Source organism: Eisenbergiella massiliensis (assembly GCF_003435485.1).
In genome coordinates this window covers 62,004-119,674 of sequence record NZ_QVLV01000009.1, presented here as the reverse complement: position 1 = coordinate 119,674, position 57,671 = coordinate 62,004, and the positions used below count along the sequence as shown (strand labels likewise).

The 57,671-nt window shown below is 48.7% G+C and carries 46 protein-coding genes, 2 pseudogenes and 1 other annotated feature (1 of these 49 only partly in view); of the genes and pseudogenes, 13 read left to right on the top strand and 35 right to left on the bottom strand.

The window, feature by feature from the left end; genetic code table 11:
• Window positions 1-728: pseudogene (locus DXC51_RS14545) on the bottom strand (tyrosine-type recombinase/integrase) (its annotated part extends 43 nt beyond the left edge of the window); the annotation flags it as partial.
• Window positions 729-744: 16 nt separating this feature from the next.
• Window positions 745-927 (bottom strand): helix-turn-helix domain-containing protein, encoded by a 183-nt coding sequence (locus DXC51_RS14540; RefSeq protein WP_117544804.1) that lies wholly within the window; start codon window positions 925-927, stop codon window positions 745-747.
• Between the two features lie 191 nt (window positions 928-1,118).
• Here DXC51_RS14540 and DXC51_RS14535 point away from each other — a divergent pair, with 191 nt between their 5' ends.
• Window positions 1,119-1,676, top strand: a complete 558-nt coding sequence (locus DXC51_RS14535; protein WP_117544803.1) for a helix-turn-helix domain-containing protein — start codon at window positions 1,119-1,121, stop codon at window positions 1,674-1,676.
• Window positions 1,677-1,850: 174 nt separating this feature from the next.
• Here the strand turns inward: DXC51_RS14535 and guaA are convergent, their stop codons facing one another.
• The 7 genes from guaA to DXC51_RS14500 form a co-directional block, all read right to left on the bottom strand.
• Window positions 1,851-3,392, bottom strand: coding sequence for a glutamine-hydrolyzing GMP synthase (guaA, locus tag DXC51_RS14530; protein WP_117544802.1), 1,542 nt, complete (start codon window positions 3,390-3,392; stop codon window positions 1,851-1,853).
• 273 nt (window positions 3,393-3,665) lie between these two features.
• Window positions 3,666-5,006: an MATE family efflux transporter gene (locus DXC51_RS14525; protein ID WP_081745165.1), complete on the bottom strand. Its 1,341-nt coding sequence runs from the start codon at window positions 5,004-5,006 to the stop codon at window positions 3,666-3,668.
• A 100-nt stretch (window positions 5,007-5,106) separates the two neighbouring features.
• Window positions 5,107-5,373, bottom strand: a complete 267-nt coding sequence (gene spoIIID / locus DXC51_RS14520) for a sporulation transcriptional regulator SpoIIID (RefSeq protein ID WP_025487534.1) — start codon at window positions 5,371-5,373, stop codon at window positions 5,107-5,109.
• 94 nt (window positions 5,374-5,467) lie between these two features.
• Window positions 5,468-5,653, bottom strand: coding sequence for a hypothetical protein (locus tag DXC51_RS14515; RefSeq protein ID WP_117544801.1), 186 nt, complete (start codon window positions 5,651-5,653; stop codon window positions 5,468-5,470).
• Between the two features lie 156 nt (window positions 5,654-5,809).
• Entirely contained in the window at window positions 5,810-7,081 is a 1,272-nt protein-coding gene (locus tag DXC51_RS14510) for a PTS ascorbate transporter subunit IIC (protein WP_021640252.1), read from the bottom strand.
• 25 nt (window positions 7,082-7,106) lie between these two features.
• A complete protein-coding gene (locus DXC51_RS14505; protein ID WP_021640251.1) occupies window positions 7,107-7,397 on the bottom strand; it encodes a PTS sugar transporter subunit IIB in 291 nt (96 codons plus the stop codon).
• Between the two features lie 35 nt (window positions 7,398-7,432).
• Window positions 7,433-7,888, bottom strand: a complete 456-nt coding sequence (locus DXC51_RS14500) for a PTS sugar transporter subunit IIA (protein ID WP_243003205.1) — start codon at window positions 7,886-7,888, stop codon at window positions 7,433-7,435.
• A 291-nt stretch (window positions 7,889-8,179) separates the two neighbouring features.
• On the opposite strand from DXC51_RS14500, the gene DXC51_RS14495 reads away from it, so the two are divergent.
• Both DXC51_RS14495 and DXC51_RS14490 read left to right on the top strand, forming a co-directional pair.
• Entirely contained in the window at window positions 8,180-10,192 is a 2,013-nt protein-coding gene (locus DXC51_RS14495) for a BglG family transcription antiterminator (RefSeq protein WP_117544799.1), read from the top strand.
• Window positions 10,182-10,925, top strand: coding sequence for a sugar isomerase domain-containing protein (locus DXC51_RS14490; protein ID WP_117544798.1), 744 nt, complete (start codon window positions 10,182-10,184; stop codon window positions 10,923-10,925). The genes DXC51_RS14495 and DXC51_RS14490 overlap by 11 nt, the downstream gene beginning before the upstream one ends.
• Before the next feature lie 71 nt (window positions 10,926-10,996).
• Here the strand turns inward: DXC51_RS14490 and DXC51_RS14485 are convergent, their stop codons facing one another.
• Complete coding sequence (locus DXC51_RS14485; RefSeq protein WP_117544797.1) at window positions 10,997-14,968, bottom strand: ATP-binding protein; 3,972 nt, start codon at window positions 14,966-14,968, stop codon at window positions 10,997-10,999.
• Window positions 14,965-16,509 carry an extracellular solute-binding protein gene (locus DXC51_RS14480; RefSeq protein ID WP_330413839.1) on the bottom strand — a complete coding sequence of 515 codons (1,545 nt, stop codon included), beginning with the start codon at window positions 16,507-16,509 and terminating at the stop codon, window positions 14,965-14,967. Before DXC51_RS14480 ends, DXC51_RS14485 begins: the two co-directional genes overlap by 4 nt.
• A gap of 238 nt (window positions 16,510-16,747) precedes the next feature.
• On the opposite strand from DXC51_RS14480, the gene DXC51_RS14475 reads away from it, so the two are divergent.
• Window positions 16,748-18,607, top strand: a complete 1,860-nt coding sequence (locus DXC51_RS14475) for a glycoside hydrolase family 2 protein (protein ID WP_117544796.1) — start codon at window positions 16,748-16,750, stop codon at window positions 18,605-18,607.
• Between the two features lie 43 nt (window positions 18,608-18,650).
• Here the strand turns inward: DXC51_RS14475 and DXC51_RS14470 are convergent, their stop codons facing one another.
• Together DXC51_RS14470 and DXC51_RS14465 are read right to left on the bottom strand one after the other, a co-directional pair.
• Complete coding sequence (locus DXC51_RS14470; protein ID WP_021640241.1) at window positions 18,651-19,232, bottom strand: CDP-alcohol phosphatidyltransferase family protein; 582 nt, start codon at window positions 19,230-19,232, stop codon at window positions 18,651-18,653.
• Complete coding sequence (locus tag DXC51_RS14465; RefSeq protein ID WP_021640240.1) at window positions 19,229-19,537, bottom strand: hypothetical protein; 309 nt, start codon at window positions 19,535-19,537, stop codon at window positions 19,229-19,231. Before DXC51_RS14465 ends, DXC51_RS14470 begins: the two co-directional genes overlap by 4 nt.
• A 13-nt stretch (window positions 19,538-19,550) precedes the next feature.
• Window positions 19,551-19,819: a binding site (T-box leader), on the top strand.
• Window positions 19,820-19,928: 109 nt separating this feature from the next.
• On the opposite strand from DXC51_RS14465, the gene DXC51_RS14460 reads away from it, so the two are divergent.
• Window positions 19,929-21,746 carry a proline--tRNA ligase gene (locus tag DXC51_RS14460; RefSeq protein ID WP_117544795.1) on the top strand — a complete coding sequence of 606 codons (1,818 nt, stop codon included), beginning with the start codon at window positions 19,929-19,931 and terminating at the stop codon, window positions 21,744-21,746.
• A gap of 93 nt (window positions 21,747-21,839) precedes the next feature.
• On the opposite strand, the gene DXC51_RS14455 is transcribed toward DXC51_RS14460, so the two are convergent.
• From DXC51_RS14455 to DXC51_RS14445, 3 genes are all read right to left on the bottom strand, one after another.
• The gene (locus tag DXC51_RS14455; protein WP_207660860.1) at window positions 21,840-22,427 is read right to left on the bottom strand and encodes a DUF4318 domain-containing protein; all 588 of its coding nucleotides are present in this window, start codon (window positions 22,425-22,427) and stop codon (window positions 21,840-21,842) included.
• Between the two features lie 46 nt (window positions 22,428-22,473).
• Window positions 22,474-22,926: a LytTR family DNA-binding domain-containing protein gene (locus tag DXC51_RS14450; protein WP_021640236.1), complete on the bottom strand. Its 453-nt coding sequence runs from the start codon at window positions 22,924-22,926 to the stop codon at window positions 22,474-22,476.
• 221 nt (window positions 22,927-23,147) lie between these two features.
• The gene (locus DXC51_RS14445) at window positions 23,148-24,020 is read right to left on the bottom strand and encodes a methionyl aminopeptidase (RefSeq protein WP_025487547.1); all 873 of its coding nucleotides are present in this window, start codon (window positions 24,018-24,020) and stop codon (window positions 23,148-23,150) included.
• A gap of 425 nt (window positions 24,021-24,445) precedes the next feature.
• On the opposite strand from DXC51_RS14445, the gene DXC51_RS14440 reads away from it, so the two are divergent.
• Both DXC51_RS14440 and DXC51_RS14435 read left to right on the top strand, forming a co-directional pair.
• Window positions 24,446-25,069, top strand: coding sequence for a TetR/AcrR family transcriptional regulator (locus DXC51_RS14440; RefSeq protein ID WP_025487548.1), 624 nt, complete (start codon window positions 24,446-24,448; stop codon window positions 25,067-25,069).
• Window positions 25,070-25,289: 220 nt separating this feature from the next.
• Complete coding sequence (locus tag DXC51_RS14435) at window positions 25,290-27,260, top strand: oleate hydratase (protein ID WP_025487549.1); 1,971 nt, start codon at window positions 25,290-25,292, stop codon at window positions 27,258-27,260.
• 67 nt (window positions 27,261-27,327) lie between these two features.
• Here DXC51_RS14435 and DXC51_RS14430 read toward each other — a convergent pair whose 3' ends face one another.
• The gene (locus DXC51_RS14430) at window positions 27,328-29,280 is read right to left on the bottom strand and encodes an ABC-F family ATP-binding cassette domain-containing protein (protein WP_117544794.1); all 1,953 of its coding nucleotides are present in this window, start codon (window positions 29,278-29,280) and stop codon (window positions 27,328-27,330) included.
• 345 nt (window positions 29,281-29,625) lie between these two features.
• Between DXC51_RS14430 and DXC51_RS14425 the strand changes: the two genes are divergently transcribed.
• A complete protein-coding gene (locus DXC51_RS14425; protein WP_117544793.1) occupies window positions 29,626-30,423 on the top strand; it encodes an SIMPL domain-containing protein in 798 nt (265 codons plus the stop codon).
• 21 nt (window positions 30,424-30,444) lie between these two features.
• On the top strand, window positions 30,445-30,867 hold the full coding sequence (locus tag DXC51_RS14420; RefSeq protein WP_021640226.1) for a DUF3842 family protein: 423 nt from the start codon (window positions 30,445-30,447) through the stop codon (window positions 30,865-30,867).
• Between the two features lie 123 nt (window positions 30,868-30,990).
• Here DXC51_RS14420 and DXC51_RS14415 read toward each other — a convergent pair whose 3' ends face one another.
• The 3 genes from DXC51_RS14415 to tig form a co-directional block, all read right to left on the bottom strand.
• Window positions 30,991-32,229 (bottom strand): C40 family peptidase, encoded by a 1,239-nt coding sequence (locus DXC51_RS14415; protein ID WP_117544792.1) that lies wholly within the window; start codon window positions 32,227-32,229, stop codon window positions 30,991-30,993.
• 78 nt (window positions 32,230-32,307) lie between these two features.
• Window positions 32,308-33,699, bottom strand: a complete 1,392-nt coding sequence (asnS, locus tag DXC51_RS14410) for an asparagine--tRNA ligase (RefSeq protein ID WP_117544791.1) — start codon at window positions 33,697-33,699, stop codon at window positions 32,308-32,310.
• A 96-nt stretch (window positions 33,700-33,795) separates the two neighbouring features.
• On the bottom strand, window positions 33,796-35,088 hold the full coding sequence (tig, locus tag DXC51_RS14405; RefSeq protein WP_021640223.1) for a trigger factor: 1,293 nt from the start codon (window positions 35,086-35,088) through the stop codon (window positions 33,796-33,798).
• 225 nt (window positions 35,089-35,313) lie between these two features.
• Here tig and DXC51_RS14400 point away from each other — a divergent pair, with 225 nt between their 5' ends.
• Window positions 35,314-35,790, top strand: coding sequence for a hypothetical protein (locus DXC51_RS14400; RefSeq protein ID WP_035324364.1), 477 nt, complete (start codon window positions 35,314-35,316; stop codon window positions 35,788-35,790).
• A 195-nt stretch (window positions 35,791-35,985) separates the two neighbouring features.
• Here DXC51_RS14400 and DXC51_RS14395 read toward each other — a convergent pair whose 3' ends face one another.
• The 15 genes from DXC51_RS14395 to ispE all read right to left on the bottom strand — a co-directional run bounded on the left by DXC51_RS14395 (window position 35,986) and on the right by ispE (window position 55,744).
• Window positions 35,986-38,661: a family 78 glycoside hydrolase catalytic domain gene (locus tag DXC51_RS14395; protein WP_117544790.1), complete on the bottom strand. Its 2,676-nt coding sequence runs from the start codon at window positions 38,659-38,661 to the stop codon at window positions 35,986-35,988.
• A gap of 74 nt (window positions 38,662-38,735) precedes the next feature.
• Window positions 38,736-40,301 (bottom strand): extracellular solute-binding protein, encoded by a 1,566-nt coding sequence (locus tag DXC51_RS14390; RefSeq protein ID WP_102290131.1) that lies wholly within the window; start codon window positions 40,299-40,301, stop codon window positions 38,736-38,738.
• 146 nt (window positions 40,302-40,447) lie between these two features.
• Complete coding sequence (locus tag DXC51_RS14385; protein ID WP_117544789.1) at window positions 40,448-43,138, bottom strand: glycosyl hydrolase; 2,691 nt, start codon at window positions 43,136-43,138, stop codon at window positions 40,448-40,450.
• A 105-nt stretch (window positions 43,139-43,243) separates the two neighbouring features.
• Complete coding sequence (locus DXC51_RS14380) at window positions 43,244-44,128, bottom strand: carbohydrate ABC transporter permease (protein WP_025487557.1); 885 nt, start codon at window positions 44,126-44,128, stop codon at window positions 43,244-43,246.
• 16 nt (window positions 44,129-44,144) lie between these two features.
• Window positions 44,145-45,065 (bottom strand): ABC transporter permease, encoded by a 921-nt coding sequence (locus tag DXC51_RS14375; RefSeq protein ID WP_021640215.1) that lies wholly within the window; start codon window positions 45,063-45,065, stop codon window positions 44,145-44,147.
• A gap of 125 nt (window positions 45,066-45,190) precedes the next feature.
• Window positions 45,191-45,991 (bottom strand): response regulator transcription factor, encoded by an 801-nt coding sequence (locus tag DXC51_RS14370; RefSeq protein WP_021640214.1) that lies wholly within the window; start codon window positions 45,989-45,991, stop codon window positions 45,191-45,193.
• Window positions 45,969-47,651: a sensor histidine kinase gene (locus tag DXC51_RS14365; protein ID WP_102290134.1), complete on the bottom strand. Its 1,683-nt coding sequence runs from the start codon at window positions 47,649-47,651 to the stop codon at window positions 45,969-45,971. The genes DXC51_RS14370 and DXC51_RS14365 overlap by 23 nt, the downstream gene beginning before the upstream one ends.
• Before the next feature lie 78 nt (window positions 47,652-47,729).
• Window positions 47,730-48,668 (bottom strand): alpha/beta hydrolase, encoded by a 939-nt coding sequence (locus DXC51_RS14360; RefSeq protein WP_117544788.1) that lies wholly within the window; start codon window positions 48,666-48,668, stop codon window positions 47,730-47,732.
• Between the two features lie 242 nt (window positions 48,669-48,910).
• Entirely contained in the window at window positions 48,911-51,085 is a 2,175-nt protein-coding gene (locus DXC51_RS14355) for an alpha-L-rhamnosidase (protein ID WP_117544787.1), read from the bottom strand.
• Between the two features lie 22 nt (window positions 51,086-51,107).
• Window positions 51,108-52,196: an AraC family transcriptional regulator gene (locus tag DXC51_RS14350; RefSeq protein ID WP_025487560.1), complete on the bottom strand. Its 1,089-nt coding sequence runs from the start codon at window positions 52,194-52,196 to the stop codon at window positions 51,108-51,110.
• A 206-nt stretch (window positions 52,197-52,402) separates the two neighbouring features.
• A complete protein-coding gene (locus DXC51_RS14345) occupies window positions 52,403-52,852 on the bottom strand; it encodes a YwiB family protein (RefSeq protein ID WP_021640207.1) in 450 nt (149 codons plus the stop codon).
• Window positions 52,853-52,878: 26 nt separating this feature from the next.
• Window positions 52,879-53,715: a glutamate racemase gene (murI, locus tag DXC51_RS14340; protein WP_117544845.1), complete on the bottom strand. Its 837-nt coding sequence runs from the start codon at window positions 53,713-53,715 to the stop codon at window positions 52,879-52,881.
• Between the two features lie 48 nt (window positions 53,716-53,763).
• The gene (locus DXC51_RS14335; protein ID WP_117544786.1) at window positions 53,764-54,090 is read right to left on the bottom strand and encodes a hypothetical protein; all 327 of its coding nucleotides are present in this window, start codon (window positions 54,088-54,090) and stop codon (window positions 53,764-53,766) included.
• Window positions 54,091-54,146: 56 nt separating this feature from the next.
• Complete coding sequence (locus tag DXC51_RS14330; protein ID WP_035324357.1) at window positions 54,147-54,830, bottom strand: GntR family transcriptional regulator; 684 nt, start codon at window positions 54,828-54,830, stop codon at window positions 54,147-54,149.
• 32 nt (window positions 54,831-54,862) lie between these two features.
• Window positions 54,863-55,744 (bottom strand): 4-(cytidine 5'-diphospho)-2-C-methyl-D-erythritol kinase, encoded by an 882-nt coding sequence (ispE, locus tag DXC51_RS14325; protein ID WP_117544785.1) that lies wholly within the window; start codon window positions 55,742-55,744, stop codon window positions 54,863-54,865.
• 347 nt (window positions 55,745-56,091) lie between these two features.
• On the opposite strand from ispE, the gene DXC51_RS14320 reads away from it, so the two are divergent.
• From DXC51_RS14320 to DXC51_RS14310, 3 genes and pseudogenes are all read left to right on the top strand, one after another.
• Complete coding sequence (locus DXC51_RS14320; protein ID WP_117544784.1) at window positions 56,092-56,634, top strand: Uma2 family endonuclease; 543 nt, start codon at window positions 56,092-56,094, stop codon at window positions 56,632-56,634.
• Window positions 56,635-56,963: 329 nt separating this feature from the next.
• Window positions 56,964-57,065 (top strand): annotated as a pseudogene (locus DXC51_RS30630) (Uma2 family endonuclease); the annotation flags it as partial.
• A gap of 26 nt (window positions 57,066-57,091) precedes the next feature.
• A complete protein-coding gene (locus DXC51_RS14310; RefSeq protein ID WP_330413837.1) occupies window positions 57,092-57,622 on the top strand; it encodes a GNAT family N-acetyltransferase in 531 nt (176 codons plus the stop codon).
• The last annotated feature ends 49 nt before the right edge of the window (window positions 57,623-57,671 follow it).

Below are 57,671 nucleotides of genomic sequence, written 5' to 3'. Positions count from 1 at the left end.
TTACTCTTAGGCGTTTTTGGAGAAGTAATCACATTCTGCCCCTTTAATCTCTGGTATGACTTGTTAATCCGAAGATTGCACTTGTCGAAGTCAAAGTCGGCAGGGATAAGGGCTAATAGCTCGCCCATTCGGATACCACACCAGTAGAGCATTTCAAAGGCATAATAGGACTGTGGCTTATCCATCATGGCATCTGCAAATTTCAGATATTCTTCCTTTGTCCAGAACAGCATTTCCTTGTGTTCCTCTGAACCCATAGAGCCTGCTTTCTGTGCTGGATTGGAAGTCAGGTGGTAAAACCTTACCGCATGATTGAATATGGCACTTAGCTGTGCGTGAATTGTTTTCAGATAGGTTGGTGCATAGAGTTCTCCATTTTCATCCCGATAAGATAACAACTCATTCTGCCATGCAATAATGTCCTTCGGCTCGATTTCCTCCATCTTTCGATTTTCAAAATACGGAACAATTTTTGTTCTGATAATGTGGCTCTTGGACTCCCATGTGTTTTCCTTTACACGCTTCCTTTTATCTGCTTCATAGATTTCAAAGAAGTTGCCAAAGGTCATATCCAGTTTTGCTCCCTGCTTTAGCAGTTCTTCTCGTTCCCACATCTGGGCTTCACGCTTCGTTGTAAAGCCCCTTTTCTGTGTCTGTTTTCTCTCTCCCTGCCAATTCGTGAAACGAAATACAACACGCCATTTGTCTCCATCATTGTAAACAGCCATTTTATCAACTCCCTTCTTATTGTTCGCTGTAACACATTTTCTTCTTGAAAAATTCAGTGTTCACTCTTGATGAAACAGTGATATAACCCATCTGCTTCAATTCCTCGTTCATCTGTCTTACGATTTTGTACGCATAAGATTTTGATACGCCGATTTCATCAGCTACATCCTGTACGCTCATAAAAGTTTTTTGTTCCATTTGGTTTCCTCCCTTGTTTTATCATCCTAAACTATTTCGTTTAAGTTTTGTAGAGTTATCATACTAAACATTTTAAGTTAAGTCAATAGGTTTTCAAGTGAATACTAACTTTTTTTGTTTAAGTTCTTCTTGCTATCCTTTTTGCTTCGTGCTATACTCTACATAAGCAAATAAGTTTAGGAGGTTTTGTTATGGCAATCGGACAACGCATTAAATTTTTCCGTAACAGAAAAGGCATGACACAAAAGTATCTGGGCGAAATTCTGGGCTTCCTTGGGAAGACCTCGGATGTTCGTATGGCACAATATGAGTCAGAAGCCAGAGTACCAAAAGCCGAACTGGTAAAAGAGATGGCTGGTATCTTTGATGTCAGTCCCTATGCTCTGAATGTTCCAGATATAGATACTTACTTTGGTCTGATGCACACTTTTTTTGCATTGGAAGATATGTATGGTTTGAAAATCAGTGAGATTGATGGAGAAATCTGTCTACATCTGGATAAGACCAATTCCAATTACACAAGTCTTTTTCGTATGTTCCATTCATGGCAACAGGAAGCTGCTAAACTGGAAAATGGAGAAATCTCCAAAGAGCAGTACGATGAATGGCGTTACAAGTATCCAGAACTTGACAATTCTCCTCATTTTGCCAAAGTCATTCCGCAGGGGCTTAGTGATATGCTCATGGAAGAACTTGCTAAGATTGATAAAGAAGAAAAGAAAGAGTCTAAGAGAAAAAAGAAAAAGTGAGCATAAAAAAACCTTACCGACTTTCATTGTTTGAAAATCAGTAAGGTTTTTCTATGCTATATTCAGATAAAATTTATTCCTTGAGTGAGAGTCAAATGTTGTCAAATCGTTGCCACGGCTTAAATAAATTTGTTTGGAAGTCACATAAACACTGGGTTCTTTTTGACACTTTCATCATTCGAATTCAATCGTCGCCGGCGGCTTCCCCGTACAATCATAAAGCACCCGGTTCACATTCTTCACCTCGTTCACAATCCTGCTGCTCACTCTCCCAATCAGCTCCCAGGGAAGCTCGGCAAATTCCGCAGTCATGAAATCGGTAGTGGTCACGGCGCGCAGAGCGACTGCATAATCATAAGTCCGCTCATCCCCCATAACCCCAACGGAGCGCATATTGGTAAGCGCTGCAAAATACTGATCCGGCTTATTCGGAATATCAGCCTTTGCAATCTCTTCCCGGTAAATCGCATCTGCATCCTGCAGCATCCGGACCTTATCCTCCGTCACCTCTCCGATAATCCGGATAGCAAGTCCCGGGCCGGGGAAGGGCTGACGGCTGATCAGCTTTTCAGGAATGCCAAGCTCACGGCCGGCCGCACGCACCTCATCCTTAAAGAGCAGACGGAGCGGCTCCACGATTTCCTTGAAATCCACATAATCCGGCAGGCCGCCCACATTATGGTGGCTCTTGATCACGGCGGATTTGCCCAGGCCGCTCTCAATCACATCCGGATAAATGGTTCCCTGCACCAGGAAATCCACAGCGCCGATTTTCTGCGCCTCTTCTTCAAACACGCGGATGAATTCCTCGCCGATTATCTTTCTTTTATCTTCCGGCTCCACTGCGCCGGCAAGCTTTTCATAAAAACGCTTCTGCGCGTTCACACGGATAAAATTCAAATCATAGGGACCATTGGGTCCGAATACCTCTTCCACCTCGTCCCCTTCGTTTTTGCGAAGCAGGCCGTGATCCACAAAAACACAGGTAAGCTGTTTCCCCACAGCTTTTGACAGCAGCACGGCAGCCACGGAGGAATCCACGCCGCCGGAAAGTGCGCACAGCACCTTGCCGTTTCCGATTCTTTCACGCAGCGTCTGAATGCTTGTCTCCACAAAGGAGTCCATCTTCCAGTCTCCCGCGCAGCCACAGATATCAAACAGGAAATTCGCCAGCATTTTCTTTCCTTCCTGGGTATGCATTACCTCAGGATGGAACTGCACACAGTACAGGCCTTTTTCCACGTTCTCGGCTGCTGCCACAGGGCAGACCGGCGTGGAGGCCTTTATTTCAAATCCGGGGGCTGGCTGGGATATATAATCTGTATGGCTCATCCAGCAGACAGAAGTCCCGGATACATTGGTGAACATTTTTCCAGTGGTGTCAAAATGTACCTCCGTCTTGCCATATTCCCGCACAGGCGCTGTGGAAACCCTGCCACCAAGCAGGTGGTTCATCAGCTGCGCGCCGTAGCAGATGCCCAGCACCGGAATTCCCAGTTCAAAAATACCTTTATCACAGGAAGGAGAATCGTCGCCATATACACTGTTGGGGCCGCCCGTAAAAATAATGCCTTTGGGATTCATTTTCCGGATTTCCTCAAGACTCATCGTATGGGGGTGAACCTCGCAGTACACATTGCATTCCCTGACTCTTCTGGCAATCAGCTGATTGTACTGCCCGCCGAAGTCCAGGACAATAACCATTTCTCTTTCCATTTTTTCCTCCATTCTGCCGCAGGGCGGCACGACCGTATATTACAGGTAAAATCACAGGCAACTTTTTTCAGTAAATATTGTATCCATTAAAAATACATTTCATTATAAAATAATCCCTGCCTGTTTGTCAAAACCTTTTCTTTCCGAATTTATCCGTATTTTTCCGGTTTTATTGCTGATTTTCCACAATCCGGCCATGGAAGGGTCTGCTTTGGGTCCCTGTATCCTGCTGCATCTGGCATTTTCCACCTGGCATTTCCACCGGTCGTGTCCCTACTGTTCCCTCTGCCTGTGCATCGCCATTTCCCATTTATGTCCTCTGTACCTGCATGTGTAGCAGATCGCACGGAAAATCCAGTCCACCACCATAGCCGCCCAGACGCCCAGAAGTCCCAGATTGAACTCATAAGTAAACAGGTAGGAGGCGCCTACGCGGAACACCCACATAGAGAGGATAGCGACTGCCATGGTCCAGATGACATCCCCAGCAGAACGCAATGTGTTTGGCAGAGTAAAGGACGGCACCCAGAAAAGGATCACCATGATATTATGGAAGCGCACCACCTCTATGGCCATCTTTGCAGCTTCAGGCCCCAGGTTGTACATTTTAATCAGCAGCGGCATTCCGAAAAACATCAGAACTGAAATTACAGCGGTGATGCCGATGGCTATCTTCATCAGTTTTTTCGTATAATATCTTGCCTGTTTGTATTCGCCCGCACCCACGCATACGGCGGAAACCGAAACCAGCGCAAGGTTGATTGCGCCGCCCGCAAGGATATTCCAGGAGGCCAGTGTGTTTGACACGGCATTTGCCGCGATGGCTGAGGTTCCCATTGTGGCCACAACGCTCAGCACCAGAATTTTGCCCAGCTGAAACATGCTGTTTTCCATGCCGTTGGGTATTGCGATGTAGAGTATCTTCTTAATTAAATCCCCGTTAAAACGGAATCTGACCTGTCCGCAGAAATTGATCTCCCGCTTCGGATTAAACATCATGCAGAAAATTACGATAGCCCCCACGAAACGGGACACCGTGGTGGGAATCGCAGCGCCCGCAACACCCCATTTCAGTCCGAAAATACATATCGCATTGCCGGTGATGTTGATCGCGTTGATAAGCAGGGAAATCCACATGGTAACCTTGGCGTTATTCATGGAGCGGAATATTGCCGCGCAGGAATTATAAATCGCCAGCCCGGAAAAAGAAAGCGCCGTAATAATAAGGTAGGTTTTGGCAGACTGCATAACCTCCGGCTCGATTTTGCCGAACATCAGGCGCAGCAGCTTGTCATGAAAACCGATAAAAATAATGGATATGGCCAGCGCCAGCGTAGTGGCGAACATGATGATCTGCCAGGCCGCCTTGCTCGCCTCCTCCGGATGCTTCTGCCCCAGAAAATGTCCGGCCACCACCGCGCCGCCTGTAGCAAGCGCTGAAAAAACATTAATCAGCAGGATGTTCACCGTATCCACCAGGGATACCCCTGATACGGCCGCCTCCCCGACAACGGATATCATGATGGTGTCCGCCATGCCGACAGCTATTGCCAGCGTCTGTTCGATGACCAGGGGGATGATCAGTTTTTTCAGGTCCTTGTTTGAATATAACATTTGAGTTTTCCTGCCCTTATATTTTTCTTTTGTACTCTGCATAATTTTTAGCTTTTCAGTTTCTTTACAATCAGCTTATCTTTACACAGTAATTACTTATTTATTTTATTCCGTTTTGTGACTGATGTAAATACTTTTCTCTGGTCGCAAGACCGCCCCTGATGTGGCGCTCCGACTTATTTACATCTAATACTTTCCTGGCTTCCTTGGCTAATGCAGGATTAATCTGAGACAGGCGTTCCGTAACATCCTTATGTACGGTTGACTTGCTGATGCCGAACTGTTTTGCAGTCTGTCGTACAGTGGCATTGTAGTCAATAATATAGTTGGCAATATCGATTGCTCGCTCCTCGATATAATCTTTCACGGAATTCCCCCGGAAAACTTGTTTTTACAATGTATGCGGGGATAGAAACCTGTATGTCAACTTTTCCGGGGATAAAACCAAAACTGTTTTCCGTTCAATGTCTGTCCCATTCTTCGAATGCGCCTTCCCACGTTTTCTTCCCGAAGGGCCGCACAGTATCTCCTGTGCGTTCTGCGTATTCCGAAGCATATTTAATAAAAAAATACAACTGTTCTCTTCTGGAACGAAGCTCCTTTATGCGGATTTTGCTCCAAACCGGAACCCTTTCAAACTGCTCCACCCCAACCCCGCCAGACTCTCTTCACTCTAAAAACCCCCTGCATCCGCCGCCGGATAAATTCCGGCGTCCCGCAGATGCAGAGGGTTTTCTTTTTATTATGTCATCCTAAACTGCCTCTATTTTCCATTACCCTTCATAAATAACGAAAACCTGCAGTTAATGGAGCAGTCTCGCAATAGCCCCTTCCACGATGCCCCACAGCGAGAAGTCCTGGCCGCCGTAAACGAGCATCCAGTTGTTGATGGTATTTCCGAAGAAATAGGAACCGAAGCCTACCAGGAATACCATAATAATACCGCTGAGAGCCGCGCCTACAATACAGCCCCTGATACCGCCGGTGGCGTTGCCGATGATGGACGCGCAGCCGATTTCAAAGAAGCAGGTAAAGGTCAGCGGAATGATAACCGTAGGGAACATTCCTGCGGTGAGGATGATTGTAATTGTTGATGTAATCATGGCTACGATGAAACCGATAATCAGCGCATTGGGTGCACAGTTGAAAATAACAGGGCAGTCCAGCGCCGGGATAGCTCCCGGAACCACCTTTTCTGCAATTCCCTTGAAAGCGGGAACGATTTCCGCAATCAGCATACGGACGCCGAGAAGCATGATGGTAACGCCCACGCCGAAGTAAATCGCCTTTGTGAAAATAAAGGTGAATATACCGGTCTTTCCGCCTGCATAGCCCCAGACTTCACCGGGAACCAGGCCGTTTGCCTTCAAAATAAAGAACATTGCAATGTATGTAATACAGATAACGATAGATCCTGTAATGGATACCTCACGCAGGAAACCAAGACTCTTGGGGAACTTGATATCCTCCGTAGATTTCTCCTTGTTGCCGATGACCTTGCCCAGATAACCGGAAATCAGGGAAAGCACGGTGGTGGGGTGGCCGATGGTGAAGCTGTCGTCCCCGGTCACTTCCTTAACCAGCGGACGCATCAGGTTCGGGGATATTACCATATAAGCTGCCGTAAAAATGGTGGCCAGACCGATCAGCTTGCCGCCTGTCAGCCCTGCGTCAACACCCGCAGCAATAAATACATAGGGGAACCAATACAGCATATGTCCTGTCAGGAATACGGATTTCCATTTTGTAAAGCGGGCAAACAACAGGTTAAATGCGAATGCAATCAGCATTACGATACCGATCTGTGTGCCGTACACGGACATATCAATGTCCGGCTTGCCGTTGGCTGCAGGCATCATGGTATTAAAAGCCGCCGCCAGGCCGTCAATGGAATTTCCTGTGATAATCCCGGTGCCCTGGGACAGAACGAAGAAGCCGATTGCGGTCATCATCGTGCCGCGGACTACCTCGCTGAACTGCTTCTTTTGCAGCAAAAGACCAATCATAGCGATTAATGCCAGGAAAATAGCACCCTGACCGAAGATCTCATTAATGATAAAATTCAATACAACCATAAATCCCTCTCCCTCCTATGAAACACTATTTTTCCAAACTTTCAAAGTATTCCAGCGTTTTCTGCGTTACTTCCTTCTTATTTACGAAGCTGCCGATCGTCACTACCGGAACCTTACTGCGTTCCTGGACACGTCCGGCAAGTTCCTCCGATGTAAAAATCACGTCGCAGGGCGTTGAAGTGCATGTGCCGACATCTCCGCAGAATACCTCCGCATCCAGCTTATTTTCCTTCAGGATTTCTTCTATTTTCATTTTCAGGAAAAGGGAAGAACCGCATCCGAAGCCGCACACTGTCTGAATTCTTACTGTGCCCATCCATTTTACCTCCTTCTCTTTAATCTCTGCCTGATTCAGGCAGGCATTTCCTTTCCGGCCATTATCCGGACCACCTCTTCCACACTGGCCGCTTTGGCAATCATATCGATCCGCTCCTCCGCAAGCAGTGTTTCAGCGACCCTGGACAGAGTGTCCAGATGTGAGGTACTGTTCGTACATCCCAGGCACAGGAGCACGGACACCGGGTCATTGGGTGAGCCAAACTCAACCGGAGTATCCAGTGTAATCAACGCCATGTCGCTTTTTACCACATCTTCACACGGTGCTGCATGGGCCAGCGCAAAGCCGGGCATTATCACGATATAAGGCCCCAGCTCCTTTACAGACTGAATCATCTTTTCCACATAAGCGGGCCTGATGCTTCCTTCCTCCACCAGAACCGCCCCTGCCTTACGCACAGCCTCCTCCCAGTCAGCCGCTTTTTCTTTGATTCGTATATGACTCTCATTGAGTATTTTATCCAAAGACACGACCTCCTTTTATCATTTTTTGTGCATTTAGCATAACATTTCTCAGGGTCAATGCCTAGTTCATTTTCTTTCACATTCTTTGGAAACAACCTTGCCTTTCCTCTCCCCTTCCCCGCCCTTATAATGAAATTATATTGGAATTTTATGTTTGGATACCTGAAATTTATATACTTCCCCGCCCGGCCGAAAGGCGGAGCCGTAAAGCGGACAGCGCGGCAGACTGTGAGAAGAGGCAGGGGAATACATAAATTTCAGGTGTACAGGCATACAATACGGAAAGGGGGATAATGCATGAACAGGCAGACAAGCAAGCTGCTTACCATACTTCTTAATTCGCCCGGCCAGTATTTTCATTATGAAGAGCTGGCGGCGCGTTTTCATGTCAGTACCCGCTCGATCCGTAATTATGTCCAATCCATCCTGGAATTTCTGGAGGATCAGAACCTGCAGCCCGTTCTGTCGGTTTCCGAAGGAGGAATTGCATTTACCGGAGGAGCCGAGGAAAGCAGCCTCCTGCTGCAGGCCGCTGTGGATAATGATTTTTACCTGTACCGGCTCTCTCCGGAGGAACGCAGCCATATCATCCTGCTGACTTTGCTTATCAGTGATGATTTCTGCAATATTTTTGAGCTGTCGGAAAAATTCAATGTCAGCCGCACCACCATCCTAAAGGATATGGAGCAGGTGAAGGTTTTTCTGTCCCGCTACAATATCAGCTTCGATCCGGCCATGAACAGAGGTTATCTGCTCCGGCCCACGGAACGGCAGCGCAGGGACATGATCATGCGGATAATCCAGTCGGCCATGGGCGCGGTTTTTTCCCTGCACAGGGAAGTGAATATATATGAACGCTTCCTATATGATGAGTGGGATCTGGAAAACTATTTTCCGTTCCTCAAACAGCTCCTTCTGGATATGGAACAGCAGTATGAGCTGGATGTATCCGATGCATGTTTTGAAGAGCTGCTGCTCATGCTCTCCATCATTACCGTCCGTCTGGAAAGAGGCGCCTGCATCAGGGAAAGCACGCTGGAGGAAAAAACCTTTCAGAATCTTCTTGTTTACGAGCTTGCCGGAAATATCCTGGAGGTGCTGGGCCGTCGTTATCACCTGGCCGTGAGCGAGGCTGAGATCCAGTATCTGGCCTCCAAGCTGTATTACTGCCGTTTTTACAGCCGGGCGCCCATAGAAAACGCCCAGGACGTAAAGCTGCACATGGCGCTGACCAGCTTCCTTATGAAAATAAGCGGTGAAATGGATATCCCGCTGTATGAGGACAATAAAATCGTCAACCAGCTGGAAAGCCATCTGCGCGATATTGACAAGGCGCATGCCGAGGGCGTTCCCCTGGAAAATGATTATACGGAGCAAATGATTTCGGAATATCCGGAATATTTTCAGCTGATCTGCCATCATCTTCCCACGCTGGAGGCCACCACCGGTTATACCTACACCAGGGATGACATCGCGGTAATCCTCATCTACCTTGTAGTAGCCGTGGAACGGCATTTTAAAAATGACATCCTGCCCAAGGTGATCGTGGTATGCCACACGGGTATCGGCACAGCCAATTTTCTTGCGGAGCGGCTGAGCACCAATTTCAATATCAGAATCATGGCGGTTACCTCCAACCACAAGCTGCCGGATATCATGAAAAACTACGATTTTGATCTGATAATATCCACCATCACGCTGTCGGAGCCGGAGGAGCTGTGGGTCAAGGTTTCCCCCATGCTGGAGGACGAGGACATCCTGCGGCTGCAAAAGCTTTTCATGGATATTAAAAAGGATAAAAAAAGAATGAACGTACAGCCCCGGCCCCGCGAAAGCATGCCCGGCATCCGCTCCGTGCTCCGGGAGGAAAACATCCTGCTGGATACGCCCTGCGGCGACTGGAAGTCGGTAATACAGAGAGCCGCCGGCCCGCTCCTGATGAGCGGCAGCATCGATACCAGTTATATCGATGCCATGATACAGTCCTTTGAAACCAACGGTTCCTATTTTGTTTACTGTCCCGGCGTGGCGCTGGCTCATGCAGGCCCCGGGGACGGCGTGCATTTCTTCGGCCTGTCCCTGATCCGGCTGAAAAAACCGGTTCCCTTTGGCCACCGCCTGCACGATCCGGTCAGCTGGTGCATCTGCCTTGCCATCCAGGAAAAGGACGAAAGAATCCAGTACGTCCTGCGGCTGATGGATCTGCTGAGCAATCCCCGCATCCTCCGGGAAATGGACGGCATCCGGGACAGAAAGGAGCTGCTTGCATATCTTCTTGAAAAAGAAAGGGAGGAATCATATGAACAGTAAAAGCTTTGACTATCTTACACATGTGGAAGAGATTCTGGAACGGGTAAAAAATACCCAGTGGGATTCCATGGATGCCTGCGCAGGGAAGATGGCGGAGGCGATTGCCGGCGGCCATTCCGTCTTTGCCTTCGGCGCATCCCACGCCGGCATCCTGGCCCAGGAGCTGTTCTACCGTACCGGCGGGCTGGCGGTCCTCAACGCAATCCTGCCCTCGGAATTCATGCTTAACACCCGGCCCGTCACCCAGACAAGCACCATGGAAAAGCTGGACGGCTACCCAACTGCCATCCTGAAGCATACCCCCATCCATGAAGGCGATGTGCTTCTGCTCCATTCCGTTTCCGGACGTAACACGGCCGCCATCGAAATGGCAATAGAGGCCCGGAAAATGGGGATATCCACCATTGCAATCACCAATATGGAATATACAAGCCAGGTGAGCAGCCGCCATAAAAGCGGTAAAAAGCTGTACGAGGTCTGCGACATCGTTATTGACAACTGCGGTGATTTTGAAGACTCCAGCATGCTGCTGCCCGGCATGAACCAGAAAATCGGCCCCACCTCCAGCGCGGTAGGCTGCACCATCGTCAATATGATCGTGATCCGCACCGTGGAGCACCTGCAGGAAATGGGCATTGAGCCGCCGATTTTCCACAGCGCCAACGTGGACGGCGGAGAAGAATTCAATAATGTTCTGTTTGAAAAGTATAAGGATCAGATTCATTATATGTAACCGTAACGGGCGCACAAAAATCCGGCGGAGGTTCTTCACCTTCCGCCGGATTTTTATGGCCACATGCCCGATTACTCCGCCTCTGTTTCTCCGGGCCCGTTCTTTCCAACCCTGTTTTCTCTCCCTATAATCCGCCGCATCGTCCGGATTAGGTCTTCCATCTGAAAAGGCTTCGCCAGATGGGCGTTCATCCCGCTTTCCAGGGATTTCTTCACATCCTCCTCAAAGGCATTGGCGCTCATCGCCACAATGGGAACCGTCCTGGCATCCGTTCTTCCGGATGCCCTTATCAGCTTCGCCGCCTCCAGGCCGTCCATTACAGGCATTCGGATATCCATGAGGATCAAATCATAATATCCCTCGCTGCTCTCACAGAAACGCTCTACGCCCTCCTGTCCGTTCAACGCTGTCTCTACCTGACATTTCTGCATTTCCAGGATCGTCCTTGCGATTTCCAGATTCAGCTCATTATCCTCCACAAGAAGGATTCTGGCTCCCTCTAACCCGGCCAGCGCACCCTCGGTAAGCTTATCGTCTTCCTCCACCGGCCTCTTGCCGACTGTCTGAAGCAGGGTAAAGGAAAAGTCGCTTCCTTTATTTTCCTCGCTTTCCAATGCTATGTGGCCGCCCATCATCCGCACCAGACGGTCGCTGATGGCAAGCCCCAGCCCGGTTCCTCCATATTTCCGGGAGGTATCGTCGCTGGCCTGCTCAAAGGAACGGAAAATCCGCTGTCTGTTTTCACTGCTTACGCCAATTCCGTCATCCCTCACAGAAAAAGTGGTTTTTACCATTCCTTCCCCTGCCGGCTTCTGCACGGCCTTCAGCCTGATATGTCCTCCCCGGGGCGTAAATTTCACCGCATTTCCCAGGAGGTTAATCAGCACCTGGTTCAGGTGCAGGCTGTCGCCCGTCACCCATTCCTCTGAAATCACAAATTCCCGGGTAAATTCAATATTTTTTTCCATGGTCTGCGGTTCGATCAGATTATATACGCCCTCCAGCAGCTGCTTCATGCTGAAAATACCATTTTCCAGCTTCATCTTTCCGCTTTCTATCTTGGACATATCCAAAATGTCATTAATCAGGCTGAGCAGATACTGGGAAGAGCTGTCAATCTTGTGCAGGCAGTCCTCCACTTTCTGCGAATCCTGCTTTTCCTGTATGGCAATCCCTGTCATGCCGATAATCGCGTTCATGGGAGTACGGATTTCATGAGACATCCGGGAAAGGAAATCGCTCTTCGCCCGGCTTGCCAGGTCATACCGCTCACGGTTGATATTGCTCTCGATGATTTTGGCTATTTCCAGAAGCTCTCCCCTTTCCGCCTCGCGCAGGTTCAGCTGTTCCGCATCCGCCGCATAGGTGATACAGCCCGTATATTTACCGCTGTCATACAACGGTACTGTCAGGCAGCTTGTGCGGGGAGGGATTACAAAGAAATCATTCTCCTTCTTACGTTCCGCGCTTCCTGCAAAAATACGGAAGCCGCCGTTCAGGCTTGCGGCATACTCCTCATATTCCTCCTCTGTAAAATACTTTGCCCCGCCGCCTATCCTGTATTCCGGCCTGCTGTGCCACTGATAGGCCATATGTACCGTATAGAACTGCGCGTCCGCCTCAGATATCAAAATATCAGAAAGCCCGTAATGGGTTCCCAGCTTCACCAGCAGGACGGACAGAATTCCACTCACATCGCTGCTTTTGTCAAAAAAGTTAAAGACAAGAGGAACCATGGGAATCCCCCTCTGATAGGAAACACTGACTATTTCATCAATCTCAGGCTTCCTGCAGAGACTTTCAAGCTGTTCCCCGGACAGTTCCTCATAGAATACCGATACACCGCTGCGGCTGTTTTTCGCATAGGCCAGCGCCCAGGCGGCCCTGTCCATAAGTGCTGACAGCTCTTCCTTTTTCCTGCGTACCGCCCCGCCGGAGGATATCTGGAGACAGAATCCCGCATCCGGATAAATACCGGCAATCCTCTCCCGCAGAGCCTGCAGGAAATCAGCCGCTTCAGCCTTTCCGGCGCCTTCCATCCAGATGAGTATCTCATCGCCGCCCTCACGGACCGCCATCATCCTGATTCTGCCGTCTTCCGTAAATGTTTCCTTTATTTTTAATATGGAGCTTCCAATCTGTTCCAGGATGGCATCGCCGAATACAATGCCGTATCTTTCATCAAGCTCACGGAATCTGTCCATATCAAGCAGAAGCAGACAGCCTGCGGTATTCTCCTCCCACTGGGCCGAAATCATCTTTTCGCCTACGCTGCGGCGGTAGAGTCCGGTAACCGGATCTCTCCTGACCGTATCCAGCTCCATCAGCTCCTGTATCTTCTTTTCATGGATATTTTTTATGCTGCCGATGATTTTGGAACGTTCTCCATTGGCGTCACAGATAACCTTTCCGGTCATTTCCATCCAGGAATAATCCGTCGCCTCTTCACTCATCCTAGCTTCAAATACCAGATCGATCTCATTTTCGCTTTCCCGCAGCGCCTCCCTTACCATTTCCCGGTCGTCCTCATGAAGGCAGCATGCTTTCAGCTGTTCCAAAGCATCCGAATCATAATGGCATTCCGTTACACCCTCCATTCCTTCTTTGTCGCCTACATTGTATACATTCATACAATCGCCGCGCACATCATAGGAATACAGGATATCCGTACTGCTCTGCAGCGCGATCCGGTAACGTTCCTTTTCCTCCATCAGGCTGTATTCCGCTTCCTGCTGCCTTACCATCAGCTCCTGAACCACATCAAACAGCTCATCAACCTCTGCAATATCGCTCATCTGGTAGCCGGTAAGCCGTTTCCCGCCGCTGTTTCTGATACACTTCACCAGTCCTCTGATAGGCTTTGTAAAATGGGAAACCATTATATAGATACTGACCATGCCGAACACAAGACCCACCAGTATCGCAATCAAAAGATTCCATACAATCTTGTTCCCAATTCCGAACAGCTCCCGCTCTCCCTCTACGCCTGCCACCACCCAGACCTCGTCTGAAAACGGCGTATTGGTGTTGTAAAGATGAAGCCTGCTGACACCCGCATAGGCCTCCCTTCCACGTACGGAAAGACGGTACAGGGAATTATATCTGGTTGTTTCCGTCTCAAGCCTTTCCATTGTCAAAACCGCCGCCCCGGTCACCACCATAGGATCCAGGCTTCCGTCCTCCGCCAGCCCGGCCAGCATATAGCTGCCCTGGTTCTGGCTGTTCAGCTCTCTTACGGGAAGCATTTCCGCCAGATAATTCTCAGAAATTTCCACCCCCATCACACCGTAAACCGTTCCCTGGTACACCAAAGGAATCGAATAGGCAATCATATGATAGCTGTCGCTTTTCGTATTTCCCTCCAGGGTAAAGGGCCTGCTCCAATAGGCCAGATTCCTGTAATCCGTATCAGGGTACAGCTTTGCCGCTTCATAAGGCTTGAAGAAAAAATCGTCACAGCTCAATTCCCCGCTTTTACCCAGATGGAAGCTGGTGGTCCAAAGCGTATCCAGGGGAATACCCTTTGCATGGGAAAAGCTGCTTGCCCCTCTTTCCAGCAGGACATCCGCATAATCAGCCGGATTTCCCGTAGGATCGGAATCCCTGAAATAAATGCCGTCGCAGGTACTCTCCTGCGTACCCACGCTGTCGTTTGCCAGAATGAGAAAGGATCCGGTAACCGTATTTTTTCTCATCATATAAAGCATGGTGTCCAGCATATTTTCCAGGAAATCCTTCTGGGCCTCTTCATTATTCAGAAAATCATGCACCGTTATTCTTCTTGTCGTAAGCTGCTGCTCCAGCGCATTCTTCGCCTTAGCTTCCTCCTCCTTCATCTCCGACCAACGCTGTACCATATCGTTTTCCAGAAGGATTTTCCGGTTTTCCACTGTCTGGTTCAGAATACCCACAGAATATTCTTTTAAAAGAAAGGGTGTGCCGCTGAAAAAGAAAGTTCCATAGGATATCATGGCCTGAACCATCATAACCAGTATCAGCGGTACCACAAACAAGCTGAAAATCGTTCTTTTTTTCATTCTCATTTACTTTCTACTGCTTCCTGCAGCTTACTCTGCAAACCTGCAAACCATTCTTCAAAAGCCTCATCAGAGATAAACTCCGATACTGCCTCGTCAGGATCAGCCCCCGCTGCCAGCTTCTCCTCCACAACAGCCCGGTCAGCAACGGCTTTGTCGGAAAGGTTATATTCCAGAACCTTTCTCGCCGCTGTGCCGCCCTGGAAGGCCTTGTTGGTATACATGGTGCTGCTCTTAACTGTATCAAAAGCAGCCACAAGCGTATCATATGTCTTCTCCGGTACCTCAAGTCCGCGTTCTTCAATAATTTTATCCAGCTCAGCCTTATCATTGGCCGCTTTTTTTACCGGAAGATAGCCGGAGGAACAGCCGAATTCAATGTTGTTCTCCGCCTGGGTAAACCACTTCAGGAATTCAGTACAGGCATATTCCTTCTTCTCATCCGTTTTGGTCACTACCATGCCCGCGCCCTGCTGCACCGCATAATTCTCACCGCCTTCGAATACGGGCGCCGGAAGGATTATGTATTCTATGGGGTAGGTTTCATCCTCCAGCTCCACCGCATCCGGGAAATACATGGCGGAGGTAGTGGAACCCGTATAGGAAATCAGCTCGCCTATTTTCACATCATCGGAACGGAACCTGCCGTAAGCGCTGAAGTATCCCTTCACATAGGGTATGTACCAGGTGTCCCAGATACGCTTCATCACAGCTTTATCCACCTGAAGCGTTACCTGCTGGTTTTCCACCTTGAAAATCTCAGTGCCCAGCTGCATGGAACCGATAATAAACAGATTCGCCATCGCGTCCCTGCCGTAAAAAGCCTTGCCGTCATTGGGTATGTCCGGTGTCAGGCTGTCCGTCCAGTCATAATATTTCCCTGCCGTTTCCGCCAGCCCTTCCATGGTCGAAAGGGAGGACAGCTCCACACCGGCGGCCTGTGAGAATTTATCCCAGTCCGTTTTATCCAGCATGAAGATTTCGCTGGATTTGGCCGTAGGAAAAATAAACAGCTGGCCGGCTTCCCCAATCCTACCCTCTTCCACATAGGAGTCCACGTATTCACTCAGCTCCTCCTTACTAATATAGGGAGAAATATCGGCCAGATAGCCCATCTGCTGGATTTCATAGGCTGTATCCGCGTAACAGGAGAACATATCCGGCGCTTCCTCACTGCCCACTTCCTTCTTCAGCGCGGACATCACCACCTCTTCCAGCTGGTTCACGTCGCCCTTGCTGGCGCTTTTTACAAAAATGCCCTTTTCCAGTCCTACCGTATCGTTGAATTCCTTCACCAGCGCATCAAAAGCGGTCTGCTGCGCGCCGTTATAATAATGCCATGCCGTAACCGTAACCGGGTTATCCGGATCCAGCTTTCCATTCGCCTTCCCGCATCCGGCCAGCAGGGCCATCCCTGCCGCCGCCAGACAAAGCATTGCCGACAGCATCCTCTTTTTTCCACCGGCATGCCGCAGGCCTGCCTTTGAAACAATATTAGCCGGTAATTTGAATGGAGCTTTCAGACTTTCCCTTCCGAATATATTCATAGCGCCTTTTCCTCCCCATAAAATGTAATAAATACCTGTATCGTTTTATTATACATGATTCCTGTATACTTTGCACCCTTTCCCCGCTATTTTTCCGGATGAAAAAATGCTATACTATAACCGTCCGGACAACTGAATGGTTACGCTATACCATAGCCGTCCCGGCAGCAGTCTTGCGCACTGCCCGGATGCTTAAGGTTATTGATTACACGCCTGTCAGGCAGAAAGGTCGAAAACGATGAGCAAAAAGAAGGATAACGGCGTTCCGGGTCTGTGCAGAACCCGGTGGAGCCGCAGCATAAATCCTGCCGATACATGGAAGGAATATCCCCGTCCCGCTATGGTACGGGCATCTTATATTAATCTGAACGGGATGTGGGATTACTGTTTTACCCCTTCCCCCAACATTCCCGCCCGGTTTGAGGGACAGCTTCCTGTTCCCTTTTCCCCGGAAGCTCCGCTGTCCGGTGTGGGGCGGAGGCTTTCACCGGATGAATTCCTGTGGTACCGCCGCAGCTTTACCCTCCGCAAACAACAGAAGGATCAAAGGGTACTGCTCCATTTCGGCGCTGTGGATCAGGAATGCGACGTATTTGTTAATGGGAAACCGGCGGGGGAGCACACGGGCGGATACCTTCCCTTCACACTGGATATAACGGATATTACCGAAGAAGCCTCCAACGAGCTTCTGGTGCGCGTGCGGGATTACAGTGATACCTCCTGTTACAGCAGAGGAAAGCAGAAGCTTGATAAGGGAGGTATGTTTTATACTGCCCAGAGCGGCATCTGGCAGACCGTATGGCTTGAGCTTGTCCCCGATCCCTATATTTCGGCGGTCCATTTTACGCCGGATTATGACGGTTCCTGCTGTCGCGTAAGGATTACTGCCGGCGGCCGCAGAAAGGGAGGGCCAATCCGCTGTACGGTCCGGCCGGAAACGGAGGAGGACAGACAATACCGGGACGATCCGGCGCGTCCCGCAGCCGGCAAACAGTCCTCCGGCACAGTGTGCGTCCGTACCTTTTCCCCGGACCGGGAGGCAGTCCTGCCCCTGCCTGGTTTCCATGCCTGGACCCCGGAGGATCCCTTCCTTTACCATGCAACCCTGGAAATGGAGGACGACAGGGTGGAATGTTATTTTGCCATGCGCAAATGCGATATCCAGACCGGCAGCGACGGCCTGCGCCGTATTTTCCTGAATAACAGCCCCTATATGCAGACCGGCGTCCTGGATCAGGGCTACTGGCCTGACGGCCTGTACACCGCCCCCTGCGACGAAGCATTTATTTATGACATCAGGGCCATGAAGGATCTTGGCTTCAATATGCTCCGAAAGCATATCAAAATAGAGCCTCAGCGCTGGTACTATCACTGCGACAGGCTGGGAATGCTGGTATGGCAGGATATGGTATGCGGCGGCAGCTCCTACCGCCACTGGTTCGTCACATACCTGGCCACCCTTTTCAATGCCATGCACATTACCATAAAGGACGGAAGGCACAGCCGCTTCCTTCTTTCGCGCAGGGATGCGGAGGGGAGAAAGCAATTCCTACGTGAAACAAAGGAAACGATAGAAGCCCTCCGGGTCCATCCCTCCATCGTATGCTGGGTTCCCTTCAATGAGGGGTGGGGGCAGTTCGACGCCCTGAAGATCGCGGATTTTGTCCGCAGCCTGGATTCCACAAGGCTGATAGACCATGCCAGCGGCTGGTTTGACCAGAAGGGCGGCGACCTGTGCAGCCTGCACTATTATTTCTTTACCCTGAAATTCCGCCCGGAGCCTGTCCGCGCCCTGGCTCTTACCGAGTTCGGCGGCTATTCCTGGCAGGTCCCGGGACACAGCTACAGCGAAAAGCTCTACGGCTACGGTAAATATGATAGCCGCCAGACCCTTACGGAAGGCTATCGCCGCCTTCTGTCCTCCACCATCCTCCCCGCGGTAAAGCAAGGTATTTCCGCTACCATCTATACCCAGCTGTCCGACGTGGAGGAAGAGGTAAACGGCCTGTATACCTATGACCGTGAAATCCTAAAGCCGGACGGCGAAACGGTCCGCAAACTGAATCAGGAGCTGAAGGATGCCGTAAACCGGCACTGATCAGCTCCTGCGGATATCTTTATTCCTGCACCCGGCAGGCTGTTTATTTTCCGGAAGGCTCGCTCTCCTTCCACATTTTCCGAAAAACAGGGATGTACATGATAAGGCTGAACAGCATGAAGGCGCCGCATGCAGATATCAGAAGATTTGCGGCCGTCAGGCTGATTCCAGGGAACAGCAGAAGAATAAACAGCAGAACGTAAAGGACCGCGGTGCACACCTTGCCGAACCACATGGCGCCATCCAGCTTCTTCCCTCTGGGGAGAAGCAGCAGCCCCATGATTCCCATAAAGCCCTCTTTGAGGATAAAAAGCGCCAGAACCGCCCGCATCAGCGGGTAACGGACGGCAAAGCAGAGCACCAGCGCTCCCTGCGTCAGCTTGTCCGCCAGTGGGTCTATAAACTTCCCAAGCTCCGTAATCATATTGAATTTCCTGGCAACCTTGCCGTCAAACATATCGGTCAGCCCGGAAATTCCCACCAACACCGCCGCCATATAATAATCCGACACACCATCCGCATGGATATATATCCAGGAAAATACCGGAATCAGAAGTATCCTGAAATATCCCATCAGATTGGGTATGGAAAAAATTTCTTTTGCTGTCATCTTTTGTTTATTCATTGTTGTATGATGTCCTTTCCCGGCGCGCCGCCGCAGCGCCGGAATGCTTCCCCTTCCGAAAGGGACCGTCCCTGTGAAGCTTCTTTTGCCGTAACTGCACCAATACGGCTTCTTCCACCGTAACCGCCCGTTTCCCTCATGGATACTGCCAGGTTCCCTTCCATTATAACTTCCGTCCCCTGTCTGCGCAATCCTCCGGCAAAATAAATCCATAACAGGTAAAATAAAGCCGCACAGTAAAATAAATCCGTACTGTCAATAAATCCGTACTTGACAGATATTCCGGCCCGTGCTATTCTTAACAAAATTTTACATTCCTCAAAGGCTGAGAAAAGAAACAGTACGCATTTCGGATGGTCCAGAGAGAAGACGGCTGGTGTGAGTCTTTCCTGAAAAAATGCCGAACCCCTCTTTGAGCCGCAGGCCGAACCGTTTTCCTGCCGTATTTATCCGGCAGCTGAAGACGTGAGTAAGCCCCGCCGGGTTCTCCCGTAACAGAGAAAGGTATTGGGCTATGCCCTGTACCGTGAGCGCGGATTTTTTCCGAATTTAGGTGGTACCACGGACCCTGAAGGTTCGCCCTAAGCCATTCCCTTATCATGCGGCGGGACGGCTCGGGGCTTTTTTTATTCCCTGTCCCCTCCTGCCGCCACCAGGGCATTATATAAACACGCCCTAAGGACAGGAGGTTATTTTATGAAGCTTGCAAATCTAATCGGCGACCGGTTCCGGGAAACGCCCTCCGACTGTGTTGTGGAAAGCCACGCCCTCATGCTGCGCGGCGGCTATATGAAATACGTGGCGAACGGCATCTATTCATCCCTGCCGCCCCTGTGCCGCATCACCCGGAAAATCGAACAGATCATCAGGGAGGAAATGGATGCCGCAGGCGGCCAGGAGGTCCAGTTTCCCGTAGTGCTACCCGCCTCCTACTGGCAGGAATCGGGGCGTTACGACTCCGTAGGCAGCGAGCTGCTGCGTTTTACGGACAGGAACGGTTCCCCCATGGTGCTTGGCATGACCCATGAGGAGGCCGCCGTTGCGCTGGTAAGGGAATATGGGGCCACCTATAGCCGATATCCTTTCCTTTTTTACCAGATCCAGACCAAATTCCGGGATGAAGCGCGGCCCAGGGCCGGACTGATCCGCGTCCGGGAATTCACCATGAAGGATGCCTACTCCTTCCACACCTCCCAGGAGGACCTGGAAGCCTGCTACCGGCGCTGCCACAGCGCCTATGAACGCATTTTTGCCAGAGCGGGCTTACCGGAGGTGATCTCCGTGGCATCGGACTCCGGCATGATGGGCGGAAATCTGTCCCATGAATTTATGCTCCTTACTCCCGCCGGAGAGGATTCCATCGTCCTGTGCCCTTCCTGCGGCTACCGCGCCAATATGGAAGCGGCGGAATGCATCACAGAAGCGCCGTCGGAGGGAATCTGTGCATCTGAAGGCCGGACGGACGGGCATACGGAATGTGCCGCCTCCTCCCTGCCGCTCCCGGCATTGACTGAGGTTTCCACCCCCGGTGTCCATACCATTGATGAGCTCTGCGCTTTTCTGGGAATCACAGCCGCCCAATGCTGCAAGGCTGTTGTCTACCAGCGGAACCGGGATGATTCCTACGTCGTCCTTTTTATCCGCGGTGATTTGGACGTAAATGAAACCAAACTCACCAACCGGCTGGGAGAAGAGGTCCATCCCGGGGAAATCACGGAAGGCTCCGGCCTGCAGGCAGGCTTTATCGGTCCTGCCGCCCTGTATGCCGGATTGCGGAAAAACAGCGGTGAAAATACGGGGCTCACCATTCTGTTTGACCGTTCCCTGAAAGGCGCAACCGGCCTGGTCTGCGGCGCCAACCGCGCTGACTTTCATTATACCGGCCTGTGCATGGAACGTGACTGCCCGGATGCGTCGTATGAAGATTTTGCAAAGGCGCAGGAGGGCGGCATCTGTCCGGTATGCGGCAGGCACTCCCTGACCATATCCCGCGGCATTGAGGTGGGGAATATCTTCCAGCTGGGAACCAAATACAGCAAGGCCATGCACATGCAGTACGTGGATGCCGACGGCGCCGCCCACTATCCCCTGATGGGCTGCTACGGCATCGGCATCGGACGCCTGGCGGCTTCCGTCTGCGAAGCGCATCACGATGAATACGGCCCCATATGGCCCATCACCATCTCTCCCTGGCAGGTTCATCTGTGCTGTATGCGCAGTGACAATGCCGAAGTACATGCCATGGCTGACGCCCTGTATGATGAGCTGCAGCGTGCAGGCGTGGAGGTTCTCTATGACGACAGGAACGTAAGCGCCGGCGTCATGTTCTCCGATGCGGATCTGCTTGGCATCCCCATCCGTCTGATTGCCAGCCCAAGAAACAGGAAGGAAGGCTGCGTGGAAATGACTCTTCGCGGAAACAAAGCCGACACCTGCAAAATCCCCGCTGATGAAATCGTCCTGCGGGTCAGGGAAAAAATATCCGCCCTCACTGCCGCGCTGCAGCCTGAGTAACTGTCTGCACAACAATCTTATTAAAACCTAAAAAAAGACCCGCCATGCAGCCTCCTGTAGCTGCATGGCGGGCCGGGGAAACAGAAGGGGGCATTACCTTTCTGTAACCTTCATCACATAATCCGCACCGCCAAAGCCGGGCGTACTGTCCAGGCTTACCTCACACCGGACACCGTTCATAAGAACCACCGCCGGCACATCCTTGACCTCATATACAAGATCAATATTTTCTTTGACACAGTAAGCCTCAAACTGTCTCAGGAAATCCTCCTTTGAGGATGGTTTTTCCTTCAAATCTATCCGGAGCGTATAACCGCTTCTTCCCTGATTCATCTTTTTTGCCATCCTCGAAAGATAATAATAATTTCCTCCGCAAAGCACAAGCAGGATTCCAAAATCCAGCCCGATTATCTGCCTGACCCATTCCGGCAGAATCCGTCCGACTATTACCATCAGAAAAAGTGCGATAAAAGCCGTCCATAATGCCGACATACCGCCTATCACCTGTTTCCGCAGGCCTAACCACAAAAGAAACACACCGGCCAGAATATCCACTGCCAGCATGGGAACCATCCACGGCAGCACCGCCGGCCCCAGCGTCCGGTACCGCAGGCTCACATAAAGCACTGCGCCGGCCCAGAGGAGCCCCCCAATGAGGCCCCCTCTTTTTAATATTTCCAACCGTACTTCCCCATTTATCTTATTATTCCCGGTCATTTTCCACACCTCATTTCGCTTCCTCCAGAATCCTGTCCCGTACCTCTTTCAGATACTTTCTGGATATATATACAGACTCTCCGTTTTCCAGCCCGGCCTCCATCAGCCCATTGAGGATGGGCCTGTACAGCCTCACCTTATCCAGATTCAGTATGACGGATCTGGATATCCGTATAAAGGAAGCCGGAAGCAGTTTTTCCAGCACATAAAGCCTTTCTCTTGTTTCATACACCTCATCCGCCGTATGGATGGACTGTATTTCACGGACGGATTCCACATAAAAAACAGTATCGCTGTCAATCCGGTGAAGCTCCTCCTCCTTTTTGCAGAGAATGGATACCTTCTTCCAGCTGTCCGTCTCAATGTACGTCCGCAGCTTTTCCGTGGAACCGTCCTCCTTTGCCAGCCGCAGAAGCGCTTCTTCCTTCTGCCCTGCCCCGATGCGTTCAATCCTGACTTTCACGGCCGCTCACTCCCTTCTTACATCTGCTTTTCTTTTCTGATATAAGAATACCTCAAATCCCCTCTCAAAATCCATACCTTTACGGTAAGTGGCATTTCCGGACCGGTATCCGGCAGCAAGGCGTCCTGTTTCCCGCACGGTATTCCGTTTCCTTCCAAAAAAAGCTCCGGGATATTCCAAACCGAATACCCCGGAGCCCGGCAGCCTGCCGCCGCAGACAGTTAATATGCCAATATTTCACAGCCATCCTCCGTAACGGCCACAGTAACCTCCCACTGCGCCGACGGCTTTCCATCCTCCGTATAAATAGTCCAGCCATTTTCATCATCCAGGTAAATGTCCGGCTTCCCCAGATTTACCATGGGTTCAATGGTGAAAACCATCCCCGGCACCATAAGCATCTCCGTCCCCTTCGGAGCCACATAGCTGACAAAAGGATCCTCATGGAACTCAAGTCCTACACCGTGGCCGCCCATGTCGATCACAATGCTGCAGCCGTTTTCCCTGGCATGGGCGTTGACCGCATCCGACATATCACCCAGGAATGTCCACGGCTTCACAGCCGCGATCCCCTTCTCCATACATTCCTTCGCCACACGGACCAGGCGGCTCTTTTCCTCATCCACCCTGCCGATCCGGAACATACGTGAGGAATCACTGTAATATCCCTTGTAAATGGTGGAGACATCCACATTCACAATATCCCCGCTTTTTAAAACCACAGCCTCGCTGGGAATACCGTGGCAGACCTCATGATTCACAGAGGTACATACGCTTTTAGGATACCCTTCATAGCCCAAAGGCGCTGGAATGCCGCCCAGCTGCCTTGTTTTGCTCTCCACCAGACGGTCAATTTCCTCCGTGGTCATGCCTTCCCTGATATTCTCCGCCACATAATCAAGCACTGCGATGTTCACAAGCCCGCTCTCCCGGATGCCCGCAAGCTGCTCCGGATTCTTTATCATGCATCGCTCGGGAACCATATGTCCCTGCAGCTCAAAATGCTTTATCTTTTCATCAAATGCCTCGTGGCACTGTTTGTATTTCCGTCCGCTGCCGCACCAGCAGGGCTCATTTCTTCCTATCTTTTCCATTATCTGCCTCACATTCCGCCGTTAAACCATAACTGCCGGCTTCCCCGGTGATTTACACGGCCGGCCTTTCCGGCCTGCAACTTCTTTTGCTACGTCTACCTATTATAATATTACTGTTCACTCCGTGACCAGTAACTGCATAAATCCATTAAAAATCGCCTGCGGCGATGGGATTTATGCACTCTTGAATCACTTTCTTACGTACTGTGCAGTAAATGCACAGTACTGAGTGAACAGTAACATTATAATCCCTGTCAGGCCAAACGTCAAAGCAGATATCCTGCCTGCCGGATTTCCGGCTCCATATTGACACTTCTCCTTAATTCCGTTATTCTTTTTAGTATTGAAGGTCCGCAATCCCCCAGCGTGTATTTGAAAATTGCTCCAGGCGGAGGAACCGGGCCAGTGAAAAGCGAGGTATCCCCATGCAGAATATAACCAAAACCGCCCTGGAAGCATCCCTGAAAAAGCTTCTTTTAAAGAAGCCGCTGGACAAAATCACCATCCGCGACCTGACCGAGGACTGCGGTATCAGCCGGATGACCTTTTATTATCACTTTAAGGATATTTATGATCTGGTGGAATGGATCTGCTACGAAGACGCCGCCCAGGCGCTTCAGGGGAAGAAAACCTATGATACCTGGCAGGAGGGGCTTCTGCAGGTTTTTGAAGCGGTCATGGAAAATAAGCCCTTTATTATGAACGTATACCATTCCCTCAGCCGCGAACAGATTGAAAGCTATCTGTTCCGCCTGACGCACGACCTGATTATGGGCGTGGTCAATGAAAAATCACAGGGTATGCAGCTCTCCGATACAGATAAAAATTTCATCGCGGACTTCTATAAATACAGCTTTGTGGGAATCATGCTGGATTGGATCAAACAGGGGATGAAGGAAAATTACCATGAAATCGTCAACTACCTCTGTACCGCCATCCGCGGCTGCATCTCCGTATCCATAAATAATTTCTGCAGCCCGGATATCCGGACCTCCGGTTTTTCTTCACCGGATCCGGTAATCCCGCCCACGGATAAGCCCCGTGCCTAAACGAAAGCAACCGCATTATAGCCGTTAAAATACTGAACTGCTACGAACCGTTACCTATATTTTATCAAAACAGGCGCAGTGATAAAAAATTTATCAGATTTGATCGTTTGATAAGTTTTTTATCACTGCGCCGTTTTTGTAAATAGTAATTTCGCTTTGTTCCGGCTATTATAATCACATAAACAAACAACACGAACATAAAAGAAAGGTGGAAATAAAAATGTCAAACAAATCAAAGGCAATCGGGGCTGCCTCCGTACTGGCAGCGGGCGTAGGGGCTGCGGCCTATTTAACAGCAAAGAAAAAACAGGGGGATAAGGCGGCTGACTCCAAAAAAGCTTCCTCCAACAACGGCTACCGCAACACAGAGCTTGGAAAGTATGAAAAGAACAGCAAGGGAATTTACTACAGCAACGGCAACTATGAAGCCTTTGCAAGACCGGAAAAGCCGGAGGGCGTGGATGAGAAAAATGCGTACCTGGTCGGCAGCGGCCTTGCTTCCCTGGCGGCGGCCTGCTTCCTTGTACGCGACGGACAGATGCCCGGCTCCCACATTCACATTCTGGAGGCCCAGGATATTGCCGGCGGCTCCTGCGACGGTATCTTCGATCCATCCCGCGGCTATGTTATGCGCGGCGGCAGGGAAATGGAAAACCATTTCGAATGTCTCTGGGATCTGTTCCACAGCATTCCTTCCCTGGAAAAGCCCGGCGCTTCCGTGCTGGATGAGTTCTACTGGCTGAACAAGCATGACCCCAACTACTCTCTCTGCCGTGCCACAAAGGAACGCGGCAAGGATGCCCACACAGACGGCAGGTTTAATCTGAGCCAGAAGGGCTGCATGGAGATCATGAAGCTTTTCATGACGAAGGATGAGGATCTTTATGACAAGACCATCGAGGACGTATTTGACGACGAAGTGTTCAACTCCAACTTCTGGCTGTACTGGAGAACCATGTTCGCTTTTGAAAACTGGCACAGCGCGCTGGAAATGAAGCTGTACTTCCAGAGATTCATCCATCACATTTCCGGGCTGCCCGACTTCAGCGCCCTGAAATTTACCAAATACAATCAGTATGAATCCCTGATTCTGCCCATGCAGAAATATCTGGAGGAAGCTGGCGTTGATTTCCAGTTCAATACGGAAGTCACCAATGTGGTATTTGATTTTAAAGACGGCAAAAAGATCGCTTCCCTTCTTGAGTGCAGGGTAAACGGCGTGGAAAAGGGAATCGTCCTTTCCGAAAACGACCTGGTATTCGTCACCAACGGAAGCTGTACGGAGGGCACCATTTACGGCGACCAGAACCATGCCCCCAACGGCGACGCCGAGGTCCGCACCAGCGGCTGCTGGAACCTCTGGAAAAATATCGCAAAGCAGGATCCTTCCTTCGGCCACCCGGAGAAATTCTGCTCCGATATCTCCAAAACCAATTGGGAATCCGCCACCGTCACCACGCTGGATGACAAAATCATCCCCTATATCACCAATATCTGCAAGCGCGATCCCAGAACCGGCAATGTGGTTACCGGCGGCATCGTAAGCTGTCAGGATTCCTCCTGGCTGTTAAGCTGGACCATCAACCGTCAGGGCCAGTTCAAGGATCAGGATAAGGATAAGGTCTGCGTATGGGTATACGGCCTGTTCACCGACAGGCCCGGCGACTATGTGAAAAAGCCCATGAGGGAATGCACCGGTAAGGAAATCACGGAGGAATGGCTGTATCACCTGGGTGTTCCCACAGAGCAGATTCCTGATCTGGCTGAAAACAGCGCGGTTTGCGTTCCTACCATGATGCCCTATATCACCGCATTTTTCATGCCCAGGGCAAAGGGCGACCGCCCGGATGTTATTCCTGACGGCTGCGTGAACTTCGCATTCCTTGGCCAGTTTGCAGAGACTCCCAGGGACACCATCTTCACTACCGAGTATTCTGTCAGAACAGCTATGGAAGCCGTATACGGCCTGCTCGGCGTAGACAGAGGCGTACCGGAGGTATGGGGCAGCGTATATGATATCCGCGAGCTTCTCGACAGCTCCGTCAAGCTTATGGACGGCAAATCCCCGTTGGAAATCGAACTTCCCGGGCCGCTCAACGCACTGAAGAAACCTATTCTCCACGTTATCAGGGGGACGGTAATCGAAAAAGTGCTGCGTGACCACAACGTAATTAAAGAAGGAATGATGTAAAGGGAATGGCTCCACACTCATAGACAGTGCGGAGCCATTTTTATATTCCATATTTTTACTGCCCTGCTTATTCCCCTGATTCCCCGGCCTCAATCCTGGCCGCCAAATCCTCCAGATACATCCACCGCTCCATTTTCTGTTCCAGCAGGCTTTCCAGCTCCTCCTTTTCCTGGGTCAGGCTGTTGAGCCGGACAAAATCCGTGGCAGCGGCAACGATATCCTTTTCCAGCTGTTCCGCTTTTTCCTCCATTGACGCAATTTCCGCCTCTATGGTTTCATAATCACGCTGTTCCTGGAAGGTGAATTTCAGCTTTTTCGCCTTCATGTGATCCGGCTTCCCTTTTTTGCCGGAGGCCGCCGTATCCTGGCCGGAGGAAGCGTCTCCTCCCGACTGCCCGCGGCCGGAGGTCCCGGCCTGCGCTTCCGCCTGAAGCTGCGCCTCCACTGAGATACGCAGGGCATAATCCGTATATCCGCCCTCATACTGCTTCAGCCTGCCATCCTCCTCAAATGCAAAAATCCGCTGCACAATCCGATCCAGAAAATACCTGTCATGGGATACGGTTATCACGATCCCGTCAAAGCTGTCCAGATAATCCTCCAGAATCGCCAGTGTGGTAACGTCCAAATCATTGGTAGGCTCATCCAGTATGAGCACATTCGGTGCTTCCATCAGCACCCGCAGCAGATTCAGCCTTCTTTTTTCCCCGCCGGAAAGCTTCTCAATCAGGCCATACTGCTCCTCTCCGGAAAACAGGAACCGTTCCAGCATCTGGGATGCGGTAATGCTCCCCTCCTTCGTCTGCACATATTCCGCAGTATCCCGGATATAATCAATCACCCTTTTTTTCGGGTCCATATATGCCGTCTTCAGATCAATACGAGCGCTTTCAATATCCTCCGGAAGCTGCGTCCCTCCGGCAATGCCCGCAATTTCCTGGGCATAATAGCCGATTTTTATGGTCTGCCCTATCACCACCTGCCCGGCATCGGGAAGCACCTGTCCGATAAGAATTTTCATCAGTGTTGTTTTTCCGCAGCCGTTGGGGCCGATAAAGCCCACCCGTTCGTTTTTCAGGAAAATATAAGAAAAATCCTCTATCAGCTTCTTCGTCCCATAGGCCTTGCTGATATGGGAAAGCTCCAGGGTCGTACGCCCCATCCGTGAGGAAACCGATCCCATATCCACACGGCCGTCCGCAGCCGGGCCGTCCATGCCCTTAAGCTCCTCATAACGCTGGATACGCGCCTTCTGTTTGGTGGAACGCGCCCTCGCCCCGCGCTGCATCCACGCCAGCTCATTGCGTAGAATGGACTGGCGCTTCCTTTCGCTGGCAGCCTGCATTTCCTCCCGCTCCGCCTTCAGGGACAGATAGCCTTCATAATTGGACTGATAGGAATAAATGCTGCCCTTATCGATTTCAATAATACGGGTTGCCACACTGTCCAGAAAATATCTGTCATGGGTTACCATAACCACCGCGCCCTTCCACTTTAGCAGAAAATCCTCCAGCCAGTCCGCCATATTATTATCAAGATGGTTCGTCGGTTCGTCCAGAATCAGGATATCCGCCGGCGTCAGCAGCGCGGCCACAAGCGCCAGGCGTTTTTTCTGTCCGCCCGACAACTCCCCGCATTTCTGGGAAAAATCTGTCACGCCCAGACGGGTAAGCATGGACTTGGCCTGGCTTTCCATTTCCCAGTCCTCCTCCTGCGCACCTCCCGCCGTCTGCCCGCCGCTCTTTTTATTCCCTCTCAGGACGCTTTCCAGTATGGTATCCTCCGGCCGGAATTCGGGCTGCTGGGAAAGAAAGCGCACCACCACATGGTTGGCTTTTGTCACGCTCCCCTCATCCGGCTCCTCCAGTCCCGCCATGATTTTCAGCAGCGTTGACTTTCCCGTGCCGTTAATGCCGATGACGCCCACCTTTTCCCCCTCCTGCAGATAAAAGGAAGCATTGTCAAACAGCTTCCTTTCCCCATAGGATTTTGTTATATTTTCAACAGTCAGAATATTCATAGATACCTGTCCTTTCTACGTTAACCAGCCAAATAATTACTCTTAGATATCATAACCCGTATTATCCTTCTTTGCAAATATAAAGTCGCCATAATATCCGTACCCGTAACACCCTCAATACCCGCAATACGAAGTCACCGTAACTGCCCGGCAGCTCCGTCCGGCAAAGCTTATACTGCATGCCGATTCCTTCTATGTTTCCAAAAAGCAGCTGTCCTGTTCCTTCACCGCTACTCTTAAAATTTATTTAATTATTCTTCCCCGGCCTATCTTTCACTCCCTGTTTTTGTTATATTGATATTACAGGATGAACGCGGCCGACAGGCCGCAGGAAGTGAGGTTATTATGAAAAAAACTTATTTATCCATCGCTGCCGCCGCACTGCTCACGCTTGGCGCCTGCACTCTGGTGGCATGTGAAACCCGGACAACAGCCCCTGCCGCCGGCATTCCCGCCGAAGGTCCGCTTTCCGCAGACAGCGCTTCGGAGAGCACAATTACCGTAAACAGCAGTGAGAAAGTGACCGTGGTCCCGGACATCGCGGAAATCGTATATTCGGTTCAGACAGAGGCCGCCGATGCCGCCGGCTGCCAGCAGAAGAATACGGAGGATGTGGACAAGGTGGTCGCCCTTCTTACTGAACTTGGCGTAAAGGAAGGCTCCATCCAGACCACAGGCTACTATATGAATCCCCGCTATAACTGGAGCGGTGATGAGCGCACGCTTATCGGCTATGAAGCGGTAACCACGCTCACCGTATCCGATCTCCCCCTGGATCAGGTGGGCGGCATACTGGCACAATCCGTCAGCGCGGGTATCAACAATATCCAGTCCATCTCCTACCTTTCCAGTAAATATGACGAAAGCTATCAGGAGGCTTTGAGCCTGGCTATCGCCGCCGCCCGGACAAAGGCAGAAGGTATGGCGCAGGCCGCCGGCTGCCAGCTGGGAGAAATCTCGGCCCTCAATGAACAGAGCACCTACAGCGAAGCCCGCTATACAGATAACGCTCTCGCGGAAAAAACAAGCATGAGAGCCGCATCCATGGATACCGCAAACGTAACCATCATGCCTGGCGAACTGGAGGTAGAGGCTTCCGTCATTGTGGAATACGGCCTGCTGCCCGGCAGCGGCGCACAATAAACGGATAGAAGGAAAACAGCCATGAAAATTATGATAATTGACGGGCAGGGAGGCCGTATGGGCAGCCTCCTTACCGAGAAAACAAAGAATGCCGCCATTCCCGGCGCCCAAATTTATGCAATCGGAACAAACAGCATCGCTACGGCCGCCATGCTCAAGGCCGGAGCCGATTACGGCGCCACCGGGGAAAATCCGGTGCTGGTCAACAGCCGGGATGCCGATTATATCATCGGCCCGCTGGGCATTATGGCCGCCGACTCCCTGCTGGGCGAGGTCACTCCCGCCATGGCGGTCGCCGTAGGCCAGAGCAGCGCCATGAAAATCCTTCTACCGGTAAATAAATGCAATCACCATGTAGTCGGCGTATCCTCCGAATATTCCATGTCGGAGCTGGCCGAGCAGGCGGTGCGTTACCTCCTGGACTGCATCGCAGGCAAGGCCTGAGGGCAAACGTCTGATATATCCCCTGCTTATACCCAACTGATAAAAAAGGTCTCTGAGGGATTCCAGCAGCCCGCAAAAAACATCCGCCCCGGAGGATATTTCTTCCGGGGCGGCATTTTTAACTTAATTAACAATCCTTCTTACAGACAATATCGGCTTATAGGTTGCGTTGCCGTATTTAATGCCGGTTTTGACACTGCTGGCATGGACGATTCTTCCATTGCCAAGATAGATGGCCACATGGCCCGCATAACAGATCAAATCTCCCGGCTGCGCTTCCTCATAGGAAACCTCACGGCCCGCGCTTCTCTGGGACGATGAATTCCTGGGGATGCTGTAACCATAAACCCTGTATACGGACTGGGTGAATCCGGAACAATCCGCCCCGTTTGTCAGGCTTGTCCCGCCCGGCACGTAAGGGTTACCCACGAACTGGCAGGCGTACTGGGCAATATCACTCCCGCTCCCGCCGCCAATCTTTGGAGGTACGGTTTTGGATCCGCCCGATGAAGCAGTGGCGGTTCCGTTGGAAGAATTCTGCGCACTCTGGGAATTCTGCTTCTTTTTCTGCGCCTCTTCCTCCCGCTTTCTCGCTTCCTCCTCCGCCTTCCTGGCGGCTTCCTGGGAAGCCAGCTTCTGTATTTCCGCATTCTGCTGCTTTATCTTCGCCTTGTAGGCCGCCGCTTCCTGCTTCGCCTTTGCAAGCTGCACCTCATAATCTGCGGCAAGCTCCTTCTGTTCATCCAGGGACACCTGCAGGGAATCTTTTTCCTGCTCCAACTCATATTCAGAGGCTTCCAGCTCTGATTTCTGTTCCTCCAGGCTTTCCTTCAGCTGCGCCACCTCCTGAACGGTGGCGGCATAATTATCCAGCATCTTTCTGTCGTATGTATAAATTTCCTGTACATATTCGGCCTTGTTCAGCATATCCGCCCAGCTCTTGGCTTCCATCAGCAGCTCCAGATAACTGGTCTCACCCTTTTCGTACAAATACTGGATACGTTTCTTCATGGCATGATACTGCGCTTCCTCTTTGGCCTTGGCCTCATCATAATCCTTCTGTGCCTGTTCTATCTGCACCTGTGTATCCGCGATTTCATCCTCCAGAAGGCTGACACTGGCCATAATTTCCGCAATCTGGCCGGTCAGCTCACTGATCTGTGCATCCACGTCATCCTTTTCCCCGGAAAGATCATTGATCTGATCATTCACGGAATCCAGCTGGCTCTGGGTGCCTTTTTTCTGGTTTTCTTTTTCCTGCCTCTGCTTCTGAAGGTCGCTGATACTGGTAGCATATGCTGTCTGCGTCATGGATATTGCCAATATGAATATCAAAAGTAGACTGAAAAATTTCTTCCGCATATCCTGCCCTTCTTACGTATCGCATCTGCGGCCGCATTCCGGCTTCCGCCCTCTATGCAGCCGTTTTTTCCGTATCGCTTATAACTCGCAGTTCTTCACTGTTCTGGGGAATGGAATGACATCTCTGATGTTGCCCATTCCGGTAAGATACATCACACATCTTTCAAAGCCAAGCCCGAAGCCCGCATGGCGCGCGGAACCGTAACGCCTCAGATCAAGGTAGAATTCATAATCCTCCTTGTTAAGCCCCAGCTCCTCCATACGCTGTTCCAGCAGCTCCAGCTTGTCTTCCCTCTGGCTGCCTCCGATGATTTCCCCAATGCCGGGAACCAGGCAGTCCATGGCGGCAACCGTCTTGCCGTCCTCGTTCAGCTTCATATAAAATGCCTTGATTTCCTTCGGATAGTCGGTAACGAAAACAGGGCGTTTAAATTCCTTTTCTGTCAGATAACGCTCATGTTCGGTCTGCAGGTCGCTTCCCCAGTGTACCTTATATTCAAATTCATCATTATGCTTCTCCAGGATTTCAATGGCCTCCGTATAGGTCACATGGCCAAATTCAGAGGTGAGGACATGCTCCAGACGCTCAATCAGCCCCTTATCCACAAACTGGTTGAAGAACGCCATCTCCTCAGGCGCATTGTCCAGCACATAACGGATTACATACTTCAGCATGCTTTCGGCAAGCATCATATCATCCGTCAGATCCGCAAAGCACATTTCCGGCTCAATCATCCAGAACTCAGCCGCATGGCGGGTGGTGTTGGAATTTTCCGCGCGGAAGGTCGGCCCGAAGGTGTATACGTTTCTGAACGCAAAAGCATAAGTTTCCGCATCCAGCTGCCCGCTTACCGTAAGGTTGGTAGGCTTGCAGAAAAAGTCCTGGCTGTAATCCACCTTGCCTTCTTCCGTTTTGGGCACGTTTTCCAGATCCAGCGTGGTCACCTGGAACATTTCTCCCGCACCCTCACAGTCGCTTCCTGTAATCAGGGGTGTATGCACATAAACAAATTCCCTTTCCTGGAAAAATTTATGGATGGCATACGCTGCCAGGGAACGAACGCGGAAAACCGCCTGGAAGGTATTCGTTCTAGGACGCAGATGGGATATCGTGCGCAGGTATTCAAAGCTGTGGCGCTTCTTCTGAAGCGGATAATCCGCCGGGGAAGCTCCTTCCACAAGAACCTCCTCAGCCTGCATTTCGATAGGCTGCTTTGCCCCGGGTGTCTCTACAATTGTACCCGTCGCCACCACAGCAGCTCCCACGCCGATTCTGGCTGCTTCCGCAAATCCCGGCATTTCACTGCTGTATACGATCTGAAGCGGCTCAAAAAAGGTTCCGTCATTGACTACAAGGAATCCAAAGTTCTTGGAATCCCTGTTGCTTCTCACCCATCCGCCAATGGTGACCTTCCTGCCCTGATACTTTTCTTTTTCTCTGAATAAATCCTTGATGTTTGTCAGTTCCATTTTTTTACCCCTCGTTTTCGTGTTCTTAATAAGCGGTAAGCGCGCTTTGGCTTTATTACTTTTACAGATAACTTCTTGGTACCTTCACAGTTACCTTTACTTCTTATCCGCCGCCTGTGTCCCGGCAGCGCTTTCTGTTTCCTCTGCGGCGCCGGTTTCTGTCCCGGCTGTCTCTGTTCCTTCTGTCTCAGTTTCAGCTGTCTGCGTGGCAGTTTCCGTTGTTCCCTCAGTATTCAGCTCCTGGACAGGCTCCGTATCGGTAACCACCGCATTGTCAAACAGGAAGGACAGCACCTTCTCTGTCATCATGTATTCCTTATAGCCCTTCAAATCAATGGCACTCTTATATTCTTCCACATCATCGTAGCCATAATCAGCCGCATTCTTCTGAAGCTCCGCTTCCACCTCTTCGTCCGTCACATTCAGGTCCTCCGCATCCGCAATTGCCTTCATCGCAATAATTTCACGGGCGGCCTGTGCCGCAGATTCCTGAACCTGTTCCTCGGATGAGCCTGTCGCAGCCATAAAGCTTTCCAGATCATAGCCGTACATTGCGGCATAGGAGCTCATATTCGCTTTAATTCTGTCATAATAACGGGTAACCATATCTGCCGGAGGCTCTTTGAACTCGGAATTTTCCACTACCTTAGCCAGGATATCGATCTGGGCATTGGAATCGTGGGTATTCTGCTCATCCTCCATCAGCATATCAAATACATACTGCTTGTACTCATCAACCGTGGAAAGATCCAGTTCCAGTCCTTTTACATATTCATCCGTCAGCTCCGGAAGGGATTCCGTATGGATGCTGTTAACGGTTACGGTAAACACCGCTTCCTTTCCGGCCACCTCCGCATTGGGATAGCTTTCAGGGAAGGTAACCGTAACATCCCTTGTCTCACCGATTTCGGCGCCGATAAGGCCGTCTTCAAAGCCATCAATAAAGCTGCCGGAACCGATTTCCAGATCATAGCCCTTATCCGTACCGCCTTCAAAGGCCACGCCGTCGATCTTTCCTTCATAATCAATATTGGCAAAATCGCCTGTCTGCACGGCCCTGTCCGTAACCTCTGTCGTTACCATATTGCTCTGCAGCGCATAATCAATATAGCTCTGTACATAATCATCTGTTACCGTAGGAGTCGTTTCCGTAACTTCAATCCCTTTATATTCGCCAAGGGTAACATAGTCGGCCACATTGATGCCATCCACATAGGCATCCTCTCCGTATTCCACAGCTGCAGCTGCTGTTTCGGAGCCAGTCTCCGCCGGTGCTGCGCTCTCAGTACCAGCCTGGGTGCTCTCCCCATTCTCCGCTGTTTTCCCGCATCCTGCAAGTACGGATGCCGACAGCGCCAGTACTGTCATAGTAGTTATAAATTTTTTCATGCTTTGTCTCCTCTTATATTAAACAATAGCGCGACCTGCGCCGGTTATCATTGTATCATATTTTAATCTCACATAAAACCCTTTATTACAGGAATTCACACATAATTAAGAATATTTCCAACAGTAACCAAAGGTATAAAACTGCACTTCTTGAGCCACAATCCCTTGCTTAATCCAGGAAAGTCTGCTACAATATTTTTGCATCTAACTTAAGGAGGTTTCCACGTGAGTACAGTAACAATAGTATTATTGGTGATATTGGCAGTTCTAATCGTCGGCGTTGTTGTTTTGTATTTTCTCGGCAAGAAAGCCCAGAAGAAGCAGGCCGAACAGCAGGAGCAGATCGAAGCTTACAAGCAGACCGTCTCCATGCTGATTATTGACAAGAAAAGGATGAAGCTGAAGGACGCAGGACTTCCCGCAGCCGTCATAGAACAGACTCCAAAGCTGCTGCGTGGTTCCAAGCTTCCCATCGTAAAAGCGAAGGTTGGCCCTCAGGTTATGACGCTTGTCTGTGAAGAAAGCATTTTTGAATCCGTTCCTGTAAAGAAAGAGGTAAAGGCCACTGTCAGCGGTATCTACATCACCGCAGTAAAGGGCCTGCATGGCACCACACTCGTTAAGCCCACCAAGAAAAAGAGCTGGTTTAAGCGCAAAGTGGAGAAGCTGCAGGAGAAGGCCGGAGCGAAGCCTCTGAAATAAGCCTGATAATTTGATATGGACCGTCTGTGATGACTGAAATAAATCCCCCGGGAAGCATGTGTGGAATGCATCCCGGGGGATTTTTATTTCTTATATATCTGTTCTCAGATCCGGTCCCCGATGTAAACATTACCCGTGCCGACGTTCTTTCCGGTCATATCCGGTGCTGCATCTAACCCAATATAAGCAAAAGGATTATTTCAGAGTAAATACCCATTCCCCGCTGCCGATTTCTTTTATCTCTTTATTTCCTTTGACAACAGCCTCCATGCCATGAGGGATACTCAGCCAATATTGATATCCCTCCTCTGCCTTTTCCCACCTCACTTTTATTTCTCCGAATAGAGTGTCATAAGAAAAAGAAACACAAGAAATCCTGTCTGTAACTTCCGGATATATCATTATTTTTCGGAAGCCAGGTGCCAATCTCTTTACCCCTGCAATTCTCCGGTAAATGAAGTCTGCAATACAGCCAAAGGCATAATGATTGAAGCTGTGTGTGGAGATACTTCCATCTTCACGAATCCCTTCCCAGTTTTCCCAGATTGTCGTAGCTCCCATTTTCACCTCATACAACCATGAAGGGCAGGTATCCTGATAAAGGACTTTGCAGGCTGTATCATGGAACCCCGCATCCCAGAGCACATCAAGTAAAAAGGGCGTTGAAAGGAAACCGGTTGCCAGATGATAATCTGCAGCTTTTACCAAAGCTTCCAAACGTCTTTCGAAAATTCTTTTTGTGTCGTCCTGAACCATTCCAAATGCTATCGCCATAACATACAGCCCCTGTAATTCATTCAACAGACGCTTATCCTTTGTTATATAAACTGAATGAAAAGCAAGCCTGATTTTCTCTGTCAGATCTTTATAATATGCTGCCCTGTCCTCCTTTCCCAATATCTCACTTATCTGATACATGCATTTTGCTTCTCTGAAATAAAATAACGCCGCTGTGATTTCTTTGCTGGCAGCAACTCCATCCTCGTCTGAAAATCCCGGCATCAGCCAGTCCCCCCAATGGTATCCTGTATTCCAGAGATATTTCATAAACGGCCGTTTTTTATAATCCATATAATATTGTTCAGGCATGGAATCTTCTGCACATGCAGTCACATAAGCCATCCATTTTTCCATGGCTTCGTAATTTTCTTCCAGAATATTTATATTCCCATATCCTTCATACAAATCCCTGGCTGCAAATATAATGGCATCTCCCCAGCCGGCAGAGGTCCATCCCGGATTAGGTTCACTTCTTCTATAAGCATCTGTATACGGAACGACGATAGGTATCTGGCCTCTTTTCAATTGTTCCAGCCTGCACTGTTTCAGCCACCTTCTGAAAAAGCCCTGCACCTCCTGCTGCCATATCGCCGTGCTGCAGAATATTTGTGCATCTCCGGTAAAACCCCCTCTTTCCCTTTGCGGGCAGTCTGTAGGAATGGATATCATATTTCCGCATTGGCTCCAGTAAGCATTCTGAATCAGTCTGTTTATATTACCGTCACTGCATTCAAAACAGCTGGTATCCTTTAACCCTGTTTCCAAGACAACGCTCTTACATTGCCCCGGGTTCAACTCTCCTTTCAAACCGCTTATTTTAATATAACGGTATCCCTGGAAGGAGAACTGCGGTTCATATACATAATGATCCGTTGTTACATATATGTAATCTGTCTGATCATGGAACGGGAATCTCTGTGTAATTTCAAGCAAATCCCCGGAATCCGGATTGAGAATCTCACTATGTTCTATCTTTATCAGCTGGCCGGCTTCGTTTTCCAGGGTTATTTTTTCCCGTCCTGCAAGCACCTGTCCGAAATCTGCAATAAAGCTTCCTTCACTAAATTTTGTTACTGTCCTTGCTTCCAGGACTGTTTTTACCTTAATTCCTTCATATTCCTGGGGTGTAAGAATATGTTTCGGATATGCTTTTTTAACGGTTCCATAGGGAACAAGTGACTGCCGCATATCCAGATACTCTCCCATGAACAGATCCGCATATAAAAATGGTCCCGAATAAGCCTCAAAGGTATCATCGCTGCAAAGCTTTTGCATTTTCCCATCTGCATATCCGATCTCTGCCTGCATTATCAACGCAGGCCTTTCCCCATATAAATAATTCATCCCGGGAATTCCCTGTGCGTGACCCGCGTACCATCCGTCCGCAAGAATAATATCAAAGCTGTTTTTTCCGTTTTTCAGATATGGTGTTATATCATACGTCTGATAATAAACCAGTTTATCATAAGCTGTAAAATCAGGTGCCAGCGCATAATCCCCTATCTTCGTATCATTCACTGTCAGCTGATAGAACCCAAGCGCCGTAATATAGACACGTCCGCACTCCCATCCCTCAGACAGATTCCATTCTCTGTGAAAGTACACAGGCCGCCTTAAACCCTGATCCATTTCCGGTTTTTTTATATTTTTCTTCCAAAAGCCCCGGCTTACCTCTAACGCATCCTTATAAAACTCTTCATTCGCTTCTATCCACTGTGCCTCCCAGGATTCTTGTCCCGCCATGGCAGTTTCAAAAAAAGAATAGTCACTCCAATCCAGCCACTCCGCCTTTTCCCCATGACTGATTTGCACCCGGACTCTCCAGTAATATTTTGTTTTTTCTTGAAATACGTTCTTAAGCTCCCACTGGGTTTCACCGGAATATGACTTTCCTTCATATGTCAGGTGTTCAAAATTCTCCTGTTCAGAAATCTGAACCCAGCGCTGAATTTGTTTTATGTTCTTTCCTTCTCCTGCTATTATCCATCGGAGGATACATCCCTTTACAGAGACTCCCAGAGGAGTTCTCATACCATTACAAAGCATTCCCTGTATATTCAGTTTACTTTTTTTAACCCCATCATTACTCATAGTCAATCCTCTTAATAAAAAGGAGAGATATCCTCCTTTATCCGGACGATACCTCTCCCCAGTCCCTCTCTTAGTTATTTCTGCTGAGCCAGCCACTCATCAAGCTGCTTCTGATTTTCAGTAATAATTTTGTCTATTCCGGCACTTTCCAATGCCTTGAGGAATTCCGGATAAACCGTATCAAGATCTACCGTGCCGTATTCCAGCTGTGTCAGATACTTTGCAATAACGCTCTTTACTGTAGATTGCTCCGTACTGACGGGTGTTGCATCAAATTTATATCCAAAGGCCTTAGAAGTATGGTCCAGAGATTCCTGAAGATAGGCTTCTCTTTTCTGTGTGTCCTCCGGCTGCAGAGGGGATTCCATATAATATTGGCTCTGATCACCCCAAACGCCGTATACATTTATGTAATCCCTGTCTTCCTTAAGATCGATTACCACTCCATTATCCTGAACAGTATAGTCAATCCCTTCCTCGCCATGTGTTAAAACGTTCTGAATTTCCGCATCCGTGAATAAAATATTTAAAAATTCAACTGCCTTTTCAGGATACTTTGCATTTTTAGGGACGAAAAACAGCACTCCGGTATATACATTAGTTGTCATATAGGTAGGACACATATTCAGCTGTACTACACCAAGGCCGGAATCTCTTTCCGCTGCTTCCCGGGTGCCGGGAGTACTCATATTAATATAGCTGGCTGTTTTACCGGAATTGAAAAGGGTATCGGAGCTTTCGGACGAGGTTGCTGCATCTTTTGAAATATATCCTGCCTGATACCATTTTCTCATCCATGTGAGGTATTCATAATAACTGTCTGTGGCATATAAATTTTCTACAGTTGTACTGTTTAAGGGGTCTGTCAGTACACCGCAGGATTCTCCTGAAACACCCAGATTATCATAATTCTTTACGTAAAAATAATTGGATTTTGTTCTGTTTCCCGACACTCCAAGCGCTGTATACTCCGGGAATTTCTCCGATATCTGTTTAAAGATATTATCCAGGTCTTCGTATCCTATGTATCCATCCACATCAATTCCAGTTACATCCAGTTCATCAAATACATCCTTCCGGATATAAATAGCACCTCCATTGCCGGGTGCCGAAGGAATCGTAGGAATTCCATACTGATGTCCTTTATACTGGCCTGCACTTAAGAAGTTCTTTTCCTTGTCTTTTGCCAGCATATCCTGGCCGTGGCTTTGAATTAAGTCATCCAGCTCCATAAAAGCGCCTGAATTAATCATTGCCAGATAATCCTGGAACACCGTGATCATGATATCCGTATCATTTCCATTGGCGAACCACATATTATACTTCGTCGCCTGATCTGCAAATGCTACAGGCACCAGCTCTACCTTACAGTTTATCTTTTCCATGGTCAGGTTGCTTAATGCAGTTTCTATTCTGTCAAGCCCTTCCGGCTCCGTGCCGGATGTCAAGTAAGTCATTTTAATAGTAACTGCTTCAGAAGTATCCTCTGCATTTTCACTGCCGCTGTCCACATTGTCCGTATTTTCCGCAGCTACAGAAGTATTCTGGTTCTGAGAATCTGTTCCTGATGCTGCCCCACAGCCTGCAAGCATAAACGCTGCCATTGCCGTAGCAATAAAACGTGTCATTTTTCTTTTCATAGTTCCTCCTTCAGGGATTGTCCCCCTCTTTACTGCTTTTTTATTTGTACCCCATTGCTATATATAATTATGTTCCCAAAGAACGTATACCATATAGTGCACATGGTATTGCCGGCTTACCGTTCCTTATAGGAAAATAATCAATATCATATTTCTTCTTTTTCCTGTTCTGTTCTGTAAAAACAAATCTGTGCCTTTCCAACCAGCCCTGAGGGCAGGGGTGATTTTATCATTTCCTTTTCTCTCCGGTTGGATAATCTTTTTCTTCTTTCCTTATTCAATATTTCCGTAAAATACGGCCATTCCTCTATTACCGTCCCCTGATATTCCCCCACCTCCCGGTCAGGATCCAAACATCTGTTAATCAATTGATTGCTTACATGAACCCTTATTTCATTTTTCCCCAAATGAAGATACTCTTTTATACTCATTTGATAAGGCCTTTGTATCCATTGCCCCGCAGACGTATCATTCACAAATACCTCTGCAGCACAGCCTGCCTTATCCACTTGAAAGACAATTTCATCAGAAGCCATATCTGGCTCCGTCAGATAAACCGATTTCCGATAAATTACTTCTCCTGAATAATATTTTAATTCCTCAATCTGTTCAAAGCCCTTCAGTTCTTCAACATCTTTAAAATAATCCTTCTCCGGAACCTCAAGCCGCCATCCTTCCTTTAAGTCAATTACACCATTTTCCTTCCAGATCCGCTTATCCGTTTCGGGTTTCGGAAGGCTTTGATCAAATACAAGAAGATATGCCTGACCCTGGTTAAAATGCAGTTCAATTTCCGTGCCGCTTTCCTTTCTTGTATAAGCTAATGGAAGAATCTCTTTTCCTTCCATAGGATCCAAAATACAAAAAGCTCTGTTTTCCTGATATATTGTCAGTTTTGTATTATATTCTTCAAGGGACATATTTGCTGTAAAATAAATATCTGCATTCTTGTCTTTCCTGTGAACATATCCTATGGATTCCTTACCTGTCCCTACTTTAAGATCCGGACATACCCTCTGCTTCAATATATTGAGTAGCGCATCTTTTTTATTTTCCGCAAATATCAAATTACCCTGCCGGTGCATCTCTTCAAACAGCGTGGATACTATTTTATCTTTTTCATCCTTCTGAAGCAGGCCGCATCCCTGGGATGGGAGCCGCCCTGCACATATCACCAGGTTCCCATGCATTGCAAAGCTTTGGATACTTTCCGCAGTTTTTACAGGCATTCTGTCCGTCTCCATAAGAATCAGGGTCTCATACGAGTACTCCTCCCACCGGCCCAAAACATCGTCATTCACATAATCGAACCAGTATCCCTCCCTTGCAATGCCGTCGATAACAGAGGTTTCCAGGCGTTCCTCCAGCTTCATGCACATATGTATATCGCCCAGCGGATTTTCCGCCCAGATGTCATGCTGCGGAAGATAAATACATATTCTGGAAACAGGTTCTCCCCGCTGAAGGAAATCGCAGACTCTGTTAATATAGCGTCCTATATTTTTATAATATTTCCACCAGGTATTGGTGTGGCATATATGTGATGAAGCATAAAAAGCCATCGGTTCGCCGTCTTTTTGCGAATAGGTATAACCATGGTTTACTATCTGGTTCATCCCGTCCACAAATATACTGTCGGCGGCAATCTTAATTTGCTCCGGTGTTTCCGTAAACCGCGGGAAACGAAGCCAGGTAAAAGATTCATTAGATATAATATGTCTGTGATATACATGACCAGCCGAGCTTGCCAGCCTTCTGTGTACCGTATTGACACTGTATTTATCCCATTCTGAAAAGGTTTCCCCTTCCGGTATATCAGCTGCGCCGTAAGCCTGCAGAATATCTCCCCAGGTACCGTGCGCCTGGATTCTTGAAGTTGACCCCATTTCATGGCACCACTCTGTCATAACACTGAAAAAATTCTCAATTGTCAGCTCGGACATGGTTTTATGGAAGTCATATCGTATTTCTTCCGTCATTCCCTTCACTTTTCCCCACAGTGCATATATATAAGGCTTAAGAGAATATCCCCTCCTCTTTTCAAACTCGTCATAAATTTTTCCGGTCCAATTATGTCCGAAAAGCTCAAGCGAGTCACAGAAAAAGGATTGAACCATTCCCCTGCCAAGCCTTTCCACCAACGGAGTCCCTGCCTGTGCAAAGAAAAATCTGGATGCTTCCGCATCATTATGATCAATTACATACCCCTGTGCTCCCCTGGAAGGCATTAACACATGTTCCCGGAATTGTCCTGCCAGAAAAATAACTATCTTATAGTTTCCCTCCGGTACCTCCAGATTTTTCAACTGTGTCCCCCAGGGCCAGCTGAACAATAGTTTTTCTTCCAGCAACGATGAAATATCCTGAATGGTTTCCGGAAGCATCTCACTGTCTTCCATCCGTCCCATAATTCCTCCCACGATTTCACCCGCCATCCGGTTTGTAAAATCGTAGCTGAAAACTGAAGGGCCTCTGACATCAATCGCATAAGGGTATACGACCGGCGCACTTTTTACAAAAGGTACGAACGGGCCGCCAAAAGGCCATGAGGATCCTAATGTAAGATCCATTGTCATTCCCCGTTTATGTACCTCTTCACCCGTAAACTTCAGTATATCAAAAAATTCCGGGGAGAAATATTCCAGATTTTCCCTGCTTCCTGCTTCCAGGGCATACAGTATCTGGATCTCCACGCCGCCTATTCCGGCCTCCTGCATCTGATCCAATTGATAAGAAATATTATCTTTGTCCACCCGGCAGCCATACCACCACCATCTGGTTTTTCCCCTTGCTGCTGCAGCCGGCTGTCGCAGCTGCTCCAGATACGTCCTTTCCATTTTTCCCCCCGTCTGTACGATAAAGCCTGCACAGGCAGTCCGCAAAAGTAAAGCGGACTTAAATATCCTGGAAGAACTTTTCGCCTTAAAAAAAATATTTATGCGTTAACCTTTAACCGCGCCAATTGTGATTCCTTTTACAAAATACTTCTGGAAAAACGGATAAATACATAACATGGGAAGTATCCCTACTACTGCAATCGCCATACGCGCCGTCAATGCAGGAATATCCGATTTATTTATGGACAGGCCGGATCCGGCAATTGAGGTAAGCGCCGTTATATTATTGTTTATGGCATTCAATACATTTTGGATGCTGTAAAGCGAAGTATCATCCAGGTAATACAGCCCATTCGTCCAGTTATTCCAATATCCAAGCGCTGTCATCAACCCGATTGTCGCCATAATCGGTTTTGATAATGGAAGTACAATCAAGCGGAAAATCTGCATTTCTCCCGCCCCATCCAGCTTAGCACTCTCCAACAGAGATTCCGGTATGCTGGTAAAAAAATAGTTTCTCATAAGCATAACATTAAAAGCATTTACAAGAAGTGAAGGAATTATCAGCGCCCAAATCGTATTGGCAATGTGCAGATATTTGGTATAGATTAAATAAGTGGGAACTAAACCTCCATGAAAAAGCATTGTAAATACCACAAAGAAATCAAAAAATCTTTTTCCCGGAATATCCTTTGTCAGCCCGTACCCAAGCAAAGCCGTAATAACCAGCCCCGCGCCGGTACCGATAACGGTTGTAAATATCGTTATGGCATATGCCCTGAAAATCATATTCCGCTGACGCATAATATAGACATATGCATCCATGCTGAATACTTTAGGAATAAAATTAAAGCCGTAATTCAGCGCTGCTTTCTCTTCTGTCAGTGACGCGGAAATCAACAAAACAAATGGAAGAACAGCAAATATGCTTAACAAAATCATTACTATATGTGCAATTATACGAATTCTAACCTCACTTTTTCCTACCATAACCATTCTCTCCCAATTAAAATAATGCACTTTCTTTACTGTATTTACGCACAATTGCATTAGCTATAACTACAAGGACAAAGCCTACTATTGATTGATAGAAACCGGCAGCAGCAGAAAGCGCTATATTACCCTGCTGCATCAAAGCATTATATACATATGTATCAATCGTCTGGGTCACATCAAACAAAGCCCCTGAGTTTCTGGGAACCTGGTAAAACAGGCCAAAATCTGAATAAAAAATCCCGCCTATATTCATGATGATCAAGGTAATGATTGTAGGCTTTAAAAGCGGAAGCGTAATATTGGTAATCTGTTTCCACTTCCTTGCACCGTCTATTTTCGCAGCCTCATAATATTCCTTATTGATTCCCACAATACTTGCCAGGTAAATTACCATGGAAAATCCTACGCTCTTCCATAAATTTACGATTATAAGAATAAACGGCCAGTACTTTTTTTCCTGATACCACACTATCGGTTCTATACCCAGCGCTTTGAAAATCACCTGATTAATCAGTCCCGTCTCCGAACTGAGCATCGCATAAATAAGGTAGCTGCCAATCACCCAGGATATCATATAAGGTAATAATATAAGTGTCTGATATACCTTTACTGAAAACTTGGATGTTATCTCGTTCAGAAGTATGGCCACGGCAATTGCGGCTATTGTTCCCAGGATAATAAATGCCAGGTTATACAGAATGGTATTGCGGGTCATAATCCATGCCTCGGAGGAAGCAAACAGATACCTGAAGTTGTCAAACCCCACCCAGTCGCTTCTCAAAATTCCCTTATTCCAGTCAATTTTCTTAAAAGCGATAACCAGACCAAACATCGGAGCATAATTGTTAATCAGCAGATAGATTATGCCCGGCAGCATCATTACATAAATCGGGATCGCATTTTTCCAGTTCATATGCCTTTTCTTTTTCATAAGCACCCATCCGTTCCAATTTTAATTCAAAAAATAAAGCTGTCATTTTGGCCTTACCTCAATGACAACTTTATTATAAAAATTTTTGAAGAATAAAAAAAGAAAATATCCGAACACAAATAGCACTAATCCGCACTCTCTTTTTCCTTCAATGCCTGCCCATATTCCCGGGGCGTCATACCATACTTTTTTTTGAATATTTTGGTAAAATAACTGTAATTGTCGTATCCGCATTCATAGGCCACTCTTGCAATGGAAAGACGCCCTTCCTTCAAAAGCTCCCTGGCAAGGAACATCCTTTCCTCCAGTATGAAATCCCCGATTCCAATCCCCTCTTCCTTCTTAAATAATCTGGACAGATAATCTGCAGAAAGGAAGAATTTTTTTGCAAGGAATTCGATCCTCAGTTCTTCCTGAAGATTTGCCGTAATATACGACTTCACCTGTTTGACAATCTCCTCCCTGGAAGCCGGGCCTTCCTGTACCTCGCCTTCCCTGATAATCTGTTTCATCCATTCCCTTCCGAATGCCTGATATTTGTCATTCTCCCAGTTACGGTTTATCTCTTTTGCTATATGAAGCAGTTTTTCCTCCAGCTCTTCATAAACCATCGGCTTTACAATATAATCCTTGCAGTCAAGCGCTATTGCCCGTCTTGCATAATCAAATTCTTCATGACACGTCATAATAATACGCACTGTTTTCGGATACTGCATCCTAATCCATTCCAATAGATCCAAACCGGAGCCGTCAGGCATTTCAATATCACACAAAACAATATCAATCGTATCCTGGTAAAACAGCTTCTTGCTCTCTTCAATGGATGTCGCCTGATAAACAGTCTGAAAACACAGATTTTCCCACCGGACTCCTGCCATAATTCCATTGATTATTTCTATTTCATCATCTATTATCAACAGATTCATCTTTCATTTCCTTTCCATCCTCTCCCGCAAAATGACAGGGAAACTCCATCCATACCTGAGTTCCTTCACCTTTTTGTGAAGTAATATGAAAATGTGCGTCCTGTCCGTAAAAGCTCCGCAGCCTTTTCACACAATTCCATATTCCCACATGCCTTCCGCGGCTGTCACAGATAATCTGTCCCTGAGATATCTGTTCCAGCAGTTCTTCATCAATACCCCTTCCGCTGTCACATATTGAAATCCGCAGAGTGGAATCATTTTTTTTAATAATTACAAGAATTTCTATCTCTTCTCCGGGCACCAATGCATATTTTGTACTGTTTTCCACAAAATTCTGTATAATCAGAGGCGGAATCATTTCCTCCATCAGCTCTTCATCCACATCAAACATAATATAAAAGGCATTTGGATACCGTATTTTCTGTACCTTACTATATACCTTAATAAAATCAATCTCCGACTGTATCGTTACAAATTCCGAAGTATTCCGCAGCGCATATCGGAAGTATTTCGACAAGTTTAAAGAAAATTCCCGAATTTCTGCTATTTTATTATTCATTGTGAGGCTATAGATAGTATTCAGCGAATTTAATAACAAATGCGGATTTATCTGCAGCTTTAAATTAATCAGCTGTTCTTTTTCTTTTTCCAGCTTTAATTCATATGCTTCAATTTTCAAATCCTTACTGTAATTAAGCACGCTGTTAAAAGCCTGTTCAATTTCACTGAATTCCTGTGTTTTTGAAAAGTGCTGAATCCGGTATTCTGTATTTCCCTTAAGGATTTCCTGCATAGCACAGGAAATCCCTTTCATAGGTATCAAAAAGAGCTTTCTCAAAAGAAGCATAAAAATTGGAAGCAGCACCAGCATTAAAATAGAGCAGTACAGAATAAATCTGTCCCTTATGGAAATTCTGCCCGACATACTGTTTTTGGGCAGATAAAGCTCTAATCTGACATCCACATGGGAAAATCCAGCTTCAAGCTTCGTATATTGTGAAAAATCATTATCCTTATATCCCTTATCCGATAAATTGATGCGCTTTCCATTTCCCGGCAGATAAACCGCCAGAATATCCTGCGTCTCCACATTATTGCTGAATTGTTCCCATAATTCGTTCAGCTGAAGAATATATCCAATCTCAACAAACTGATTACTGTAAGATTTCAACAGATACTGTGTCTTTCCATGCTCAATAATATCAGGCCTGGCGAAATTATCTTTCCGCATCAGTTGTTCCTCCAGATATTCCTGCGCATCCAATGGAATTTTATCAAGCTGTTTCACGATATAAATATCTTCATTATGCGGAATCCTCACATAAAAACCCGCTGCTAATGGAAAATACTTCAGCAGATTATCCAGTTCGTCCCTGAGCCAGATCCTTGCCTGCTGATACCTGGAATCCTTTTCGTTAAGACGAAGCGCAGAATAAGTATTATCCGCATAAAGGATAAGCTGAATATAATTTTCAATCGCTTCAAGGCTCGTATCATACTGCTTTACCAGCATTTTCATGCTGTTCTGTTTGACATTAACCACCTGCTCCTGTGCTTCCTTCATATTGACTCTGCTTGCAGCCAGGGACAATGCAAGGGCGGGCAGGCTAATCAGGAAAAACAGCAGAACAATCTGAAATTTTAATGTATACCGTCTCATTTCCCCTCATTTCCGGGACAGCATCTTGCTGTTGCAGTAATTTTACCCCAATCCCAATAAAACATCCGGTCAGTATAATTATATATATTTCCGCAGAAATCCCTCCACCGCATCCAACGCTTCATCGCAGTTGAATCCCATAAACCCGTGATTGGCGCCTGCCAGCTTGATGAATTCCACATTTTTCCCCAGTTCCTTCATTCTTTCGTACAGTCTGCAGCTCTGGTTAAAGGGCACCAGCATGTCGCTTCCGCCATGCATGATAAGCAGGGGCGGCGTATCCTTTTCCCGGGAAAGATAATTCATGGGAACCGTGGCATCGGCCAGCTCCGGGTTTTCCAGGACATTTTTGCGGCCGATGACAAAGCCCTCCGGGCTGTCTGCCTGTGTGTGATCCATGGAGCTGGGGTAATAATTCATTTTTGCGATGTCCGTGGGACCGTACCAGTCCACAATGCATTTTACGGCCGCAGACTGTTCACGGTAGGCATCCATGTCCGGTTCCCCGTCTCCTGTAAAGCCTGCCATCAACGCGGTATGGCCACCGCTGGAATCTCCCCACAGAGCGGTCCTGTCCGCATCCACGCGATATTTACCTGCATTGATTTTCATGTAACGGATAGCGGCCTTTGTATCCTGGACCTGCGCCGGAAAGGGGGCGATATCACTGGGCCGGTATTCCACAATGGCTACGGCAAAGCCCCGCTGCGCCATCCGGATCAGATTTGGAAGATGATCAAAAACGTCCTGTTTATGCCAGGCGGATCCCTGCACAAACATAATCAGCGGCCATTTTCTATCCGGCTCCTGCCCTGATTTGGGCACCATGATCTGGAGATGCAGGTTAATGCCTCCCCTGTTGGCATACACCACATTCGGAAGAAATTCCACCCCAAAACCATAGGCGTCCTTCCAGGCCACTGTTTTAACTCCCTCCGGCAGCTCCTCCGATTCCGGGAACTGCTCCGGCGGCACCTGAAGCGGCGGTATTAATTTCAATCCTTCCAAGTCACTCATATTGTAATCCTCCTGTCTGTTTCCTGCCTGTCCGTAACAATACGGGATTTTTGCGTTCTTCTGTTATTGTATCACAGATCCCTCCGGCTGTTTCCTCCTTTTCCCGTCCCCATAAAAAATCAGGCCTCCCCATTGACCAAAAACAGGGCCTCCGGACCCGGGATTGCAGTATGCACTCCCGGCCCGGCAGCCCTGACGACATTTTTACGATAAGTCTCCTGTTTCAGGCTTTTCTTACTTTATCAGGCAATTTCAGAGTAAAAAATATAATCTCCTGCCCCCACCTCTATCGTCTCTCCGGCAATTACTATCTCGGCGGGTGACGGTGTGGTTATTTCATAGCGGATTCTGCCTTCCTCCTGCTTCCAGAGGGAACGGACGGTTCCTTTCCTTGTTTCAATGGAAGCTTCCAGCCAGTCCAGCCTGCTGTCGGGCTGGGGGGCTATTTTTACCCTGGCAAAGCCCGGCGCATCCTCCACCGTCTGAATTCCTGCCGCCGCCTCGTATACCCAGTCGGCTACCGCGCCGTATGCGTAGTGATTGAAGGAGTTCATATCCGTGCTCCAGAAGTCCCCGTTTTCCATGATGCCGTCCCAATGCTCCCAGACGGTAGTGGCCCCTTTTGTAACAGGATAGAGCCAGGAAGGATATTCCGTGCGCAAAAGCAAGGTATAGGCAAGCTCCGTATGTCCGTAGCTGCTCAGTACGTGAAGCAGATAGGGGGTTCCCACAAAACCAGTCTGCAGCTTGCTTCCGCAGGCTTTTATCATCTCCGCCAACGCATCTGCGGTTTTCTGAGGATCCTCGGCAAGCCCGAAATGCACGGCAAGGACATGTTCTGTCTGCGTCCGGTAATCTGTGAAGGTTTTGCGGAAGGTATCCACGATCCCCTGGTACAGCCTCTCATACTCACTTATATCCTCTCCCAGCACCCTGCCGGCCTTTACCACAAGGGAGGTGGAATAGGCATAGAAGGCAGAGGCTATAAAATCCGCCCTGCTAGATCCCTTATAGCTCCCCACAGGCGCGTCCAGGCCGAGCCAGTCCTCATAATGCTCCCCGCCGGTCCAAAGGTACGGATCCTTTGTGCTATTGGTAATGAAGCCGATATATTTTTTCATACAGTCAAACTGCTGTCTGAGGATTTCCTTATCCCCGTAGGTCAGATATATCTGCCAGGGGCAGATGGCAGCGGCGTCATCCCAGGCAGCGCTGCCGCTTCCCACATAAAGGGTGGGGACCACATGGCCTATTGAGCCGTCCGGACGCTGATCCGCAGCCATGTCCGCCAGCCACTTGGTAAAGAACCGGTCCACATCAAAATTATAGCTTGCTGTCTTGACAAAAGCCTGCGCGTCTCCCGTCCATCCCATGCGTTCGTCACGCTGCGGGCAGTCCGTGGGCACATCCAGGAAATTGCCCTTCTGTCCCCAGATAATATTGCTGAACAGTTGGTTCAGAAGCGGATTGGAGGAACGGAGACGGCCGGTGCGCTTCATGTCGGAATGAACCGCCACCGCATAGAACTGATCTGCACAGGGAGTCCCCGGGAACTGATCCAGCCTGATATAACGGAATCCGAAAAATGTCATTTTAGGCTTATAGGTCTGCACCCCGTCGCAGCAGGTATAATAAATCTTGGATTTGGCGGAGCGGTAGTTGGCATTATAGAAGTTACCGTCCTTATCCAGCACCTCCCCGTGGGAAATTTCCACCTTTTCCCCAGCCTTTGCGTCTAGCGTAAACTGTATGTAGCCTGTTACCTCCTGGCCGAAGTCCACCACGACCTCTCCATTCGGCGCGGTAAAGCAGCGCGCTGCCTTCACATATTCGTGCTCTGTTATTTTTTCGCCTTGCTGGGGGATCAGATTGCCGGTTGTCCGCTCAAGAAGCACCACAGGCTGATAATCTGAAACTTCAAAGCTGGCGTCATAGACCTCACCATCGTAGATTTCGCTGAACCGGATCCTGCTTTCGGCAGCCTGCCATGTCTCATCCGTGGGAATCACAGCGGTTGTTGTATCCGTAAAGGTAATTTTGAGTTCCGCAATCAGGCCTGCGGGAATTGCCGCCCGCTGCGCTTTCCCCTCTTCCGTAATCCAGCCGGGAACAGGGCTTCTGTACCAGCCCTTTCCTACCGTGATTTCCAGGCGGTTCCTGTCTTCCACCAGTTCCGTGATATCATAGCACTGATACTGATGCCTCGTTTCATAAGAAGTCCAGCCGGGAGCGAGCACATAGTCCCCAACGCGCTTTCCGTTCAGCTGTGCTTCATAGACCCCCATTGCAGTTACCTGAAGCTGCACCGATTCGATTTCCTTCCCCGGAAAATCCCCTTTGTTAAATTCCCTGGCAAACACAGGGCAGACATCCCCCATACTCTGCGCAGGTCCAATCCATTTTCCCTTCCATTCCATAAGTAATCCTCTCCTTTTCTTTTTACAGGCTGACCCTGTTTCTCTTGTTTCTGTATTGCTGCGGCGTACATCCAAAGCTTTCCTTGAAATTTCTGTAAAAGCAGCTGATATCGGAATAGCCTATCGCCTCTGCCACCTCTTCCATATTGCAGGTGGAATTCTCTATCATATTGGCCGCCTGCTTCATCCGGAATTCCTTTAACAGAAAACGGAAGGTTTTTCCCGTTTCCCTGCGGATATAACGGCTCAGGTAGCCCTCGCTTTTTCCAAAATGCTTTGCCACCGAGGTGAGCGTAACCGTGGTATAGTTCTCGCGGATGTACCGGATCATCACCGGCAGGACCGCCTCACTGGCGCTGATGCTGCCCACCTCCTCCATCTTCTGCTGATGCGCCTTCAGCGTCCAGCCAAACAGCAGCATTACGTATCCCTTCATCATAAGATTGCCTCCGGCAGGCGCGCTTTTCCGGCAGAAAAGCCCCTCCCCGCACATGTCCAGGACTATGCTGCGCAGCCGTTCATCCTTTCCGCAGCGCACCACCAGCGCCCGGTTGCTTCCCTTGCTGTAGAGCATCTGCCAGAAAAAGTCGGATATACTGTCATTTTCCAGAAGCAGGCTGTAAAAGGAATCCCCGAAGGTGCTCCTTTTCAGGATAATATTCACGGTAACCGCGTCCTCCTCACCGGTAAAAACTGCCTGGTTCATCTCCGGCGGGATAATGACAAAATCCCCCTCGTTCAGCACGGTTTCCCTGTCCTGGGTTTTATCCTGCACAAAAAAGCGGCAGCCTCCGCGAAGGGCGTACACAATTTTGATAAATTTCAGATTATGGTAAAAGGGCGGCGCATATCGGTCATGTAAAATAACCGCCGCTTCGATGCTCTCATTTTCAAAGCAATCCTGTTCGGTGAGGAGATTCCCCATAAAAACAGGCGGCTCTTCTCCAAGCGCATAGCCGCTGTGGTCCGTTGCCCGGAACCGCTCCTTGAATTCCTCCCAGTTCCAAACCACATTCCGAAAGGCTTCCGGATTGGCAAGGTAGATTTCTCTGCAGCTTTTTTCGTAATCCCGGAGGGGAATCAGCATTTCTTCTATTTCCTCATGATTCATGGACATGTTTTCCTTTTCAGTGGTATATGGAGACGGAATATTCCCTTAATACCGGGCTTTTTCTCATCATAAACGTTTTGTCATAAAAAGTCACTATCCTTTCCGGCTGTCTTTTTATGACCTTTCCTTCCATGCAAAAAAAGCCACTGCAGAAACCTGTTTGGCGCTTCTGCAATGGCATCTTTTTATGTTCCCGTCCGTTCGCTTCAGGAGAGCAGGTTGATTCCTTCCCCGTCCTTCGGCCGGATATGCATTTCTATCCTGCAGTCAGCCAGGTACTCGTAATTGACCTCCAGCGCATAGTCCACATTGACGCTGATTTCCTTTTCTTCCTCCGTAAACGTAACCCTGCTGGTGTCCAGGCCGATGAGGATGCTTCCATAGGGAGTGAGATAGCTGGTCATGTTTTTCTTGTTTTCTTCAAAAACCATATATACATTGACCGTTCCCCGTTTGGTCAGGTTCATCTCATGTTCTTTAAACTTGATGATATTTCTAGTCGGCTCGTCACAGCCCTCCATAAGCTCATCATATATGATATAGTGCGTATCATTTTTTTTATAATACTGGCCCCACTGGATTGTTTCAATTTCTTCACTGTCCATTTCCTGGTCGAACTGAAGCCCTCTGATGGAAACCATTACTTCCTTTGTCATATTTATTCCAGACCTCCCGTCTGTTGTCAGTATTCTTCTATGTTAATGGTTTTAGCCGACAGGATGCCGTACTTGATGATGGAATTGGCAAATGTTTTGAACTTATCCGCACCATCGCTCACATAAAATTTATACTTATTGTCTCCCAGCGCCGGTGCCTGGGGGTTAAGCAGGTCATGCTCCGCCAGCAGCCGTTTCAGCTCAATGGCGGTTTCATAGGCCGGATTGACCAGTGTTACCTTATCTCCCATAATCCTGCCTACTGTGGAACGGATCAGGGGATAATGAGTGCAGCCCAGGATCAGTGTATCTATGCCGATATCTATCAGTTCCGTCAAATATCTGGAGGCGATTTCATCCGTTACCGGATCCTGCCACAGCCCTTCCTCCACAAGGGGGCAGAACAGCGGGCAGGCCTTTCCAATGACACGTGCATCCGGATTGATATTATGTATGTACTCCGTGTAAATCTGGCTGCCTATTGTTCCCTCTGTGCCGATAACGCCGATTTTGCCATTTTGCGTTACCTCGGCCGCAACCTTGGCTCCCGGCTTTACCACGCCGATGATAGGCATCTGTATTTCCTTCTCCAGACTGTCAAGCGCATAGGCGCTCGCCGTATTGCAGGCCACCACTATAGCCTTCACATCCTGAGTTTCCAGGAAACGTACTATCTGTCTGGAATATCTGGTAATGGTATCCTTTGATTTACTGCCATAAGGCAGCCTTGCTGTATCGCCGAAATATACTATTTTTTCATTGGGCATCTGGCGCATAATCTCCCGTGCCACCGTAAGGCCGCCCACACCGGAATCAAATACCCCGATGGGCGCATGCTGCAGCTGTTTTATATTCTGTGCCATTCCTTCCTCGATTCCGCCGTTCATCACGGCTTTTTACGATGATGGAGTTCACCTGACGGCCTTTGCCTCGCTCATTTTTCCGTTCACCGCAGCCGCGGACGTTTCCTTCTGCGCTTGCGTCTGTTTGACGGCCTCATCCGCTTTTTCCGGCATGAGCTTTTCCATAAAGCTGAATCGGATCGTTACCTCGCCCTCTCCCGCTTCCAGAATTTCATAATAATCCGCCACGTTTCCATCGGCTTCCACAGGCGTTCCATCCTCTATTTTCTGATAGGCATCCGTGGCAAAGGTGAATTCCGGATAAAAAACACTCCAAAAGCTGAATGCTATCAGCCCTGCCGCCGCAATGTCCCTGATAATTTCTTTATATTTCATGCTGTCACTTTCCTCCGGTCCGTTATATTGGAAAGTATTGACAGCATCACGGCATCCTATACCCTGGAGGATCCTTTATATTGCTGGATCTGGTTCATGATGGACTGCTCCTGGTTATAAATATGCATTTTAATAGCCCGCGCACCCGCATCCTTGTCCCGGCTGCTGATGCATCTGTAAATCTCTTCGTGTTCCTCAATAAGCCTTACATGCTGGCTCACATCCTTGATGTATTCCAGGCGGTATCGGTACATCTGCTGGGAAAGGTTTCCCACCATCTGGGCCAGCTTTTCATTCCGGCTCCCCTGTACAATAATATCGTGAAGCGCAACGTCGGCTTCCGCTATCTTTACTGCGTCCTGGGTCCTGGTGACCTGTGCAAACCGGTCGCAGGCCTCTCTGAGCGCACGGATTTCTTCTTCCGAAATCCGTTCACAGGCAAGCTCCATTGCCAGCGCGTCCAGCGCCTGGCGCACCTCCAGTACATCCCGCAGGCCCTTGGCGGTTATCTGCGCCACCTCGGCGCCGCGTCTGGGTATCATGGTAACCAGGCCCTCAAGCTCCAGCTTGCGGATAGCTTCCCTGATAGGCGTACGGCTTACGCCCAGCTTATTGGCCAGATGGATTTCCATCAGCCTTTCTCCGGGCTTCATTTCTCCCTTCAGAATGCTTTCTCTGAGGGTATTGAATACAACGTCCCTTAACGGCAGGTAATCGTTTGTGTTTTCTTCTATCTTCATCACTGCTCCTGTCTGCGCATGGCGCGCATGCATCATTTGGCCAGACACGTTTTATCGGTAAAGGATGTCAGATACACCTGCTTTGCCAGCCCGGACCTTTTCAGGGCCTCATAAGCCGCAGATGCCTCCGCCTTCCTGTCATACAGTGCAAAAACCGTGGGGCCGCTTCCGCTCATCAGGGCGCCCAGCGCTCCCCTGTCCCTGAGGAACTGTTTGATCTGCGCAATCACCGGGTATTCCTTCTCCGTCACGGTTTCCAGCACATTTTCCAGCCGGTCCGCCACGCCGCGGATGCTTCCGGCGCGGATGCTGTCAATTATCCCGTCAATATCCGGATGCTTTTCCAGCTTATCCGCCTGCAGATGCTCATATACAAACTTCGTAGACACATAAATGGGCGGCTTGGCTATAATACAGAAGCAGTCAGGGGCCGGCGGCAGAGCCGTCAGTATCTCCCCGATACCTTCCGAAAGCGCGGTTCCTCCCTGGATACAGTAAGGAACATCTGCGCCGATTTGCACCGCCAGGCTCTGCATTCTCTCAAGGGTCATCCCCAGCCCGAACAGCTCATTCATCCCCACAAAAACCGCGGCGGCATCCGTGCTTCCGCCGGCCATGCCGGCCGCCATGGGTATTTTCTTCTTCAGGTGCACGTTCAGCCCTTCCCGGATCCCGTACTCCTTCCTGATTAGCTCCGCTGTCTTCACCACCAGGTTATGCCCGTCTGTGGGAAGCGCGCGCATATTCGTGGTCAGAAGGACAGAAGTCTCCTTCTGCCTGCGGAAGCTGAGTTCATCATACAGGCCCACGGTCTGCATGATCATACGTACCTCATGATAGCCGTCTTCCCTGCGTCTTATGACATCCAGGCCGAGATTGATCTTGGCCATCGCTTTTAATGTAATTGATTCCATAATTTTCTTCTCCGTCCGGATTGTATACACTGATTGTACTTAAGTATATACAATTAGGGCTGGTTCGTCAATGTTTATCTTTTACCGGCCCGAGCCTGCAAAGCCGCATAAATACTGGGAATAAAGTACATTTGACAGTTCGTCTTAGTTTATGATATTTTATCTCGGTTTATTCCGGTTTGATAAAGGAGTCCAAAGGAGAAACCGTCAATGGTTATATAAAAAAAGCCATTGATGAACGAATGGAACGTGACAACAGAGCATCCCAGGAATAGTTCTTCACTACTCACCCATACTATGGATATTCACAAACCGAATATCCTTCTATCATGAAAGGAAATGACTTTATGTCGTTACCAAGGGAACGGATTTATACTATTGATGATATTTACGCTCTGCCGGATGGAGAACGCGCTGAACTGATTGACGGTCAGATTTATTACATGGCCCCTCACAGCCGGAGACATCAGGATATCATTGGAGAACTCTTTGCAACCATTCGGGATTATATTCACGGCAACAATGGTTCCTATCGGGCTTATATCTCCCCATTTGCCGTATTCCTGAATGAGAACGACAGAAACTATGTCGAACCGGATATCAGTGTTATTTGTGACCAAAATAAACTGAATGACAAGGGCTGTGTTGGTGCTCCCGACTGGATAATAGAAATCGTTTCTCCCAGCAGCAGGCCAATGGATTATAACAAAAAGCTATTCAAATATCGCACCGCCGGTGTTCGGGAATATTGGATTGTTGACCATGAAAAAGACCGTATCACTGTTTACCATTTTGAAGCGGACGATATGAATGAATATTCCTTCACGGATAATGTGCCTGTAGGAATTTATCCTGGCTTTTCCATCAATCTGTCAAAACTGAATATCTGACCTCACACCTACTGCCGCCAGATTATTTCTGAATGGCAGCAGTTTTTTGCACACCCTAATCTTACTATTTATTTCATAGAAATAACATTAAATATATGCTATGATAATATCGCACGGTGAAAAAGTTCTTTACATAAAAATCTCCATTCCGCCGCCTTTTAGTTGGCGGCACAAATGCCTTTTCAGACAGCTTGTGAACGTGCGCCATTTTTGTCTGCCATCTACTTTCTTTCACACTAAACCTCCCTGGCAGAATGATGTTGAAAACATTCCTTTATTTGAACAACGAAAAGAATATCTTTATGAATACCAACAACATACATGACTTTATGCCGTTACCTGGGGAACGATTTTATACCATGGATGCATTTTACGCTATGCCGGAGGGAGAACGGGCAGAACTCATTAACGGCCAGCCTTACCGGACGGCTGCCCAGTATTACAAAGGATAACATATATGATGAATATAATAATTGAAAAAGCCCAAGAAAGCGATATTGATGCGCTTTCCCGGTTTTATGATGAAGTAAATGATTACCTTGCATCCCATATCAACTATCCCGAATGGAAACGTGGGATTTATCCGGCCAGGGATACGGCTGAAAACGCCGTACTGGAGGGCACTGCCTATGCCGCCAGGGAAAACGGACGTATTATCGGTTCTTTCATCCTGCGCCAGGTGCCGGAAAATGGTTATGAAAAGGCGGACTGGCATTTTCCTTCCGATTATGACAATATTATCGTTGTCTATACGCTGGCGGTGCACCCGGATTATTCCGGAAAGGGCGTGGGAAGGCAGCTGGTGCATTTCGTCGTCGATTATGGGCGGAAAAATGGCATGAAGGCCGTGCGCCTGGATGTTTATGAAAAAAATGAGCCGGCAATCCGTCTGTACCAGAAATGCGGTTTCCAGTATATTGATACTGTGGATTTGGGGTATGGGAAGTACGGGCTGGACAGGTTTGCACTGTTTCAGAAGCTTTTATGAAAAATAAGCACTGTCCTGGGCACTGCAAAAGGAAACCCGCCGTTATGTT

Excerpts from the sequence above, each read along its gene's own strand:
- DXC51_RS14475 (WP_117544796.1), top strand. The coding sequence starts at position 16,748 with ATGAGCAAAAAGAAGGATAACGGCGTTCCGGGTCTGTGCAGAACCCGG.
- DXC51_RS14375 (WP_021640215.1), bottom strand. The coding sequence starts at position 45,065 with ATGAAAAAGAAAAGGCATATGAACTGGAAAAATGCGATCCCGATTTAT.
- DXC51_RS14435 (WP_025487549.1), top strand. The coding sequence starts at position 25,290 with ATGTCAAACAAATCAAAGGCAATCGGGGCTGCCTCCGTACTGGCAGCG.
- DXC51_RS14535 (WP_117544803.1), top strand. The coding sequence starts at position 1,119 with ATGGCAATCGGACAACGCATTAAATTTTTCCGTAACAGAAAAGGCATG.
- DXC51_RS14370 (WP_021640214.1), bottom strand. The coding sequence starts at position 45,991 with ATGAATCTGTTGATAATAGATGATGAAATAGAAATAATCAATGGAATT.
- DXC51_RS14335 (WP_117544786.1), bottom strand. The coding sequence starts at position 54,090 with ATGAAATATAAAGAAATTATCAGGGACATTGCGGCGGCAGGGCTGATA.
- DXC51_RS14510 (WP_021640252.1), bottom strand. The coding sequence starts at position 7,081 with ATGGTTGTATTGAATTTTATCATTAATGAGATCTTCGGTCAGGGTGCT.
- DXC51_RS14430 (WP_117544794.1), bottom strand. The coding sequence starts at position 29,280 with ATGAATATTCTGACTGTTGAAAATATAACAAAATCCTATGGGGAAAGG.
- DXC51_RS14470 (WP_021640241.1), bottom strand. The coding sequence starts at position 19,232 with ATGAATAAACAAAAGATGACAGCAAAAGAAATTTTTTCCATACCCAAT.
- ispE (WP_117544785.1), bottom strand. The coding sequence starts at position 55,744 with ATGGAATCAATTACATTAAAAGCGATGGCCAAGATCAATCTCGGCCTG.
- DXC51_RS14310 (WP_330413837.1), top strand. The coding sequence starts at position 57,092 with ATGATGAATATAATAATTGAAAAAGCCCAAGAAAGCGATATTGATGCG.
- DXC51_RS14355 (WP_117544787.1), bottom strand. The coding sequence starts at position 51,085 with ATGGAATGGAAGGGAAAATGGATTGGACCTGCGCAGAGTATGGGGGAT.
- DXC51_RS14385 (WP_117544789.1), bottom strand. The coding sequence starts at position 43,138 with ATGGAAAGGACGTATCTGGAGCAGCTGCGACAGCCGGCTGCAGCAGCA.
- DXC51_RS14525 (WP_081745165.1), bottom strand. The coding sequence starts at position 5,006 with ATGTTATATTCAAACAAGGACCTGAAAAAACTGATCATCCCCCTGGTC.
- DXC51_RS14440 (WP_025487548.1), top strand. The coding sequence starts at position 24,446 with ATGCAGAATATAACCAAAACCGCCCTGGAAGCATCCCTGAAAAAGCTT.
- DXC51_RS14485 (WP_117544797.1), bottom strand. The coding sequence starts at position 14,968 with ATGAGAATGAAAAAAAGAACGATTTTCAGCTTGTTTGTGGTACCGCTG.
- DXC51_RS14320 (WP_117544784.1), top strand. The coding sequence starts at position 56,092 with ATGTCGTTACCAAGGGAACGGATTTATACTATTGATGATATTTACGCT.
- DXC51_RS14425 (WP_117544793.1), top strand. The coding sequence starts at position 29,626 with ATGAAAAAAACTTATTTATCCATCGCTGCCGCCGCACTGCTCACGCTT.
- tig (WP_021640223.1), bottom strand. The coding sequence starts at position 35,088 with ATGAAAAAATTTATAACTACTATGACAGTACTGGCGCTGTCGGCATCC.
- DXC51_RS14350 (WP_025487560.1), bottom strand. The coding sequence starts at position 52,196 with ATGAATCATGAGGAAATAGAAGAAATGCTGATTCCCCTCCGGGATTAC.
- DXC51_RS14380 (WP_025487557.1), bottom strand. The coding sequence starts at position 44,128 with ATGGTAGGAAAAAGTGAGGTTAGAATTCGTATAATTGCACATATAGTA.
- DXC51_RS14480 (WP_330413839.1), bottom strand. The coding sequence starts at position 16,509 with ATGAATATATTCGGAAGGGAAAGTCTGAAAGCTCCATTCAAATTACCG.
- DXC51_RS14495 (WP_117544799.1), top strand. The coding sequence starts at position 8,180 with ATGAACAGGCAGACAAGCAAGCTGCTTACCATACTTCTTAATTCGCCC.
- DXC51_RS14390 (WP_102290131.1), bottom strand. The coding sequence starts at position 40,301 with ATGAAAAGAAAAATGACACGTTTTATTGCTACGGCAATGGCAGCGTTT.
- DXC51_RS14490 (WP_117544798.1), top strand. The coding sequence starts at position 10,182 with ATGAACAGTAAAAGCTTTGACTATCTTACACATGTGGAAGAGATTCTG.
- DXC51_RS14360 (WP_117544788.1), bottom strand. The coding sequence starts at position 48,668 with ATGAGTGACTTGGAAGGATTGAAATTAATACCGCCGCTTCAGGTGCCG.
- DXC51_RS14345 (WP_021640207.1), bottom strand. The coding sequence starts at position 52,852 with ATGACAAAGGAAGTAATGGTTTCCATCAGAGGGCTTCAGTTCGACCAG.
- DXC51_RS14445 (WP_025487547.1), bottom strand. The coding sequence starts at position 24,020 with ATGGAAAAGATAGGAAGAAATGAGCCCTGCTGGTGCGGCAGCGGACGG.
- asnS (WP_117544791.1), bottom strand. The coding sequence starts at position 33,699 with ATGGAACTGACAAACATCAAGGATTTATTCAGAGAAAAAGAAAAGTAT.
- guaA (WP_117544802.1), bottom strand. The coding sequence starts at position 3,392 with ATGGAAAGAGAAATGGTTATTGTCCTGGACTTCGGCGGGCAGTACAAT.
- murI (WP_117544845.1), bottom strand. The coding sequence starts at position 53,715 with ATGGCACAGAATATAAAACAGCTGCAGCATGCGCCCATCGGGGTATTT.
- DXC51_RS14330 (WP_035324357.1), bottom strand. The coding sequence starts at position 54,830 with ATGAAGATAGAAGAAAACACAAACGATTACCTGCCGTTAAGGGACGTT.
- DXC51_RS14415 (WP_117544792.1), bottom strand. The coding sequence starts at position 32,229 with ATGCGGAAGAAATTTTTCAGTCTACTTTTGATATTCATATTGGCAATA.
- DXC51_RS14505 (WP_021640251.1), bottom strand. The coding sequence starts at position 7,397 with ATGGGCACAGTAAGAATTCAGACAGTGTGCGGCTTCGGATGCGGTTCT.
- DXC51_RS14395 (WP_117544790.1), bottom strand. The coding sequence starts at position 38,661 with ATGAGTAATGATGGGGTTAAAAAAAGTAAACTGAATATACAGGGAATG.
- DXC51_RS14420 (WP_021640226.1), top strand. The coding sequence starts at position 30,445 with ATGAAAATTATGATAATTGACGGGCAGGGAGGCCGTATGGGCAGCCTC.
- DXC51_RS14540 (WP_117544804.1), bottom strand. The coding sequence starts at position 927 with ATGGAACAAAAAACTTTTATGAGCGTACAGGATGTAGCTGATGAAATC.
- DXC51_RS14365 (WP_102290134.1), bottom strand. The coding sequence starts at position 47,651 with ATGAGACGGTATACATTAAAATTTCAGATTGTTCTGCTGTTTTTCCTG.
- DXC51_RS14460 (WP_117544795.1), top strand. The coding sequence starts at position 19,929 with ATGAAGCTTGCAAATCTAATCGGCGACCGGTTCCGGGAAACGCCCTCC.